58 protein-coding genes, 2 tRNA genes and 1 riboswitch (2 of these 61 only partly in view) are annotated in these 54,406 nt (G+C 65.7%); of the genes, 27 read left to right on the top strand and 33 right to left on the bottom strand.

Annotation, left to right across the window (positions count from 1 at the left end; all coding sequences use genetic code 11):
- The 3 genes in view from Q0Q48_RS15020 to mdcB are tightly spaced (each overlapping or abutting the next) and all read left to right on the top strand, a layout consistent with a single transcriptional unit that may run on beyond the window.
- Positions 1–359, top strand: partial view of a biotin-independent malonate decarboxylase subunit gamma gene (locus tag Q0Q48_RS15020; protein WP_295139140.1) — the end only. The gene continues 382 nt to the left of window position 1, outside the view; 359 of the gene's 741 nt are visible here — the last part of the coding sequence; its start codon lies off the left edge, out of view; it ends in the stop codon at positions 357–359.
- On the top strand, positions 356–991 hold the full coding sequence (gene mdcG / locus Q0Q48_RS15015) for a malonate decarboxylase holo-[acyl-carrier-protein] synthase (protein WP_295139137.1): 636 nt from the start codon (positions 356–358) through the stop codon (positions 989–991). Before Q0Q48_RS15020 ends, mdcG begins: the two co-directional genes overlap by 4 nt.
- Positions 988–1,821 carry a triphosphoribosyl-dephospho-CoA synthase MdcB gene (mdcB, locus tag Q0Q48_RS15010; protein WP_295139135.1) on the top strand — a complete coding sequence of 278 codons (834 nt, stop codon included), beginning with the start codon at positions 988–990 and terminating at the stop codon, positions 1,819–1,821. Before mdcG ends, mdcB begins: the two co-directional genes overlap by 4 nt.
- On the opposite strand, the gene Q0Q48_RS15005 is transcribed toward mdcB, so the two are convergent.
- Positions 1,818–2,441 (bottom strand): HAD-IA family hydrolase, encoded by a 624-nt coding sequence (locus tag Q0Q48_RS15005; RefSeq protein ID WP_295139132.1) that lies wholly within the window; start codon positions 2,439–2,441, stop codon positions 1,818–1,820. The two genes, mdcB and Q0Q48_RS15005, sit on opposite strands and share 4 nt — an antisense overlap.
- A 44-nt stretch (positions 2,442–2,485) precedes the next feature.
- Between Q0Q48_RS15005 and Q0Q48_RS15000 the strand changes: the two genes are divergently transcribed.
- Positions 2,486–3,040 carry a GNAT family N-acetyltransferase gene (locus Q0Q48_RS15000; RefSeq protein WP_295139128.1) on the top strand — a complete coding sequence of 185 codons (555 nt, stop codon included), beginning with the start codon at positions 2,486–2,488 and terminating at the stop codon, positions 3,038–3,040.
- Between the two features lie 13 nt (positions 3,041–3,053).
- Here Q0Q48_RS15000 and Q0Q48_RS14995 read toward each other — a convergent pair whose 3' ends face one another.
- On the bottom strand, positions 3,054–3,671 hold the full coding sequence (locus Q0Q48_RS14995; protein ID WP_295139125.1) for a TetR/AcrR family transcriptional regulator: 618 nt from the start codon (positions 3,669–3,671) through the stop codon (positions 3,054–3,056).
- Positions 3,672–3,785: 114 nt separating this feature from the next.
- On the opposite strand from Q0Q48_RS14995, the gene Q0Q48_RS14990 reads away from it, so the two are divergent.
- Complete coding sequence (locus Q0Q48_RS14990) at positions 3,786–4,412, top strand: LysE family translocator (RefSeq protein ID WP_295139123.1); 627 nt, start codon at positions 3,786–3,788, stop codon at positions 4,410–4,412.
- 4 nt (positions 4,413–4,416) lie between these two features.
- Here Q0Q48_RS14990 and Q0Q48_RS14985 read toward each other — a convergent pair whose 3' ends face one another.
- The 9 genes from Q0Q48_RS14985 to Q0Q48_RS14945 all read right to left on the bottom strand — a co-directional run bounded on the left by Q0Q48_RS14985 (position 4,417) and on the right by Q0Q48_RS14945 (position 10,854).
- The gene (locus Q0Q48_RS14985; protein ID WP_295139120.1) at positions 4,417–4,833 is read right to left on the bottom strand and encodes a biopolymer transporter ExbD; all 417 of its coding nucleotides are present in this window, start codon (positions 4,831–4,833) and stop codon (positions 4,417–4,419) included.
- A gap of 12 nt (positions 4,834–4,845) precedes the next feature.
- Positions 4,846–5,577 (bottom strand): MotA/TolQ/ExbB proton channel family protein, encoded by a 732-nt coding sequence (locus tag Q0Q48_RS14980; protein WP_295139116.1) that lies wholly within the window; start codon positions 5,575–5,577, stop codon positions 4,846–4,848.
- 11 nt (positions 5,578–5,588) lie between these two features.
- On the bottom strand, positions 5,589–6,389 hold the full coding sequence (locus tag Q0Q48_RS14975) for an energy transducer TonB (protein WP_295139114.1): 801 nt from the start codon (positions 6,387–6,389) through the stop codon (positions 5,589–5,591).
- A gap of 22 nt (positions 6,390–6,411) precedes the next feature.
- Positions 6,412–7,098: a PepSY-associated TM helix domain-containing protein gene (locus tag Q0Q48_RS14970; RefSeq protein ID WP_295139112.1), complete on the bottom strand. Its 687-nt coding sequence runs from the start codon at positions 7,096–7,098 to the stop codon at positions 6,412–6,414.
- Entirely contained in the window at positions 7,098–7,781 is a 684-nt protein-coding gene (locus Q0Q48_RS14965) for a Fe2+-dependent dioxygenase (RefSeq protein ID WP_295139110.1), read from the bottom strand. The genes Q0Q48_RS14970 and Q0Q48_RS14965 overlap by 1 nt, the downstream gene beginning before the upstream one ends.
- A gap of 21 nt (positions 7,782–7,802) precedes the next feature.
- On the bottom strand, positions 7,803–10,094 hold the full coding sequence (locus Q0Q48_RS14960; protein WP_295139107.1) for a TonB-dependent receptor: 2,292 nt from the start codon (positions 10,092–10,094) through the stop codon (positions 7,803–7,805).
- A gap of 242 nt (positions 10,095–10,336) precedes the next feature.
- Positions 10,337–10,412: transfer RNA gene (locus Q0Q48_RS14955), tRNA-Arg, on the bottom strand.
- A 35-nt stretch (positions 10,413–10,447) separates the two neighbouring features.
- Positions 10,448–10,750 carry an ETC complex I subunit gene (locus Q0Q48_RS14950; RefSeq protein WP_295139105.1) on the bottom strand — a complete coding sequence of 101 codons (303 nt, stop codon included), beginning with the start codon at positions 10,748–10,750 and terminating at the stop codon, positions 10,448–10,450.
- A 27-nt stretch (positions 10,751–10,777) separates the two neighbouring features.
- Positions 10,778–10,854 (bottom strand) — tRNA-Pro (locus tag Q0Q48_RS14945).
- Between the two features lie 83 nt (positions 10,855–10,937).
- On the opposite strand from Q0Q48_RS14945, the gene Q0Q48_RS14940 reads away from it, so the two are divergent.
- On the top strand, positions 10,938–11,348 hold the full coding sequence (locus Q0Q48_RS14940; RefSeq protein ID WP_295139103.1) for a DUF2237 domain-containing protein: 411 nt from the start codon (positions 10,938–10,940) through the stop codon (positions 11,346–11,348).
- Between the two features lies 1 nt (position 11,349).
- On the opposite strand, the gene Q0Q48_RS14935 is transcribed toward Q0Q48_RS14940, so the two are convergent.
- Both Q0Q48_RS14935 and Q0Q48_RS14930 read right to left on the bottom strand, forming a co-directional pair.
- Positions 11,350–12,240: a PhzF family phenazine biosynthesis protein gene (locus Q0Q48_RS14935; RefSeq protein WP_295139100.1), complete on the bottom strand. Its 891-nt coding sequence runs from the start codon at positions 12,238–12,240 to the stop codon at positions 11,350–11,352.
- A 3-nt stretch (positions 12,241–12,243) separates the two neighbouring features.
- A complete protein-coding gene (locus Q0Q48_RS14930) occupies positions 12,244–13,911 on the bottom strand; it encodes a formate--tetrahydrofolate ligase (RefSeq protein WP_295139097.1) in 1,668 nt (555 codons plus the stop codon).
- 74 nt (positions 13,912–13,985) lie between these two features.
- Here Q0Q48_RS14930 and Q0Q48_RS14925 point away from each other — a divergent pair, with 74 nt between their 5' ends.
- Positions 13,986–14,645, top strand: coding sequence for a class I SAM-dependent methyltransferase (locus tag Q0Q48_RS14925; RefSeq protein ID WP_295139093.1), 660 nt, complete (start codon positions 13,986–13,988; stop codon positions 14,643–14,645).
- Here Q0Q48_RS14925 and Q0Q48_RS14920 read toward each other — a convergent pair.
- Positions 14,642–15,148, bottom strand: a complete 507-nt coding sequence (locus Q0Q48_RS14920) for a DUF192 domain-containing protein (RefSeq protein ID WP_295139090.1) — start codon at positions 15,146–15,148, stop codon at positions 14,642–14,644. The two genes, Q0Q48_RS14925 and Q0Q48_RS14920, sit on opposite strands and share 4 nt — an antisense overlap.
- Positions 15,149–15,229: 81 nt before the next feature.
- A riboswitch (TPP riboswitch) is annotated at positions 15,230–15,331 on the top strand.
- Between the two features lie 18 nt (positions 15,332–15,349).
- Here Q0Q48_RS14920 and Q0Q48_RS14915 point away from each other — a divergent pair.
- Genes Q0Q48_RS14915 through Q0Q48_RS14905 form a run of 3 tightly spaced genes read left to right on the top strand, consistent with a single transcriptional unit; the run spans position 15,350 to position 17,714 of the window.
- On the top strand, positions 15,350–16,036 hold the full coding sequence (locus Q0Q48_RS14915; RefSeq protein ID WP_295139087.1) for an ATP-binding cassette domain-containing protein: 687 nt from the start codon (positions 15,350–15,352) through the stop codon (positions 16,034–16,036).
- Complete coding sequence (locus tag Q0Q48_RS14910; protein WP_295139084.1) at positions 16,033–16,770, top strand: ABC transporter permease; 738 nt, start codon at positions 16,033–16,035, stop codon at positions 16,768–16,770. Before Q0Q48_RS14915 ends, Q0Q48_RS14910 begins: the two co-directional genes overlap by 4 nt.
- A gap of 2 nt (positions 16,771–16,772) precedes the next feature.
- Positions 16,773–17,714 (top strand): ABC transporter substrate-binding protein, encoded by a 942-nt coding sequence (locus tag Q0Q48_RS14905; RefSeq protein WP_295139081.1) that lies wholly within the window; start codon positions 16,773–16,775, stop codon positions 17,712–17,714.
- 9 nt (positions 17,715–17,723) lie between these two features.
- On the opposite strand, the gene Q0Q48_RS14900 is transcribed toward Q0Q48_RS14905, so the two are convergent.
- Complete coding sequence (locus Q0Q48_RS14900; protein ID WP_295139078.1) at positions 17,724–18,242, bottom strand: cold-shock protein; 519 nt, start codon at positions 18,240–18,242, stop codon at positions 17,724–17,726.
- Between the two features lie 125 nt (positions 18,243–18,367).
- Here Q0Q48_RS14900 and Q0Q48_RS14895 point away from each other — a divergent pair, with 125 nt between their 5' ends.
- On the top strand, positions 18,368–19,246 hold the full coding sequence (locus Q0Q48_RS14895) for an SDR family oxidoreductase (RefSeq protein WP_295139076.1): 879 nt from the start codon (positions 18,368–18,370) through the stop codon (positions 19,244–19,246).
- A 256-nt stretch (positions 19,247–19,502) separates the two neighbouring features.
- On the top strand, positions 19,503–20,060 hold the full coding sequence (locus Q0Q48_RS14890) for a hypothetical protein (RefSeq protein WP_295139074.1): 558 nt from the start codon (positions 19,503–19,505) through the stop codon (positions 20,058–20,060).
- Between the two features lie 12 nt (positions 20,061–20,072).
- Here the strand turns inward: Q0Q48_RS14890 and Q0Q48_RS14885 are convergent, their stop codons facing one another.
- On the bottom strand, positions 20,073–21,869 hold the full coding sequence (locus tag Q0Q48_RS14885) for an IlvD/Edd family dehydratase (protein WP_295139070.1): 1,797 nt from the start codon (positions 21,867–21,869) through the stop codon (positions 20,073–20,075).
- A gap of 98 nt (positions 21,870–21,967) precedes the next feature.
- On the opposite strand from Q0Q48_RS14885, the gene Q0Q48_RS14880 reads away from it, so the two are divergent.
- On the top strand, positions 21,968–22,900 hold the full coding sequence (locus tag Q0Q48_RS14880) for a sugar kinase (protein ID WP_295139067.1): 933 nt from the start codon (positions 21,968–21,970) through the stop codon (positions 22,898–22,900).
- Here Q0Q48_RS14880 and Q0Q48_RS14875 read toward each other — a convergent pair.
- The 6 genes from Q0Q48_RS14875 to Q0Q48_RS14850 form a co-directional block, all read right to left on the bottom strand.
- Entirely contained in the window at positions 22,875–23,852 is a 978-nt protein-coding gene (locus Q0Q48_RS14875) for a sterol desaturase family protein (protein WP_295139064.1), read from the bottom strand. The genes Q0Q48_RS14880 and Q0Q48_RS14875 overlap by 26 nt on opposite strands.
- Before the next feature lie 7 nt (positions 23,853–23,859).
- Complete coding sequence (locus tag Q0Q48_RS14870; protein WP_295139061.1) at positions 23,860–24,873, bottom strand: PQQ-binding-like beta-propeller repeat protein; 1,014 nt, start codon at positions 24,871–24,873, stop codon at positions 23,860–23,862.
- 54 nt (positions 24,874–24,927) lie between these two features.
- Positions 24,928–25,566: a bifunctional 4-hydroxy-2-oxoglutarate aldolase/2-dehydro-3-deoxy-phosphogluconate aldolase gene (gene eda / locus Q0Q48_RS14865; RefSeq protein ID WP_295139058.1), complete on the bottom strand. Its 639-nt coding sequence runs from the start codon at positions 25,564–25,566 to the stop codon at positions 24,928–24,930.
- A 2-nt stretch (positions 25,567–25,568) separates the two neighbouring features.
- On the bottom strand, positions 25,569–26,309 hold the full coding sequence (locus tag Q0Q48_RS14860) for an SDR family oxidoreductase (RefSeq protein WP_295139462.1): 741 nt from the start codon (positions 26,307–26,309) through the stop codon (positions 25,569–25,571).
- A gap of 31 nt (positions 26,310–26,340) precedes the next feature.
- The gene (locus tag Q0Q48_RS14855; RefSeq protein WP_295139055.1) at positions 26,341–27,348 is read right to left on the bottom strand and encodes a TAXI family TRAP transporter solute-binding subunit; all 1,008 of its coding nucleotides are present in this window, start codon (positions 27,346–27,348) and stop codon (positions 26,341–26,343) included.
- 62 nt (positions 27,349–27,410) lie between these two features.
- A complete protein-coding gene (locus Q0Q48_RS14850; RefSeq protein ID WP_295139052.1) occupies positions 27,411–28,157 on the bottom strand; it encodes a Sir2 family NAD-dependent protein deacetylase in 747 nt (248 codons plus the stop codon).
- A gap of 106 nt (positions 28,158–28,263) precedes the next feature.
- On the opposite strand from Q0Q48_RS14850, the gene Q0Q48_RS14845 reads away from it, so the two are divergent.
- Positions 28,264–29,121, top strand: coding sequence for a polysaccharide deacetylase (locus Q0Q48_RS14845; protein WP_295139049.1), 858 nt, complete (start codon positions 28,264–28,266; stop codon positions 29,119–29,121).
- Here Q0Q48_RS14845 and Q0Q48_RS14840 read toward each other — a convergent pair whose 3' ends face one another.
- From Q0Q48_RS14840 to Q0Q48_RS14810, 7 genes are read right to left on the bottom strand one after another with little or no spacing between them, the layout of a single operon-like run.
- Positions 29,122–29,913 carry a hypothetical protein gene (locus Q0Q48_RS14840; RefSeq protein ID WP_295139046.1) on the bottom strand — a complete coding sequence of 264 codons (792 nt, stop codon included), beginning with the start codon at positions 29,911–29,913 and terminating at the stop codon, positions 29,122–29,124. It lies immediately after the preceding gene.
- A complete protein-coding gene (locus tag Q0Q48_RS14835) occupies positions 29,910–30,791 on the bottom strand; it encodes a phytanoyl-CoA dioxygenase family protein (RefSeq protein WP_295139044.1) in 882 nt (293 codons plus the stop codon). The genes Q0Q48_RS14840 and Q0Q48_RS14835 overlap by 4 nt, the downstream gene beginning before the upstream one ends.
- A 13-nt stretch (positions 30,792–30,804) precedes the next feature.
- Positions 30,805–31,599, bottom strand: a complete 795-nt coding sequence (locus Q0Q48_RS14830; protein WP_295139041.1) for an enoyl-CoA hydratase — start codon at positions 31,597–31,599, stop codon at positions 30,805–30,807.
- 2 nt (positions 31,600–31,601) lie between these two features.
- Positions 31,602–32,780, bottom strand: a complete 1,179-nt coding sequence (locus Q0Q48_RS14825) for a CoA transferase (protein WP_295139038.1) — start codon at positions 32,778–32,780, stop codon at positions 31,602–31,604.
- Positions 32,781–32,802: 22 nt separating this feature from the next.
- The gene (locus tag Q0Q48_RS14820; RefSeq protein ID WP_295139035.1) at positions 32,803–33,864 is read right to left on the bottom strand and encodes an ABC transporter ATP-binding protein; all 1,062 of its coding nucleotides are present in this window, start codon (positions 33,862–33,864) and stop codon (positions 32,803–32,805) included.
- A complete protein-coding gene (locus tag Q0Q48_RS14815) occupies positions 33,861–35,594 on the bottom strand; it encodes an iron ABC transporter permease (protein WP_295139032.1) in 1,734 nt (577 codons plus the stop codon). The genes Q0Q48_RS14820 and Q0Q48_RS14815 overlap by 4 nt, the downstream gene beginning before the upstream one ends.
- Positions 35,595–35,610: 16 nt before the next feature.
- Positions 35,611–36,636, bottom strand: coding sequence for an extracellular solute-binding protein (locus Q0Q48_RS14810; protein ID WP_295139029.1), 1,026 nt, complete (start codon positions 36,634–36,636; stop codon positions 35,611–35,613).
- Positions 36,637–36,730: 94 nt separating this feature from the next.
- Here Q0Q48_RS14810 and Q0Q48_RS14805 point away from each other — a divergent pair, with 94 nt between their 5' ends.
- The 8 genes from Q0Q48_RS14805 (at position 36,731) to Q0Q48_RS14770 (ending at position 44,531) form a co-directional block, all read left to right on the top strand.
- Positions 36,731–37,336 carry a class I SAM-dependent methyltransferase gene (locus tag Q0Q48_RS14805; RefSeq protein ID WP_295139026.1) on the top strand — a complete coding sequence of 202 codons (606 nt, stop codon included), beginning with the start codon at positions 36,731–36,733 and terminating at the stop codon, positions 37,334–37,336.
- Between the two features lie 284 nt (positions 37,337–37,620).
- Positions 37,621–38,973, top strand: a complete 1,353-nt coding sequence (locus Q0Q48_RS14800) for an MmgE/PrpD family protein (RefSeq protein ID WP_295139023.1) — start codon at positions 37,621–37,623, stop codon at positions 38,971–38,973.
- Positions 38,974–39,020: 47 nt separating this feature from the next.
- Entirely contained in the window at positions 39,021–39,509 is a 489-nt protein-coding gene (locus tag Q0Q48_RS14795) for a MaoC family dehydratase (RefSeq protein ID WP_295139020.1), read from the top strand.
- The gene (locus tag Q0Q48_RS14790; RefSeq protein ID WP_295139017.1) at positions 39,509–40,669 is read left to right on the top strand and encodes an acyl-CoA dehydrogenase family protein; all 1,161 of its coding nucleotides are present in this window, start codon (positions 39,509–39,511) and stop codon (positions 40,667–40,669) included. Before Q0Q48_RS14795 ends, Q0Q48_RS14790 begins: the two co-directional genes overlap by 1 nt.
- Positions 40,669–41,148, top strand: a complete 480-nt coding sequence (locus tag Q0Q48_RS14785) for a MaoC family dehydratase (RefSeq protein ID WP_295139014.1) — start codon at positions 40,669–40,671, stop codon at positions 41,146–41,148. Before Q0Q48_RS14790 ends, Q0Q48_RS14785 begins: the two co-directional genes overlap by 1 nt.
- On the top strand, positions 41,145–42,371 hold the full coding sequence (locus Q0Q48_RS14780) for a CoA transferase (RefSeq protein WP_295139011.1): 1,227 nt from the start codon (positions 41,145–41,147) through the stop codon (positions 42,369–42,371). The genes Q0Q48_RS14785 and Q0Q48_RS14780 overlap by 4 nt, the downstream gene beginning before the upstream one ends.
- A gap of 11 nt (positions 42,372–42,382) precedes the next feature.
- On the top strand, positions 42,383–43,297 hold the full coding sequence (locus Q0Q48_RS14775; RefSeq protein ID WP_295139008.1) for a CoA ester lyase: 915 nt from the start codon (positions 42,383–42,385) through the stop codon (positions 43,295–43,297).
- Between the two features lie 16 nt (positions 43,298–43,313).
- Positions 43,314–44,531, top strand: coding sequence for an MFS transporter (locus Q0Q48_RS14770; RefSeq protein WP_295139006.1), 1,218 nt, complete (start codon positions 43,314–43,316; stop codon positions 44,529–44,531).
- A 7-nt stretch (positions 44,532–44,538) separates the two neighbouring features.
- Here the strand turns inward: Q0Q48_RS14770 and Q0Q48_RS14765 are convergent, their stop codons facing one another.
- On the bottom strand, positions 44,539–45,489 hold the full coding sequence (locus tag Q0Q48_RS14765; protein ID WP_295139003.1) for a tripartite tricarboxylate transporter substrate binding protein: 951 nt from the start codon (positions 45,487–45,489) through the stop codon (positions 44,539–44,541).
- A gap of 60 nt (positions 45,490–45,549) precedes the next feature.
- Here Q0Q48_RS14765 and Q0Q48_RS14760 point away from each other — a divergent pair, with 60 nt between their 5' ends.
- Entirely contained in the window at positions 45,550–47,133 is a 1,584-nt protein-coding gene (locus Q0Q48_RS14760; RefSeq protein WP_295139000.1) for an ABC transporter substrate-binding protein, read from the top strand.
- Positions 47,134–47,316: 183 nt separating this feature from the next.
- On the opposite strand, the gene Q0Q48_RS14755 is transcribed toward Q0Q48_RS14760, so the two are convergent.
- Positions 47,317–48,057, bottom strand: a complete 741-nt coding sequence (locus Q0Q48_RS14755; RefSeq protein ID WP_295138997.1) for a dienelactone hydrolase family protein — start codon at positions 48,055–48,057, stop codon at positions 47,317–47,319.
- Between the two features lie 77 nt (positions 48,058–48,134).
- Between Q0Q48_RS14755 and Q0Q48_RS14750 the strand changes: the two genes are divergently transcribed.
- Genes Q0Q48_RS14750 through Q0Q48_RS14740 form a run of 3 tightly spaced genes read left to right on the top strand, consistent with a single transcriptional unit; the run spans position 48,135 to position 51,288 of the window.
- The gene (locus Q0Q48_RS14750) at positions 48,135–49,349 is read left to right on the top strand and encodes an ABC transporter substrate-binding protein (RefSeq protein WP_295138994.1); all 1,215 of its coding nucleotides are present in this window, start codon (positions 48,135–48,137) and stop codon (positions 49,347–49,349) included.
- Between the two features lie 15 nt (positions 49,350–49,364).
- Complete coding sequence (locus Q0Q48_RS14745) at positions 49,365–50,207, top strand: cobalamin-binding protein (RefSeq protein ID WP_295138992.1); 843 nt, start codon at positions 49,365–49,367, stop codon at positions 50,205–50,207.
- Positions 50,208–50,226: 19 nt separating this feature from the next.
- The gene (locus Q0Q48_RS14740) at positions 50,227–51,288 is read left to right on the top strand and encodes a hypothetical protein (RefSeq protein ID WP_295138990.1); all 1,062 of its coding nucleotides are present in this window, start codon (positions 50,227–50,229) and stop codon (positions 51,286–51,288) included.
- Positions 51,289–51,360: 72 nt separating this feature from the next.
- Here Q0Q48_RS14740 and Q0Q48_RS14735 read toward each other — a convergent pair whose 3' ends face one another.
- A complete protein-coding gene (locus Q0Q48_RS14735; RefSeq protein ID WP_295138987.1) occupies positions 51,361–52,458 on the bottom strand; it encodes an HlyD family secretion protein in 1,098 nt (365 codons plus the stop codon).
- Positions 52,455–52,904, bottom strand: coding sequence for a MarR family transcriptional regulator (locus Q0Q48_RS14730; RefSeq protein WP_295138985.1), 450 nt, complete (start codon positions 52,902–52,904; stop codon positions 52,455–52,457). Before Q0Q48_RS14730 ends, Q0Q48_RS14735 begins: the two co-directional genes overlap by 4 nt.
- A 45-nt stretch (positions 52,905–52,949) precedes the next feature.
- Here Q0Q48_RS14730 and Q0Q48_RS14725 point away from each other — a divergent pair, with 45 nt between their 5' ends.
- Positions 52,950–54,406, top strand: partial view of a DHA2 family efflux MFS transporter permease subunit gene (locus Q0Q48_RS14725; RefSeq protein WP_295138982.1) — the 5' portion only. Its footprint extends 85 nt past the window's final position; 1,457 of the gene's 1,542 nt are visible here — the first part of the coding sequence; the start codon lies at positions 52,950–52,952; its stop codon lies beyond the right edge, outside the window.

Here is a 54,406-nt window from a genome sequence, read left to right as displayed (position 1 = left end):
CCGTCGGCGGGGCATTCTTGTGCTACGGCATGTTCGCCGACCGCATCTACGCACTCGACCAGGCCAGCGTCGGGCTGATGCCGATCGCGGCAATGTCGGCCGTCACCAAGATTCCCGCTCCGGTGCTCGAGAAACTGTCGAAGACCATGCCGTCGCTCGAGTTCGGCGCCGCGCCCTTCGCGCTGCTGGGCGGCGTGGAGGAAGTCTGGTCGGCCAGTGACGACGTCCAGGCCAAGCTCGCCGCCGCGATAGCGGCCTCGTCGACCGAGGACAATCGCGCCGAACTGGGCCGGAAGCGCGGCGGCCGCAAGCTTGCCCTCGATATTCGCAAGAAGGTCCTCGTCGAATCCGCGCGATGACCGGTCTCCGGCGGCATACGCTGGTCTGGCTGTCGCAGGCTCCCGAAGTGGAGACCACCGACGATCGTGCCCGGGCGGCCGCCTGGCACGCGGCCGGTCGCCCGTTCGTCGTGACGCGCCGCCGGGACGACGGCAACGATATCGGCCTGGGCTTTTGCACCACCGAGCCGGCCCATCCCGAGCTGCGACCGCGCCGTGTCGCGGCCCGGACCGATCCGCGGCACGTCGTCCGCGAAGCACGTCCTCCCGCTCTCGAACAGATCGCCCGCTGCCCCGCGGCGGCGGCGCACGCCACCTCCTTCACGCACCTGATCTCCGCCGCGGCCGATGCCGGCCTCGACATCCGCGTCTATGGAAGCTGGATGTGGCAGGCCCTGACCGGCGAGCGCCATGTGCACGAAGCCTCCGATCTGGACGTGGTGATCGACGTCGCCGGCCTGGTGGCGGCGGGCCGTGTGGCCGCCTTCCTTGCGCGCGAGGCCCAGACACTCGCCTTTCGCATCGATGGGGAACTGTCCTTTCCCGGGCTCGGCGAGGTGCAATGGCGGGAACTCCTCCAGGACAAGGACGAGGTCCTGCTGAAGTCCGTCGACACTCTGAAGCTCGTGCCGCGTGCGCACCTGACGCGATGAACCCGAAGGATCACGCGCTGGCCCTCGCCGGCGTGAGGGCGATGCGCGACGAACTGCTGGCCTATCCCAAGCCCGGGCTCGTCAGCCCGATCGATTCCGGCGCCCATGCCGACATGGATTTCGCCCTGATGTGCCGCTCAGCCGATTCGCTGCTGCAGCCATTCACGGCCCTCGCCGCGGCCGGCCGCGCCGGCGGATCGTTCGAGCACGCCCTGATGCCCATCGGAATCGAGGCCGAGCGCGGAATGCTGGCGGTTACCGGCGGCGTCAATACACATCGCGGCGCGATCTTTTCGGTCGGTCTTGTGGTCGCCGCCATTGCCCGCACGCAGGCGCTCTCCGCGGAACTGTCCCCGGCAGCAATCCGCGCCTCGTTGAGGGACACCTGGGGCGCCTCCCTGGAAGCCCATGCCGACCGCGACGGCGAGACCAGCCATGGCGCCGAGGTGCGCCGCCGCACCGGACGGGATGGCGCGCGCCGCGAAGCCGCCCTCGCCTTTCCCAGCATCTTCGAGATCGGCCTCCCGGCCTTCCGCGCGGCGCGACAGGCCGCTCTCGACGCCAGGACCGCCGGCATCCAGACGCTGTTTGCCCTGATGTCGTCGATCGACGACACGACGGTGCTCTATCGCGGTGGCCTGGAGGGAGGATCGTTCGTCCGCCAGTCGGCGGCGAACTTCCTCGCCGACGGCGGCTGCCATCAGCCCGACTGGTTCGAGAAAGCAGAAGCGCTGCACCGCGCCTTCATCGCGCGCAACCTGTCGGCCGGCGGCTGCGCCGACCTGCTGGCCTGCACGCTCCTCGTCTCCCGCTGCTGCGGCGACGCCTAACCCCAGTCCGCCAACGCCCGTTCGAGGCTCTCCGGTCCACGATAGAGCACGGCGCGCCAGCCGGCCACGCGGGCACCGTCGACGTTGCTGGTCTTGTCGTCGACGAACAGGATCGACTGAGCGACCGTGACGCCCATGCGGGCCTGGGCGTTGGTGTAGAACACACGCTCGGGCTTGCAGACGCCCAGCGCCGCCGAATAGACGATCTCGTCGAAATGCGCGCCGAGGCCGAGATGGTCGCGCAGGTAGGCGATGCGGTGATGCTCCTGGTTGGTCGCCGCGAAGACACGGCCGCCGGTGCGCTGGCGCCATGCGTCGGCCTGGGCGAGGACACCGCGGTCGATGTCGGAGTCCTTCTCGAACCAATAGGAAACGAATTCTTCGAGCCGGTCGGCCAGGCCCTTGGTCTCGAAATACTCATGCAGCGCCACGTAGAGGTCGAGCCGGCCGCGCAGCACCTCCATGAACTCTAGCTTGAGGAAGAACTCGGGCGCCAGTTCCTCGTCATGGCTGAGGCCCCAGTCCTCCTTCAGGGTCGCGTACCAGGGATTGGGCGAGCCCGGCTGGGCGAGCGAGACGACGCCATCGATATCGAGGACGAGGATGGGGCTGGAACTCATGGCCCGGCATGCTACAGCACCCGGCCGGTCAAAAGGAAAGTCCGTTGCAGCTCATCGTGCCCGATCTCGCCCATCTCGACGGCTATGCCGATGCGCTGCGCCGCGGGTGGTCGCCCGACAATGTGCGGGTCGACGAGGCGCCGCTTGAGGAACTGGCCCGCATCGAAGCGGATCCGGCTGCCTTCGTGGCCTCGCTGGACGATCCCGAAGCCAAGGCCGGCCCCATCACCCTGCCCGACGGCACGATGGTTCCGAGGATGCCCGGCTACCGACGTTGGATGTGGGACGGCGAGTTCTGCGGCTCGATCGGCTTTCGCTGGCAGCCTGGAACGGCGGCCCTTCCGGCTTATGTTCTCGGCCATATCGGCTATGCCGTTGCGCCATGGAAGCGCCGGCGCGGCTACGCGACCCTGGCGCTCGGGATGCTCCTGAAGGAGGTCGCACGGCACGGGCTGCCGCATGTCGACCTGACGACCGAACCCGACAATCTGCCCTCGCAGAAGGTCATCACGGCCAATGGTGGCGTTCTCGTCGAACGCTTCGCAAAGGTCGCGGCACATGGCGGCAGCGAAGCGCTGCTGTTCCGCATCCCTCTCTGAGGCGCTGCCAGCTTCAGGACCGGGCCAGCCGTACCACCGTCTCGGCCATGGCCGCGAGAGCGGCCAGCCCGCGGGTCTTCAGCGCCCGGGACGAATCGCGACCGCCGATCTCGCCCTCGAGCACCAGCGTGATGAAGCCGTGCATGGCGGCCCAGGCGAAGTCGGCAGCGCGCTGACGCACCTCGCCCGAGGCGTGCGCCAGCACCTCGTCGACGACCGCGGCCTGCAGACGACGGACACCCTCGGCCCCCTCGTCGCCTTCCTTCAGCTCGATGCGGTTGGCCTCGCGGCTGAACATGAGCTGAAACAGCGTCGGATTGGCCGCCGCAAAGGCCATGTAGCCCACGCCGAGACCGACCAGACGCGCCGCCGGCTCGTCCTCGACACGCTGCACCTCGGCCGTCATGGCAGCCGTCAGCTCGGCGAAGCCGCGGCGCACCAGCTCGGCGAGCAGATCGTCCATCGACGCGAAATGGTGGGCGGGCGCCGCATGCGAGACCTCGGCACGACGCGCGCATTCACGAAGGGTGAAGCCACGGATGCCCTTCTCCTCCAGGAGCTTGCGCCCCGACGCCACCAGCGCCTCGCGCAGGTCGCCATGGTGATAGCCTCGCGTCTTGGTTCGCGTCATCCAGCCTCCGGCAAGATCAGATAGCGCCAGATCTTTACGATGGAAAGAGGCCAAATTCCGGCTGACGCCCCGGTTCGGGCGTGGCTTGATCCCCCGATATTCGATGGAGCTTTCATGACATTCGAGACTTGGGCTGCCTTTGCCGCCGCGTCGAGCGTCCTTCTGGTGATCCCCGGCCCCACCGTCCTTCTGGTCGTCTCCTATGCGCTGGGCCAGGGCTGGCGGACTGCGCTGCCCATGGCGATCGGTGTGGCACTCGGCGACTTCACCGCCATGACCCTGTCGATGCTGGGCCTGGGCGCCCTGCTCGCGGCCTCGGCCACGCTGTTCACGATCCTGAAGTGGGTTGGCGCCGCCTATCTGATCTATCTCGGCATCAAGCTGTGGCGCGCCGGCGGTGCGCTCGACGCCGCGCCGCGGACCGACGCCGTTTCCGCCGCAAAGATGCTGGGCCATGCCTGGCTGGTGACGGCCCTCAATCCGAAGAGCATCACCTTCTTCGTGGCATTCCTCCCCGCCTTCCTCGATCCCAAGGCGGACTTCCTGACCCAGATGCTGGTCTTCGAGACGACCTTCCTGGTCCTCGCCTTCGCAAACGCCTTCGGCTACGCGCTGGTCGCCTCGCGCGCCCGCCGGCTGGCATCGAACCCGCGTGCCATCGGCGTGGTCAACAAGGTGGGCGGCGGCCTGCTTGTCGGTGCCGGCGTCGCCACGGTGAGCTTCGCCGGGTCTCGGAGCTAGCGAGTCAGCGCGCCGGTTCGCTGACGAAGGCGACCTTGGAGAGACCACCCTTGGAGGCATCCGCGAGCGTCTCCATGACGTAGCGGTAGGGCACGGTGGCGTCGGCGCGAAGATAGACCTCGGGCTGCGGCCGCTTGCGGCCGGCCTCGGCGAACTTCTCCTGTGCCTCCTCGCGGGTCAGCCGTTCGCCGCCCCAGTGCAGGGCGCCCTGGGCGTCGATCGCGAACTCGATCTTCTCGGGTTTCTGCAGGTCCGCGTTGGCCGTCGCCTTGGGCAGGTCGAGCTTGACCACGTTGGTGAGCAGCGGCGCCGTCACGATGAAGATAACCAGCAGCACCAGCACCACGTCGATCAGTGGTACCATGTTTATCTCGGCCATCGGCTGGGACGAGGTCTTGCGTTCGAAGCTCCCGAATGCCATTGCCCGCCTCCCTCAGTTCACGGCCGCGAGCGGCACGCTGCCCGGCTTGCGGCCGGCCTGCAGCGCGCGGCCCATCGACAGGAAGGTCAGCAGTTCGAAGGCAAAGGCGTCGAGCTTGGCCGTCAGCACGCGATTGGATCGGGTTAACCAATTATAGCCCATGACCGCCGGCAGGGCGACGGCAAGGCCGATGCCGGTCATGATCAGCGCCTCGCCCACCGGGCCCGCCACCTTGTCGAGCATTCCCGAGCCCGACATGCCGATGGCGACAAGGGCGTGATAGACGCCCCACACCGTGCCGAACAATCCGACGAACGGCGCCGTAGCGCCGATCGTGGCGAGCATCGTGAGGCCGTTCTCCAGCGAAGTGGTCTCCTCGTCGAGCACCTTCTTGATGGTACGGGTCAGGAACTCGGTCTCGCTGCCCGCCTCCTCCAGCTTGGCCGCGCCGAACTTGGCGTGGTGGGCCTGGGCATGCAGCGAATGCGCCGTGAGATGGCCGAACGGCTCATTCACTCCGTGGATGTTGAGCTCGTTCTGCACCTGCTCGAGCGAGGTCGCGCTCCAGAAGAAGTTGAGGAAACGGCGGCTGCGCTCCTGGCGAACGATCTGCCCGATCCCCTTGTAGATGATCAGGTACCAGGAGATCGCCGACATCAATGCCAGCACCCCCAACAGGATCTTGGCGACGATGTCCGCCTGCGCAAGAAAATGGCCGAAGCCCAGGGCCGATGCGTCGCCCATGAGATGCTCTCCTACTGCAATACGAATTTGATCGGAACGTGGACCCAGACCGCCTGCGCCATCCCACGCTCGACATACGGTCGGAACTGCGACGCGCGCACGGCGCTCAGCGCCGCCTGGTCGAGATCGGTGTGACCCGAAGAAGCAGCCAGCGAGACCTGGGCCGGCCGGCCGGTCACGTCGACCAGTACGCGGACCGTCGCCGTGCCCTGCTCGCCCGCGCGACGCGAGCGGGCCGGATAGGCCGGGTTGGGCTGCACCAGCCAGCCCAGCTGCGAGGCCTGCACCGTCCGCGGCGCGGCTGGGGCTGCGGGCGCAGCCTGCTGTGGGCCCGGCTCGACCGGGGCCGCGGGGCGCGCCGGCTGTGGCTTGCGCTGCACCGGCTTGGGCTCCGGGGGCTTCGGCTTGGGTTCGACTTTTTTCTCCGGCGGGGGGATTTCCGGCGGCGGCGGTTCGTCGGGCGGCGGCAGGTCCACCTTGGCCAACGGGAATTCCGGCGGCGGCAGGTCGGGCGGCGGCGGATCCACGATGGTCGCCAGGTCGGGAGGCGGAGGCTTCAGGTCGACCGGCGGCGGCGGTTCGGAATCCTCGATCTCGACCTGGGCCGGCTCCTCGGCCGGCACCATCCGCACCTCCATCGGCGCGATGTCGCCCACCACCAGCTTCACCGGCTCGACCTGAGTCAGCGCCCAGCCTCCGCCGACATGGAAGAAGATCACGAGCACCAGGATTCCGCGCCGCGCCACGGTCGACAACGGCTCGCGCGAGGGTCCCGGCGGGCCGGCTTCCACGAGGGGCGGACTGGAGGACACGGGGTCTACCACTGCATCGCCCCTACAGCTGGAGCGGACTGACGACGAATGCCACCGTGGCGGCCACGGAGACGGCGAAAATCGTAATGCCGACCGCGCGCTTGCGATGCGTTTCCCACCACAGGATGACGCCGCTGATCGACAGCAAGATCATGCTGCCCGCCAGCGTATCGATCAACAGAATCCACGGCACGGGCATCGCCGTGCCCTTGTGAAGGTTCGTCAGCGTCGCCACGAATCCATTCTGAGTCGTGCGCACGGACAGCGACCGGTTGCCGACCCAGTACTCCGCCTGCACCAGGTGATTGGGGCCGCCGAAGTTCAACAGCCAGCGCTCTGGTTGTTGCAGAGGGCGGGCATTGTCGTCCCCGCTCCGCTCGACCCACGGAACGGGCCGTGCGCGCTCGACCCGCGCGTTGTTCGGGCCGCGGTCGAGCTTCAGCGACTGCTGCAGCCACGCGCCCATCGCCTCGATGGTCTGCGGCCGCGGGTCGGGCAGTTGGAGCTGCGCGTTGATCTGCTTCTGGTCGGGCAAGGACAGCTTCATCGTATTACGATGGTTCAACCAGACGCCGCTGAACCCGAACAGGAGACCCAGCAGCGCACCCCAAAGGCCGAACCACCCATGAGCCTTGCGCACCCAGCGCACGAAAGTCAGACGGCGATTCACCCTGCCCGCCTTCGCGGCCGCGGCCGTGGCGACGCTCATCAGGTCTCGCTCCATTGGCGCACGAGGTTGTGGTAGCAGCCGATCAGCGATCGGCGCGCGCCCTCGTCCGCACTGGTCTCGTTCAGGCGCTGGATGGCATTGTCCATGTCGTGCAGCAGGGACCTCTGCGTGTCGTCGCGGATCAGGCTCTGCGTCCAGAAGAAGCAGGCCAGCCGCACGCCCCGGGTGATTGGCGCCACGGAGTGCAGGCTGGTCGCCGGATAGACGACCATGTCGCCGGCCGCCAGCTTGACACTTTGCTGGCCATACGTGTCCTCGATCAAGAGCTCGCCACCGTCATAGTCCTCGGGATTGCTGAGGAACAGCGTCGCCGATACGTCGGTGCGCAGCTTGCGTCCGTTGTGCGGGTTGATGCGCACGCTGCCGTCGACATGGGGGCCGAACCGCATGCCCTCGCCGTAGCGGTTGAACATGGGCGGATAGATCTCGTTCGGGAGGACGGCGCTGATGAAGATCGGATGGACCTCCAGCGCCGCGCCCACGATGCGCTGGCAGGCGATCGCCGTCTCCGACCGCTCGTCTATCTGCTGGTTGAACTTCACGGGCGCGCCCTGGTAGCCGGCGGTCACGCGACCGTCGACCCAGGCGTTGGAACGATCCAGACGCTCGCGCAGGCTGACGAGCTGCGCGGCGCCGAGGACTTGGGGAACACAGACCAGCATGACGGGCGGCGGCTTCCGTCATCACAGGCGGTAGTTGAGCGTAATCATGCCGGTCGTTCCCGCTCCCATGACCGCACGACCGCCGTCCGAGGCGATGACGCCGTCGTAGTAGATCGAGTTGAACAGGTTGTAGACGTTGAGGCGCACGTCGTAGGTCGGCTGCTTGTAAGCCGCCGTCAGATCGAATCGGGTGTAGGCCGGCACGACCACCGTGTTGGTGTTGTTGGCGTAACGCTGGCCGACATAGAAGAAGCCGCCGCCGATCTCCCAGGTTTCCTTGAAGGTGTAGGTCGTCCAGAGGTTTGCCGAGTCGGTCGGCGTGTTGAGCGGCACCTTGCCGGTCGTGTTGCCGATGCCATTCTGATAGCTCAACCCCTGCAGGATGACGCCATTGAGGTGGGCATAACCGCCGAAGACCTGCCATTCCGGCGTGATGCGGCCGGAAAAGCCGACACGGCCGCCGGTCACCTGCACGTTGCCGGTCGGCGAGTAGGTGCCGTCGGGATTGGCCGTGCGCGCGTTGTTCTTGACGATCGAGAATACGGCGGCGTTGAGCGACAGGTTGGCATTCAGCAGCTCGTACTTCACACCCGCCTCCACGCCCTTGTTGTTCTCGGGCGGCAGATACGACCCGCCGGTCGTCGAGGTGAGCTGCTCGAGCGACGGATTGAACGAGGTGCTGTACGAAACGTAGTAGGATTGCGCCGGCGTCGGCTCGTAGATGATGCCGGCTCGAACGCTGAGGAAGCTGTCGGGCTGATACTGGAACGGGACCGCGGTGCTGCCGGCCGTGTTCGCACTATTGATCGAATTGCCGATCGACGCGGCGTAATAGTCCCAGCGCAGCCCGCCCACGAGCTTCACCTCCGGCAGGAGCTGGACCGTGTCGTTAAAGTAGAAGCCGGCGCCCCAGGCCTGCGAGGAGGCGTAGTTGCCCGGCACGGATGCAACGTTTCCGGGTGTGTTGGCGCCGACCGTGTACCCTGCGGGTGTGCAGCCGACGGATCCCGCCGGCAGGGCGATCCCGTTGCATGTGCCGGTCCGGCTGGATTGCTTGTTCGTGTAGGATTCGTAGTTCAGATCGATGCCCATCAGCAGCGTATGGCCGACGCTTCCGGTGTCGAACTTGGCCAACACCTCAGTCTGATTCTCCACCGTGATGTCATTGATGTTGCGGTCACGGCTGAGCTGGCGGATCCACAGGTTGCCCAGTGGGGCCGCACTGTAGGGGATATTGTTCGGTCCGCGCGGCGCCGCCACGAAGCCACCATTGGATCCAAGCGTGCCGACGAAGCCGCCGGAGGTTTCGCGCACCGCGGTGTTCACCCACACGAACTCCGTCTGATTGCGCAGGTTGAGGTTCGGCGCAAACTTATGCTCGATCAGACTCTGGAGGGTGACGACGTCTTGCTCCGTATAGTCATCGTTGAACCCCCAGGCCGTGTTGCGTGGCGCATTCAGCGGATAGCCGTTGAGGTTGGGGACGCCGTAGTTCACCTGGTCTTTCCGGTGCATCAGGTAGGCGCCGAGCGTGACCTCCGTTGGCGTGCCGATACCGAGCTTCACCGTCGGCGCCAGCCCAAAGTCGAGCATGTTGGTCTGGTCGACGGTCGACGCCTTGCCGGCCTGGAACATGGCTGACACGCGGGCCGCGTTGGTGTCCTGGAATGGCGTGTTGACGTCGGCTGTGGTGCGCACGAGACCGTTGGTTGTCGCCTGGGCGCTGAGTTCGGTGGCCTGCTTCAGGAACGGCTTCTTGGTCACCTGGTTGATGACGCCGCCGGTCGAGCCGCGGCCGAAAAGCATCGAGGACGGTCCCATCAGCACCTCGACCTGTTCCAGGGCGAACACGTCGCGATAGTACTGGCCGCGGTCGCGCATGCCGTCGAGATAGATGTCGGTGCGGGCCGAGAAGCCGTTGATGTTGATGTTGGTACCGATGGCGCCGCCTTCGGCCGAGCCGATGGTGACACCCGGCGCGTTGCGGACGGCGTCTTCCAGCCTGGTCACGCCCTGCGACTGCATCAGGGCGCGGTTGATGACGACCACCGACTGCGGCACGTCCATCAGGTTGGCGGCACCCAGGCGGTTGATCGAGCCCCGCGTCACCTGGAAATCCTCGCTCGGGCGACTGCCGGTCACCGTCACCGTCTGCATGGTCGCGGGTGCGGCCGCCGGGGCCGCGGGCTGGTTTTCTGTCGAAGGCGTGTCGGACGCGGGTGCTGGCGTCTGGGCGGGATCCTGTTGGGCCATGGCGCCAGGCGCCACGAGCAAACCAACCAACGCCGTCTTCACCGGTACGCGCTTCGCCATGATTACTCCCCGGAAGTTCACTCGCTTCCCCATAATTGAGGATAATGCGAGTTATTATCACGGACAGATTGTGGCACTGATAATTACTCGCATGCAATAGAAGGATGCAGCCTTGCAAATGCGTTTCATCTGCGATGAGTGCGAGGCCGACGGCAGCCGCGCCATCGCGCAGGCACCACGCTGGGATCCTTGGCCCCATTGGCCAGCCCAAGTCGATTGCAAGTGCGGCCCGGCCGCAGAGTTGGCGCGCCCGGCTGGATTCGAACCAGCGGCCTACCGCTTAGAAGGCGGTTGCTCTATCCACTGAGCTACGGGCGCCTGCCGTCTCAATATCACACGCCCGGCCTGGACGTTCAGTGCGTCCAGCGGCCGACCCGGTTGAAGGCGAAATTGTCGGCATAGGCCTTGGCCCTCACCGGCCGGCTGTGCGGCTGCTCGACCGTATACTGCCAGCCGTTGCGCTCGGCATGGGCCTTGGCTTCCTCGAGGGTCGGAAAGAACAGGCGAACCTGCTGCATCGTGTTGCGGGAGCTGGTCCAGCCCATCAACGGATCGATCTCCTTGCGCGACGGCTCCGGCTCCAGCACCCACTCATGGGTATTGCCCGTTCCCGACTGCATGGCCGTCTTGGCCGGCTTGAAGATGCGAACCTGCATGGCTTCCGCTAACTCCGTTTGCGGGCGTGGTCGGGGCGGCCGGATTCGAACCGACGACCTTCTGCGCCCAAGGCAGACGCGCTACCAGACTGCGCTACGCCCCGCCGATACACCTCTTTGACGCGAGGGTTTCTACCAGCGGCCCCGCCGCCTCGAAAGCTCAAATTCCAGATGCTACGCTGGAACCATGTTCGATCAGACGCCTGAGCAGGGCCGCCCCGACCGCCGCGCCCCCTCCATAAACGTGCTGGGCGGCGTGCTGGAGCCCTGCTCCACCCGGCCGGTCACCGGTTTCTATCGCGACGGCTGCTGCAACACCGGCGCGGAGGATATCGGCCTGCACACGGTTTGCGTGGTCCTGACCGCCGAATTCCTGTTGTTCTCCAAGTCCCGCGGCAACGATCTCAGCACGCCGATGCCGCAATACGGCTTCCCCGGCCTGAAACCCGGCGACCGCTGGTGCCTGTGCGCCAGCCGATGGAAGGAGGCCCTCGACGCGGACGTCGCGCCCCAGGTCGTGCTGGAAGCGACCCATGCCGTCACGCTGCACGTCGTACCGCTCGCCGACCTGAAGCGGCACGCCTTCCGCCCCCACTAGCTCACAGTACAGCCTCGCCGCGCAGCACCGGTACGCACTGCCCGGCAATGGTGGCGCGGATGCCGTCGGCCCTGCGGCGCGCCGCGACCCGCAGCAGGCTCGGCCGCCCCATGACCACGCCCTGATGGATGTCGAGCCGCAATTCCGCGGCGCTGGTGAGCGAAAGAAGGAGCGCGCCAAGGGGCCCCGCGGCGCTGCCGGTCGCGGGGTCCTCGATCGTGCCGCCAAGGGGCGCGAACATGCGAGCTTGAACAGTTCCACTTGCGGCATGCGCGTAGAGATACAGTCCAAGGCGGCCGTTCAGGGCCGGCGTCTGCTCCAGAGCCTCGCGAAACGACGGGAAGTCCGGCGTCGCCCTTTCGAGGGCAGACAACCCGACTTCGGCAATGACGAATGGATTGCCCAGCGAAGCCCCAACCGGCTTGTGTGCGCCTACGCGAATATCCGCCGGCGTCAGCGACGCGCAGGCGGCGATGATCCCAACCGGCAACTCCGGACCCAGCGAGAGCGGTTGGGGTGCGGCGATCGTCGCGCCTACGGGCGCACCGCCCTCGTCACGCTCGACGTCGATCTCGACGAGGCCTGCCAGTTCCTCGAACAGGAGTTTGCCGTTCCGGTCCCTGCCCTGCTGCGCCAGCACATAGGCAGTGCCGACGTTGGGATGGCCGGCGAACGGCATCTCGCGCGTGCGCGTGAAGATGCGGACGCGAGCCGTATGGGCGGGATTCTCCGGCGGCAGCACGAAGGTCGTCTCGCTCAAATTGAACTCGGCGGCGAGCGACTGCATCTCCGCATCGCTCATCCCCCTCGCATCGGGAAAGACCGCCAGCGGATTGCCGCCGAACCGGGTGGTGGTGAAAACGTCGACGGTGACGAACGGATAGGTGCGCATCGCTCAGAAGATCCCGTCCACCTGGCCGTCCTGCGTCAGCCGGATGTTCTCCGCCGCTGGCACGCGCGGCAGGCCCGGCATGCTCATGATCTCGCCGGCCATTGCCACGACGAAGCCGGCGCCGGCGGACAGACGCACCTCGCGGATGGGCAGTGTATGGCCCGTCGGCGCGCCGCGCAGTTCGGGATCGGCGGCGAAGCTGTACTGGGTCTTCGCGATGCAGACCGGCAGCCTGCCGTAGCCCGCGGCCTCCAGCGCCTTCAGGCGCCGTTGCGCAGGTCCGGCGATCGCGACGCCCGAGGCGCGGTAGATCTCGCGGGCGATGGTATCGATCTTCTGGGCGAGCGGCATGTCGTCGGGATAGAGCGGCTTGAAGGCCGCCTTGCCTTCGTCGAGCGTCGCGATGACGGCGCCTGCGAGGTCCTCCGCGCCGGCACCGCCCTTGGCCCAGTGCTCACAAAGATAGGCTTTGGCACCCGCCACCGCGCACTGAGCCTCGATCGTTTCCAGCTCGGCCGGCGTATCGGTGAGAAAGCGGTTGATGGCGACCAGCACCGGCAGCCCGAATTTCCGCAGGTTCTCGACATGGCGCAGCAGGTTGGGCAGGCCGCGCTCGACGGCGCCGACATCTTCCGTGCCGAGGGCCTTTTCATCGGCGCCGCCGTGCAGCTTGAGGGCGCGCACGGTAGCCACGACCACCGCAAGTTCCGGCTTCAGCCCGGCCTGCCGGCACTTGATATCGAGGAACTTCTCCGCGCCGAGGTCGGCGCCGAAACCCGCTTCGGTGACGACATAGTCGCCGAGCGCCAGGGCAGCGCGAGTGGCGATCACCGAGTTGCAACCATGCGCGATGTTGGCGAACGGGCCGCCATGAATCAGCACGGGATTGTTCTCCAGCGTCTGCACCAGGTTCGGCTTGGCCGCATCCTTCAGCACGGCGGCCATCGCGCCGGCAGCCTTGAGGTCGCCCGCCGTGATCGATCGGCCGTCGCGGGTCTCGGCAACGACGATCCGGGCCAGTCGCGTTTCGAGATCCTCGAGATCGCTTGCGAGGCAGAGGATCGCCATGACCTCCGACGCCGTCGTGATGTCGAAGCGCGCCTGCCGCGGAAATCCGTTGGCGACGCCGCCCAGGCTGACGACCGTGTCGCGCAACGCGCGGTCGTTCATGTCGAGTACGCGCGGCCAGAATACGCGGCGGCTGTCGATCCCCAGCGCGTTCCCCCAGTAGATGTGATTGTCGAGCATCGCGGCCAGCAGGTTATGCGCGGTCGTGATCGCGTGGAAGTCACCGGTGAAGTGCAGGTTGATGTCGGCCATCGGCACGATCTGCGCCTGGCCGCCGCCGGTAGCTCCGCCCTTCTGGCCGAAGCAGGGTCCGAGGCTCGGCTCCCTGAGGGCGATCGCCGTTTTCTTGCCGAGGCGACTGAGTGCGTCGCCCAGGCCGATCGTCGTCGTCGTCTTGCCCTCGCCCGCCTTGGTGGGATTGATCGCGGTCACCAGGATGAGGTGGCCCTGCTCGCGCTCGGAGAGCGACTTCACATAGTCGCCGTCGAGCTTCGCCTTGTCGCGCCCATAGGGCTCCAGCGCGTCTTCCGGGATGCCGAGCCGCGCGGCGACATCGTTCATGGGCTTCTTGATTGCGCGCCGCGCGATCTCGATATCAGACATACAAGCTCCCAAAATCCGCGTTTCGTGGCGCGCGACCCTAGCGAGGCGGGCGTACCGAGCCAACAGGAGACAGCATGAAGAGCTGGCCAAAAATCGACGGCGCTACAGCCGACTATGTCGACGCCAACTGGCTGCGCGAACCGCCGCTGCGTCGTCGACTTCGGGAGGAAACCGCGACCTTGCCGCGCGCCGGCATGCAGATTTCCGCTCATCAGGGGCAGCAGATCGAGTTGCTGGCGCGCGCCATCGGTGCGCGGCGGGCGGTGGAGGTCGGCACCTTCACCGGCTACTCCTCCTTGTGCATCGCGGCAGCGTTGCCGCAGGACGGCAAGCTGTGGTGCTGCGACGTCAGCCCCGACTATACCAAGGTCGCGCGCCGCTACTGGAAGGAAGCCGGCCTCGACCGCCGCATCGAACTCACGATCGGGCCCGCGCTCGGTACGCTCGACTGGCTGCTGGCGCAGGGACTCGCCGGTCAGCTCGACCTCGCCTTCATCGACGCCAACAAGGACGACTACGACGCCTACTACGAGCGCTGCCTGAAACTCGTTCGGCCGGGCGGGCTGGTGTTGATCGACAATGTCCTGTGGGGTGGCTCGGTCGCTGATCCAGCGGAAGTCGATCGCGACACGCAGGCGCTGCGTACCCTCAATGCAAAGCTGAAGGGCGATCGACGGATCGACCTCGCCCTTCTCGCCGTCGGCGACGGGATGACCTGTGCCCTGAAACGCTAGGCGTTTCCAAAGATCGGGTGAAGGACCTTGTCGCCCGGCTTGATGCCCAAAAGCTTGGCGCTGCCGCCGTTGATCTCGAGGACGGCGCGCACCGGGAACTGGCTGGGGATGGTCTCGGTAGAGTGCGGCACTGCATTGGCGTGGACCGACTTGATCGTGCCGTCGGCGGCGATGAAGACCATGTCGAGGGGGATCAGCGTGTTCTTCATCCAGAAGCTGACCGGCGCTTCCTTGTAGAAGTCGAACAGCATGCCCTCGTAGGGGCCGAGCTTCTCGCGGAACATCAGGCCCCGCGCGCGCTGGGTATCGTCCAACGCAAGCTCGACGTCGAACTTGATCTCGCGGCCACCGGACACCACCACCAGCGACGAGCGCTTGAAGTGGAAGTCGTTGGCGCCCTGCTGCGCCCACGCGGCACCACCGGCCAGCGCGAAGGGCGCTGCAAGGAAGAGGCGCCGACCGAGCGCCGGCCTGGAAGAACTCTGGGTGACTGCTTGAACCATGGCCATGGCATAGAGCGTGGACGGCGATTTCGTCAAACCGATGACCCTTGCGTGAAAAGAGTCGCGCAACCATAGTGTCGGCCGCTCATCGGGGGGAGCCGCCTGGCGGCTGAGAGGTCCGGAAGGACGACCCCGAACCTGATCCGGTTAATGCCGGCGTAGGGACTGGTGGCTTCGTTGACGTCTTCGCCTGCTCTTTCGGTGCGTTCGGCACATATCGTCCTCGACGGCCATGTCGTGGCCGAGAACCTGTCACTCGATTTCCCCGCCGGCAAGACCACCTGCCTGCTGGGCCGCAGCGGCGTCGGAAAGACTTCCCTTCTGCGCCATCTCGCTGGCCTGCTGCCGGGGGCGGAGGCGGCAGGTCCGGTCGCCTATATGGCGCAGCGCGACCTGCTGCTGCCCTGGCTCGGCGTGCTCGACAATGTGCTGCTGGGCTACCGCCTGCGGCTCGACGCGGCGGGCCGGCGGGCGGCCGAACCGCGCGCGCGGTCCCTCATCGCGGAAGTGGGCCTAGCCGATCGCATGTACGACCTGCCGCAAACCCTGTCCGGCGGCATGCGCCAGCGGGCGGCCCTGGCGCGCACGCTTTGCGAGGATCGCCAGATCGTCCTGATGGACGAGCCGTTCGGGCATCTCGACGCCGTGACGCGGCTGGATCTCCAGGACCTGGCGGCGCGGCTTCTGCGGGGCCGGACGGTGGTGATGGTCACTCACGATCCGCTGGAGGCATTGCGCCTCGGCCACGAGATCCGCGTGCTGTCGGGTCTGCCGTTCGCCGTTGGAACGGTGATCGCCCCCTCCGGCGACGTGCCCCGCGATCCCGGTGACGCCGGGCTTCTCGCCCTGCAAGCGCGACTGATCGCTGAACTGAGGAGAGGCTCTTGAGGCCGCTGTTCACGGCCCTCGGCCTGATCGCCGCCTGGGAAGCGCTCGTGTGGCTGACCGGCGTGCCGCCCTACATCCTGCCGCCTCCCTCGCGCATCGCGGTCGTACTGATCGAACGGTTCGATTTGCTGATCGAACAGGCCACCTGGACAGCCGCCGAAATGGTCCTCGGGCTCCTGCTCGGCCTTGTCCTGGGGGCGGCTCTTGCCATCGTCTTCGCCGCCTCTGCCGGCTGGCGGCGCTGGGCCCTGCCGCTCGTGATCGTCTCGCAGGCCGTCCCGGTGATTGCCGTCGCACCGCTTCTGGTCCTCTGGCTGGGTTACGGCATGGCGTCCAAGGTCGCGATGGCCGCCCTCGTCATCTTTTTCCCCGTCGTGAGCAGCCTTTACGATGGCCTGCGCCGGACCGATCCGGGCTGGCTCGAGCTTGCCCGCACCATGGACGCCTCGCCGCGCGCGGTGCTGCTTCACATCAGGTTGCCGGCAGCCCTGCCCGCCTTCGCTTCGGGCGCGCGCATCGCCGCCGCCGTGGCGCCGATCGGCGCGGTCATCGGCGAATGGGTCGGCGCCAGTGCCGGCCTCGGGTTCCTGATGACCCAGTCGCTGGCCCGCGGCCAGACGCCGCTCGCCTTCGCCGCCCTCACGATCCTCTGCCTGCTCGGCCTCGCCCTTTACTACGCATCCGACCAGGCTGCGCGACGGCTCGTGCCGTGGCAACCCTTCCAAGGAGACTGACCATGCAAATCACGACCCGGTTGATCGCCGTACTGGCGCTCTGTTGCCTGGCACTTCCCGCCGCCGCGCAGGACAAGGTCCGCATCCTGCTCGACTGGTTCGTCAATCCCGACCATGCCGCGCTGGTGATCGCCAAGCAGCGCGGCCTGTTCGAGAATCAGGGCCTCGACGTCGAACTCATTGCGCCGGCCGATCCCAACGCCCCGCCCAAGCTCGTGGCGGCTGGCCAGGCCGACTATGCGCTCTCCTACCAGCCGACCCTGCAGATGCTGGCGGCCGAAGGCCTGCCGCTGGTGCGGGTCGGCGTGCTGGTGGCTCAGCCGCTGAATTCGCTGGTTGCGCTGGAAGACTCGCTCGTGAAGACCATCGCCGATTTCAAGGGTCGCAAGATTGGCTTCTCTGTCTCAGGCTTCGAGGAAGCGGTGCTCGGTGCCATGCTCGAAAGCGCAGGCCTCACCCTGAAGGACGTGACCCTCGTGAACGTCAACTTCGCCCTCACCACCGCGCTCATGAGCAAGCAGGTCGACGGCGTCATCGGCGCCTTCCGGAACTTCGAGCTGAACGACCTCGAACTGAACAAGGCCAAGGGACGACTCTGGCGGGTCGAGAAGCATGGCGTGCCGACCTACGATGAACTGGTCATCCTCGCGAAGCGCGAGACGGTCGACGTCGCCCGCACGAAGAAGCTGCTCGCGGCACTCACCGAGGCCACCGCCTGGCTGACCGCCAATCCCGCCGAGGCTTGGGCGAGCTTCTCGCGGTACGGCAAGGATCTGGACAACGACCTCAACCGGCTGGCGTGGAAGGACACCATGCCCCTGCTCGCCGCCGATCCCGCCACGCTCGACCGCGCGCGCTACACGACGTTTGCTGATTTCCTCGTGAAGCGTGGCCTGATCAAGCAGGCGCCGCCCCTCGACAGCTACCTGCGGGAAATCAAATAGCGAGGTCCGTCACGCGCCGCGGATCTCGACGACCTGCAGGCCCTTCTGGCCCTCGGCGACGCGAATCATCACCTTCTGTCCCGGCGCGAGCGAATCCATGCCGTGGCGCCGCAACACCGCGGCATGCACGAAGACGTCCCCTTCGGCCGTCTCGCGCGTGACGAAGCCATAGCCACGTTCGTTATTGTACCATTTCACCAGCGCGGCGATGTAGTCGCCCACGGCAATGCCGTCCGGAATCGGCGGAGGTTTCGCAGCCACAGCAACGGCTGTCGATTGATCGACGTCGATCACCCTCATGACCTGCCAACCCTTCGGCCCGCGGACACCGGCACAGACTACGGTTGCGCCGGGCTTGAGATCTTCATGCCCGGACTGACGTAGTGTCGTTACATGCAGGAACGCGTCGCTGTTGTCGCTGTCCAGGGCCAAGAACCCATACCCTTTGACAGCGTTGAACCACTTGACCTTACCACGCAGCTCAACCGTACCGACGTCCCCGCTCGTCTCTCCCAGATGGGTCGTCATTCAACGATCCCGTGTTGTTATGCAGAAATCGTAAACATGGATTGTTGAAGAAGCAACAGTCCTTGTACGGGAATGCAACCTCACGCTAGACGAATTTCCAGAAGTGTTCGCGGGAGGACCGACAAATGTTCAAGACCGACCTGTTCAAGGGCAAACGATTCCTGGTTACCGGAGGTGGTACCGGTCTCGGTCGCATGATGATGGAGAAGTTCGTCGAGCTGGGTGCAGACTGTGTGATATGCGGCCGGCGCGGCGGCATTCTCGAGGAGACCGCCCGGCAGGTCATGGAGAAATACCCCGGACGCCGGGTCGATTTTCATTCGGTCGACATCCGCGTCGCCACGGCCGTCGAGGAGATGATCGAGCAGATCTGGGCGACCGGCCCGCTCGACGGTCTGGTGAACAACGCCGCCGGCAACTTCATCTCCCAGACCAAGGATCTCAGCCCCCGCGCCTTCGACGCGATCGCCAATATCGTGCTGCACGGCACGTTCTACATGACCAATGCCTGCGGCAAGCGCTGGATCGCCGAGAAGCGCAAGGCCAGCGTTCTCAGCATCCTCACGACCTGGGTGTGGACGGGCAGCCCGTTCGTCGTGCCCTCGGCCATGTCGAAGGCCGGCGTCGCCGTCATGACCCAGAGCCTCGCCGTCGAATGGGCGCGCCACGGCATCCGTCTCAACGCGATCGCCCCCGGCCCCTTTCCAACCGAGGGTGCCTGGGCCCGCCTCAACCCGCTGCAGGAAGGCAACGACACGCGCTACAACACGCGCAACCCGATGGGCCGGGTTGGCCGTCCCAGCGAACTTGCCAACATGGCGGCCTTCCTGATGAGCGAGGAGGTCGAATACATCAACGGCGAGGTCATCGCGATCGATGGCGCCATGGGCATCATGGGCAATGGCACCTTCTCCAACATGTTGTCCTATCGCGAAGAAGACTGGGTTCGCATCCGCGAACAGATCCAGTCGACCAATGCGGCGGACAAGGCAAAGCGCAGCTAGCGGGTAGATGCGCGCGCCCTGCCGACCTGTGACTTTCATGCAACAGGCCGGGGCGATTGAGACGAGGTAAGGCCTGGAAGTGCCAAAGTCGCCAGGGCTACTGGGTCTCCAGCCTCAATTGAGCCAAAGTGTCATGGTGTTTTGACGCTCCCAAAAACGAGCAAACATCGGGTCCCCGAGAGATCCAATCGTGCAGTCCAGTAGCAAGTCGGTCGCCCCCCTCATCCAGCGTTTGCCCCGTCGGCGAATGCTGTTCATGGGCACTGCCACGGCCGGCTTGCTGGTGGCCCCCTCCGTCTTCGCGCAGAGTGTGGATGCGCGTCACTGGCAGGGGGCGTCCGCCGTCACACGGCAGCCCGAGCATGTGGTGGCGACCACCGTTGCCGAATGGCGAAGCCTCTGGAGTCGTGTCGGCACCCCCGCTCCCGACATGTTCGAGGCCGGCCGGATGAATGCCGTTGGCATCTTTCTGGGACGGCGCAGTGGCGAGGGCTATGCCGTCAACGTCCTGTCTACGGCACGCCGGCGCGATCGAATCGTCGTCGTCTTCGAGGAACGCATGCCGGCCGAGATGATGATGGCCCAGCGCGGCGTCACATCACGGCCCATCGCAGGAGGGGTCGCTGCGAGCGCCGCTCCCTCCGCTCTTCCGCCGGGTGCAGCGGGCTTCGCCGCGCCGGGTGCAACGGCGTCGCTGGCCCCGCCTCCGCCGCCCGCCGCCCGCCCCGTCGGCCAACCGACCTCGCCTTGGGCGATCATCCTCATCAACCGTGCCGATCTCCCGGTCTCGGTCGAGCAGCGCCTTTTCCGCTGATTTGGCGAAGCGTCAGTGGGAGTGCCGCGGCACTCCCTTGGTCTTGGCGATCTTCTGGTAGTTCACCGCGAAGTCGAGGCAGGCGCCGCTGGCGAGCTGGCCGACGAACTTGCGCTGCAGTTCCTGCCACGGCGTCTGGCTGGGCACGATGTCGGGCTTCCAGGCCTTCTTGCGCCGCGCTAGCTCCTTTTCCGTGATCATGATGTCGGCGGTGCGCTTGCCGATATCGACCCGGACCCTGTCGCCCGTCTTCAACAGCGCGAGCCCGCCGCCCACGGCGGCTTCCGGCGAGGCGTTGAGGATCGACGGACTGGCAGAGGTCCCGCTCTGGCGACCGTCGCCGATGCAAGGCAGCAGCAGCACGCCGCCCTTCACCAGCCGGTCCGGCGGCAGCATGTTCACCACCTCGGCAGCCCCCGGATAGCCGACCGGGCCGGCATTGCGGATGACCAGGATGCTGTTCTCGTCGATCGGCAGCGTCGGGTCGTTAATACGGTTGTGATAATCCTCCGGCCCCTCGAACACGATGGCTGTGCCTTCGAAGGCATCGCGGTCGCCCTTGCGCTCGAGATACTTCTCGCGGAATTCCGGCGAGATCACCGAGGTCTTCATGATCGCCGACTCGAACAGGTTGCCGCCCAGCACGGCAAAGCCCGCCTGGTCGAGCATTGGACTGTCGTAGGTCTTGATGACCTCGCCGTCGGCCCTGATTGCGTTGCGCAGGTTCTGCGCCACCGTCTTGCCCGAGACGGTCAGCGCATCGCCGTGGATCTTCTTCTTGTTCAGGAGCTCCTTCATCACGGTCGGCACGCCGCCCGCGCGATGGAAGGCCTCGCCGAGATACTTGCCGGCGGGCATGCAGTTCACCAGCAGCGGGATGTCGTAGCCGATCCTGTCCCAGTCCCTATTCTCCAGCGTCACGCCGATGTGGCGCGCGATGGCATTGACGTGTGGCGGGCAGTTGGTCGAGGCGCCCAGCGCACTCGCCGCCACGATGGCATTCTCGAACGCCCTGCGGGTCAGGATGTCGGAGGGCTTCAGGTCCTCCCACACCATGTCTACGATGCGCTTTCCCGTTTCGTAGGCCATCTGGCCCCGCTCCTTGTACGGGCCGGGAATGGCTGCACAGCCGGGCAGCGACATGCCGAGCGCTTCGGCCATGCTGTTCATCGAGAGCGCTGTGCCCATCGTGTTGCAATGGCCGACGCTGGGCGCGCTCGACGCCACCATCTCGATGAACTTCTCCATGTCGATGCGGCCCGCCGCGAGCTCCTGGCGCGCGTACCAGACGATGGTGCCCGAGCCGGCAAGACCGCCGGCGAAGTGACCGTCCAGCATTGGCCCTCCGGAAAGGACGATGGCCGGAATATCGACGGTGGCCGCGCCCATGATCATCGCGGGCGTGGTCTTGTCGCAGCCGGTCGTCAGCACGACGCCATCGAAGAAATAGCCGTAAAGACACTCGACGAGGCTGAGATAGGCCAGGTTGCGATCGAGCGCCGCCGTCGGGCGCTTGCCGGTCTCCTGGATCGGGTGGACCGGGAACTCGATCGGGATGCCACCGGCGTCGCGAATGCCGTCGCGCACACGCGTCGCCAGGTCGAGGTGATGGCGGTTGCAGGGCGAGAGGTCGCTGCCGGTCTGGGCGATGCCGATGATCGGCCGCCCGCTACGCAGTTCGGCCAGCGTCAGACCGAAATTCATGTAACGCTCGAGGTAGAGCGCGGCCATCGTGGGATCGCCCTTGGCATCAAACCATTCGCGGCTGCGCAGTTGGCGCCTGGCGCCGCTCCCGCTCTTCTTGGCCATCCACTTCCTCCAGATTTGTTGACACAACCCTGGGAGAAGGCGTGCCGGAAGTCCAGCGCATCGCTTGAGGTTCAGCCGATGCCGTGGGACCCTCGGCCATGACAACCTCTCCCGACATCGTTTGCCTCGGCGAACCCCTGATCGAATTCAACCGCCCGAAGGAAGGCGACGGCCGCACGTGGTTGCAGGGCTTCGGCGGCGATTCGCAGAACGTGGCCATCGCCGCGGCGCGCCAGGGTGCCTCGACCGGGTACCTGACGAGCGTCGGCCAGGACTGGATGGGCGACGCCTTCCTCGATCTCTGGAGAAACGAGGGCGTCGACGCCTCGAAGGTCACGCGCCATCCCACGGCGCCGACCGGAGTCAGCTTCGTCACCCATTCCGCCGCCGGCCACAAGTTCGACTACCTGCGCAAAAACTCGGCGGCGTCCCTCATGACGCCAGACGCGCTCGCCGGGGACTACATCGCGGGCGCCAGGATCCTCCACCTCTCGGCCATAGGCCAGGCGATCAGCGACAGCGCCCGGGCGACCTGTGACGTCGCCATCGACATCGCGACGAAGGCCGGCGTGAAGGTCTCCTACGACACCAATCTGCGCCTGCGGCTGTGGGACCTCGACGTCGCCCGCACGGTCATCGACGCCACCATCGCGCGCTGCGACATCGCGCTGCCGAGCCTGGATGATTCCCGGCAGCTTACCGGCCTCGAGGAGCCGGAGGCCATTGCCACCTACTATCTCGACCTTGGAGCGCCCCTGGTGGCGCTGAAGATGGGGGCCGAGGGTTCGCTGATCGCCACGCGGGACCGCCAGACCCGCATCGCGCCGCACAAGGTCGAGGCGGTCGACGCAACGGGGGCCGGCGACACATTCGACGGCGCGTTTCTGACCCGCCTCCTGGCCGGCGACAATCCGGAAACGGCGGCGCGCTATGCCAATGTCGCGGCGGCGCTGTCGACCACGGGCTACGGCGCCGTAACGCCCATGCCCGGCAGGACGGACGTGCTCAGCGCGCTGAAGCGCGCCGGCTGAAGCGCGGCAACAGCGCCCGCACGAAGCGGCCGAATACCGTCACCTGCTGGGTGAGCCAGCCGCGACCGTTGTCGGCATCGACGGCGGCATCGTCCACGCCGGTCGGCCGGGTCCCGGCGTCGTAGATCGCCGTGCCGAACAGGATGTCCCAGATCGGGAAGACCGGCGCGAAATTGTGGTTCTGAATATGCCGTTCGCCGGGAGTAGACAGGGCGTGATGCAGGCGATGGAAGCGCGGGCTGACCAGCAGGCGGTCGCCCAGCCAGCCGAAGGACATGTCAACATTGGCATGCGACCAGCTCTCGATCAGGCGGCCGACCATGAGGATGATGACATACTCGCCCGGCTGTACACCGACGAGCTGGGAGAACAGCACCAGCCCCAGGGTGATGAGCAGGTCGTCGATCACGTGGTTGCGGTCGTCCGTCCAGACCGTCACGCGACGCTGGCTGTGATGCAGGCTGTGCAGCGCCCACCACCAGCCGAAGGCATGCTGGCCCCGGTGCAGCCAGTAGGCGGCGAGATCGTAGAGCACGAAGTAGACGAGGAACGAGATCAGGGCATTGTCGCCGATCCAGGGAAGCAGGCGCTCCAGCCGCGGCGGCATGTAGCCCCAGCTCCGCACCGCCAGCTCGATCTCCTGAACCAGCGGATAGGTCAGGATGAAGATGCCAAGCGGTATGAGCCCCAGCTTGTTCAGCACCGTGTAGATGCGGTCGACCATGATGAGATCGTCGTCCTTGCCCGACTTTTCGAGCGGCCAGCGGCGCTCGAAGAAGCGCATGCCGATCGCGATCACCGCGATCTGGACAACACCCAGCATGACGAATTCGACGGCGCCGTAGCCCGGTTCGTACCAGGCCATCAGTCCGAAATGGAACAGGACGGGGCTGACGAGGGTCTCGAACAGCCAGGCTTGGACGCCGACCCAGATGTCGATCAGGTCGCGCATCGCGCGCCTACTTGGGGTCGACCGCCGTCGATGCCGCCCGAACCGGAACGCCGGTGCCGGCGGTGACGGTCGCGGTGGACTTCAGCATGAACACGCCATGCGGGGACTTGCCCACGGGCACATTGCCGACGACCTTCATCGTATCGATGTCGACGATGGCGACCCGGCGCAGGAAGCGCTGAGTGACCCACAGCTCCCTTCCGTCCGGCGTGATGTCCATGCAGTCGGGCCCGCCCGGAATGCGGACACTGCCGACGACCTTGGGTTCATCCTTGGTGTCGATCAGCGAGACCACGCCCTCGATTCGATTGCTGAGGAAGTAGTGGCGGCCATCGCCCTTCGGAAAGAAATTATGGGCGCCCTTGCCGGTCTGGAGACTACCCTTCACCGAACCGTCCTTCGGGTCGACTGTCACGATCCTGTCCTCGCCGGTCAGCGCGACCAGCATGCGCTTGTCGTCCGGCAGCATCACCACGCCCGCCGGCGCGTTGCCGACGGGAACGTTCCACTTGAGCGTCTGCGTCGCCAGATCGAAGGCGGCGAGCCGTCCACTCTGCTGCAGCGTGACGAAGACCGTCTTGGACTCGGTGTCGAAGGCGATATGGCTCGGCAGCCCATCGATGAAGATGCGACCGGCCAGCCGGAAACCGTCGGCATGATAGATATCGACATGGTCGAGCCGGTAGGCCGCCGTGACGAACCACTTGCCGTCCGGGCTGAAGCCCAGATGGTAGGGATCGAGAATGCCCTTGACGACGCGCTTGCGCTCGCCGGTCTTGATGTCGAGGCTAAGCAGCTCGTTCGTCGCCGTCGAGCCGATCAGTACTTCCTTGCCGTCCGGCGACAGGATGAGGTGGTGCGGCTCGCGTCCGACAGGCAATCGTGCGACTTCGGTCCGCGTGCTGCGGCTCAGGATGCTATAGGAAGCTTCCTCGGAATTCAGGACGAGCACGGAATCGGCTCGGGCTGCCCCGCTCGTCACAAGCGAGAGCGCCAGGGCCGCGATCGACAACCTATTCATTGGGTAGCCGGTACTCCTTGAGAATTGTCTTGAAGCACCTTTCCCCACCTTTCGCTAGCGGCGTTTGAGCGCCGAGGCCGCGGCAGCCAGCCGTTCGACCGATTGCCAGTCACCTGTTGCCACGGCGACACGCGGGGCGACCCACGAGCCGCCGACACAGGCAACGTTCGCAAGCGCGAGATAGGAAGGCGCGGTGTCGGCCGTGAGCCCGCCGGTCGGACAAAACTTCAAATCTGGCAGCGGCGCGCCCACCGCCTTGATCCATGTCAAACCGCCCGCCGCGTCGGCCGGGAAGAACTTCAGGACGCCGAACCCCAGCTCCGCCAGAGTCATGGCTTCGGAAACCGTCTGGACGCCCGGCAGGAACGGAATCCCGGACGACCGAGCCGCCCGCGCCAAGGCGGGCGTGCAGCCCGGACTAACGGCGAAGCGTGCCCCGGCGCGCTGCACCTTGTCGAGCCGGACCGGATCTAGCACGGTCCCTGCGCCGACAACGGCCTCGGGCACCTCGGCGACGATCGCCCGCAACCCGTCGAGGGCCGCTTCCGTACGCAGGGTGATCTCGAGCACCGGGAGGCCACCCTTCACCAGCGCCCGGGCGAGCGGCACGGCCGTCTCGCGCCTGTCGACCGTCAACACCGGGATGACCGCCACCCGCGCGGCGATGGCCGCCATGTCCACCGCCACGTCCATCGTCAGACGCTCCAGCCGCCGTCGATCACGTTCACCGTGCCGGTGGTGAACGCCGCCTCGTCGCTGGCGAGATAGGTCGCGAGCGCGGCGATCTCCTCGGCCGCACCGAACCGGCCGGTCGGCTGGCGTTGCAGGAAGAACTGCTTCGCATCCGCGCCGCCGCCGAGGGACGAGATGCGCTCGTCCAGCGACGGCGTCTGGACCGTGCCGGGGCAGATCGCGTTGCAGCGGATACCCCTGGAGACGTAATCGACGGCGACCGATTTGGTGAGGCCGATGACGGCGGCCTTGGTGGTGCCGTAGATGAAGCGCAGCGCAGCGCCCTTCACCGAGGAGGCGGCCGACGACATGTTGACGATCGAGCCCGAGCCCTTCTCGAGCATGCCCGGCAGGAAGGCCTGGATCGTCCAGAACATGCTGCGGACGTTTAGGTCGAAGGCGAACTGCCACTGCTCGTCGCTCGCATCCAGCACAGTGCCGTGATGGACAAAGCCGGCGCAGTTGAACAACACGTCGATGGCGCCGGTCTCGGCGGCGAGCTGGCCGATGGCGGCCTTGTCGAGCACATCGAGTTTGCGCGTCGTGATGCCGTCGACGCCGGCCAGAGCCCCGAGCTTGCCGGCATCGACGTCGGTGGCCCAGACCCTGGCCCCCTCGCCTGCGAATGCCCGCGCCGTGGCCGCACCGATCCCCTGCCCGGCCGCCGTGACGACGCAGGTCTTGCCCTTCAAACGCATTTCAATCTCCCCTGCCCTGACCTTGTTCTACGGGGCCTTACTTGATCAGGCCCTTTTCCTTGTAGAACTTCTCCGCACCCGGATGCAGCGGAATGCCCAGAGCCTGCTGCGATGTCTCGATCCGGATGACCTTGCCCTTGGAATGGCCGGAATCGAGCAGCTTGCGGGTGTTGGGATTCCACAGAGCCGCCGTGATGGCATAGATCAGCGCCTCGGGCTGCTTGACCGAGGTCGCCCAGAGGGCGTTGACGCTCACCGTCTTCACGCCGGCCACGTTCTTGTAGGCGTCGTCGGGAATCTCGTCGTTGGCGAAGAAGCCGTACTTCTTCACCAGCCCCTCCGCCTCCGGCCCGGTGATCGACACGAGGTCGATGCCGGTCGTCACGGCCAGCTCGGAGATCGCGCCGTTGGGCCAGCCGCTCACGCTGAAGAAGGCGTCGAGCTGCCCATCCTTGAGCTTATCGGCCGCCTGCTGGGTCTTCAGGTATTCGGCCTTCATTTCCTTTTCGGTGAGCCCGTAGGCCGCAAGGATCAGCCGCGCATCGACCAGCGTCCCGGAGCCCGGCTCGTCGAGCGACACGCGTTTGCCCTTCAGGTCCGCCACCGACTTGATGCCGGCCCCCTTGCGGGCGACGAGCTGGAAGCTTTCCGGATAGAGGCTGGCGATGGCGCGCAGGCCGTCCGCCTTGGGACGCCCCTCGTAGATGCCGGTGCCGTGATAGGCCCAGTAGGCCACGTCGGACTGGACGAAGCCAGACTGCATGGTGCCGGCGGCGATGCCGTTTGCATTCGCGACCGAGCCGTTGGAGGCGACCGAGGTGGCGACCAGTCCCGGCACGCCGCAGGAGCCGCCGTCGGCGCAGGCCCGCGATCCGGGCGGATTGGAAATGGCATTGGCGATCAGCCCGCCGATGGGGAAGTAGGTGCCGGCGGTGGCGCCGGTGCCGATGCGGAAGAAGGTGATATCCTGCGCGCGTGCAGGCATGCCGGCCAGCGCGGCGGTCCCGAAGCCACCCAGCAGCGCAGTCCTGCGATTGATCCGCATTGGAGTCTCCTTGCTCTGCGGCGATTAAATCGCGTCCGGCCCCGTGCCGCAACGATCGGCGTTCAATTGACGCCGATGGCGCGACTCAAGGTCGGCCCGATCTCCTTGTGAATGACCAGATCGGCATCGTCGTCCTGGTCGGTGGGATCGCGATTCACGATGACAATCCGGGCGCCATTGCGGCGGGCGAGTTGCGGAAATCCGGCAGCGGGATAGACGACCAGCGAGCTTCCCAGCACGATGAACAGGTCGCAGGCCAGCGTCTCCTCCTGTGCCCGCAGCATCGGCACCTCGGGCATCGCCTGGCCGAACGAGATCGTCGCGGTCTTCACGATGCCTTCGCATTTTTCACAGATCGGCAGCGTGCCCTTCTCCAGGAACGCCCTCCGGATCGGGGCGAGTTCGTGACGATGCCCGCAGTCCAGGCACGTGGCATAGGTCGTATTGCCGTGCAGTTCGATGACCTTCGAATCCGGCACGCCCGAACGCTGGTGCAGCCCGTCGACGTTCTGCGTGATGATCGCGCTCATACGTCCCTGCTCCACCAGCTTGGCGAGCGCGCGGTGGCCGGCATTGGGCTCGGCCTCGAGTATGGTCTCGTCGGTGGCGAACTTGCGGCTCCACGATTCGCGGCGCATCTCGTCGGAGGCCATGAAATCGTCGAAGTAGATGGGCTTGTAGCGGGTCCAGATCCCGCCCGGTGACCGGAAATCCGGGATACCCGACTCGGTCGAGATGCCCGCGCCCGTGAAGGCCACGATTCGCGTGGCCGCATCGACCATATCGCGCAGGCGTTCGGCTTCATCCATCGCTGTCCTCCGTGTGTCGTCAGGATAGCATCCGGCGATGGGCGTGCACGACAAACCGGCCTAAGCTCTGCCGCCCGTCTCAGGGATCCCTCGCAGGAGCCGCCGCATGCCGCGCCACATCGTCTGCCTGACCTTCGACCACGACCACCTCTCCGGCTTCATCGCCCGCGGCATGACCTCTCCTACCGCGATCTCGCGCGGCGAGTACGACGTCGTGGTCATCCCGCGGCTGGTCGCCCTGATGGAACGCTACGGAATCAAGGGCACCTTCTTCACGCCCGGCCACACGATCGACAGCACACCGCAGGCCGTGGCGCCCTATGTCGAGGCCGGGCACGAGCTCGCCCATCACGGCTGGACGCACCGCCTGCCCGTCTCGCTCTCCCGGGAGGAGGAAGAAGAGGAGATCGTGCGCGGCAACGAGTCGATCAAGCGCATCAGCGGCCGCACCGCGCGCGGCTATCGCTCGCCCGCCTGGGATCTCTCTCCCCATTCCATAGAGCTGCTGCTGAAGCACGGCATCCGGTACGACAGCTCAATGATGGGCCACGACTACGATTGCTACTTCGCCCGCCAGGGCGACGTCGCCGAACTGATGAAGCCGTTCGTGCGCGGCCGCGAGACGCAGCTGCTCGAGATGCCGATCAGTTGGTCGCTCGACGACTTCCCCCACTTCGAATACATGCGCCTGCCCAACGGCTCGGTGCAGCAGGGCCTGATGAACGCCAGCAACGTGCTCGACAATTTCGTCGATGACTTCACTTACATGACCCGCGTCCAGCCCGATTTCGGCATCCTCACCTACACGTTTCATCCGCACGTGATCGGCCGCGGCCATCGCATGATGATGCTCGAACGCCTGATCCAGCGCCTGATCGAGGGCGGCGCGATGTTCATGACGATGGAACAGGCGATGGGCGAATGGCTCGCGCGCAACCGGGGCGCGCACAAGGCGGCGGAGTAGCTACAGCGACGTACCCCGCGCCACCCGGATAGCCCGACAGATCGTGACCATCTTGCCGATGGCGTGATCGACGAACAGGCCGACGGCTTTCTCGATCTCGACAGCGTGTGCCGGCCGGTCGGCCGAGATTGAGCGCGCGAGCCTGCTGGCGAGAGTGGCAGCCTTCCTGCGGTTGTCGAGAATCGCCCTGCGCAGGGAACCGTCGGCTGCGACCGGCGCCAACGCACCCTCGAGGCGCTGCAGGAACGACGGGGCATGGGCCAGGTGGCGGTACATACTAGCCAGGATCAGCGGCTGGGGTTCGTCGCCGAACTTGTTGAGGCGCAGGACCAGCGACCAGGTCTCGGGAGCGACGTCTTCCTCGGAGGCGAGCTTGGGCAGGAGCAGGTCGGGCGCCGCCTTGCGCGGGCCCGGCGCGATCGTGCCGTCGCACGCCAGCTCGCCGTTCAGCCAGGCCCGCAGGGCGCCGAGGGCGAAGAGGTTGATGGTGTTGGAATGGTCGTAGCTCGCCAGCACGGCATCTACGCTGGCGAGCTCCTCGCCGGCGAGCGAAGGCAGCCTCGGAACGTCCATCGCCCGATGGAATGCCGCCATTGCAGCGTCCGGCAGCCCGGCGAGATAGAGCGGCTTCACCGCCGCCCAGGCCCAGGGCAGCGCACCGTCCATGGTGGCGAGATGGCGCCAGACGAGATTGACCACGCGCACGCCGACAGTGGTCCGGATATCGGCAAACAAATCGGCGATCTCCCCGGTGGCCGCAGCCTCCGTTATCGCTGGCAGCGGATCGCTCACTCGGCAGCCTGCTTTGATTCCTGGCCGATCACGGTGAAGAAGGAGGCCGTCTTCGGCTGCTTCGGCAATTCGACCAGACCTTCCTTGAGGCGGGCAAAGCGGGCTTCCTTGCCGCGCACGATGCGCCCCTCGTTGAGGCTCGGCATCGGGTTGCGCGCGATCGGCACGGCATCGGCTGCCGTGTAGACGCAGATGTAGAGCCCACGCGACTTGTCGGCGCTGTTGGCGGCCGAGCCGTGCAGCAGCCGGGTATGCATCAGGCAGACGCTGCCCGCCTTGCCGAGGCAAGGCACCGACCGGTCGAGCGCTTTCTTCTCCTCGTCGGGCGCGACCGCGCCGGTGAACCGCTCGCCCTCGAACAGAGACAGGACTGGCCCCTTGTGCGAACCGGGCACCACGGTGAGACAGCCGTTGCTTTCGTCGACATCGTCGAGGAACAGCAGCGCCGTCACGATGTCGTCGTTGGTGTGCGGCGTATAGGCAAAGTCCTGATGGTAGTTGACCTCGGTGCGCGCGCCCGGGAGCTTGAGATTGATCTTGCAGTGGTGGAACTTCACGTCTGGCCCGATCAGCGCCGCCACCATGTCGACCATGCGGGCGTCGAGCATGACCTCGCGATAGGCGTCGGAAATATCGGAAGGATTGTTGATGCGCCGCAGTGCTGGCTTCTCCGCGCTGTGCTCGGCGCCCATGTCGAAGCGCGGGCGGCCGTCTACGGTGGGAGGGCCGAAGGGTGCGGCATGAGCCCTGCTCTGCTCGACCCACGCCTCGATCTCACCCTTCAAAGCGGCGAGCTGCGCCGGGGTGACGGCGTCCTCCACCATGAGATACCCGTCGCGCCAGAACGCGTCGCGTTGCTCCTGTGTCAGCGCCGTCATCGCCGTCTCCTGTTCAGCGTCCTTTGAATACCGGCTTACGCTTCTCCATGAAGGCCGTGCGGCCCTCGATGTAATCCTCGGAATCGAAGCACTTCTTCACCAGCTCGTTGAGGTGGGCGAAGTCCGGCTCGCCGTCGAGGCGCGTCAGCTCCTCGATCGTGCGCTTGGCGGCATGCATGGTGAGCGGTGCATTCTCGCCGATCATCCGGCAGTAGTTGTCGACGTAGGAATCGAGCTCGGAATCGGGCACGACGCGCGTGACCAGCCCCATGCCGAAAGCTTCCTGGGCATTGAAGTGCCGTGCGGTGAAGAAGATCTCCTTGGCGTGGGACGGGCCCACGAGGTCGGTCAGGATCTTCAGCCCGCTGGCGCGATAGCCCAGTCCGAGGCGGGCGGCCGGTACGCCGAACTTGCTGTCCTCCGAGGCGATGCGGATGTCGCAGAGCAGCGACACCGCCAGCCCGCCGCCGATGCAGTAGCCGCGGATACGCGCGATCGTGGGCTTGGAGCACTTGTTTAGGCGCCGGTTGGCCGCCTCACCGATCTTGTCGTAGTAGGCGACCTGCTCCGGCGTGTTGCGTGCCTTCTCGAATTCCGAGATATCGGCGCCCGAGACGAAGGCCTTGTCGCCCGCGCCGGTGACGACCACGACGCGGATCGCCGGGTCCTTCTCAAACTCATCGAGAATGACCGGAATCGCCTCCCACATGTCGGTCGAGGTGGCGTTGTGCTTGTGCGGCTTGTTGAAGATGAGCCGGCCGACCGGTCCCACCTTCTCCGCGATCATGTTCGGCGTCGGGCTGATCATGCTCAGATCACGCCCCGCTTGCGGAAGTCGGCGATGGCCGCGTCATCGAACCCGGCCTCCTTCAGCACGGCGTCGGTATGCTCGCCCTGCTCCGGCGTCGCCGTCTTCATCTCGAACGGCGTGCGGCTCATGTTGATGGCCTGGCCTATCAGCTCGATGTCGCCCAGCTTGGGCGAGTGCACGGGATGGGCCATCTTCAGGTGCTTGACCTGGGGATCGGCGAACATCTCGTCCATCTTGTAGATCGGGCCTGCGGGGACGCCTGCCTTGTTCAGCTTCTCGACCAGGTCGGCGCTGCTGTACTGCGCCACACGCTTGTTGATCTCGTCGTTCAGCGCGTCGCGGTTCTTCGCGCGTGCCTTGTCGGTGCTGAACCGCTCGTCCGTGTAGAGTTCCGGTGAATTCACCGCCTCGCAGAAGCGCTTGTAGATGTGGCCGCCGGACGCCGCGATGTTGATGTAGCCGTCCTTGGTCTTGAAGACGCCGGTCGGAATCGAGGTCGGATGATTGTTGCCGGCCTGGCCGGGCACTTCCTTCGACATGGTCCAACGCGCCGCCTGGAAGTCACACATCGAGATCATAGCCTGCAGCAGCGAGCTCGACACCCACTGGCCCTGCCCCGACGTCTCGCGCTCCAGCAACGCGATCAGGATGCCGATGGCGCAGTGTAGACCCGCGCCCACGTCAGCCACGGCGATGCCGGCCCGCATCGGGCCCTCGCCCGGATTGCCGGTCACCATCATCAGGCCGCCCATTCCCTGGGCGATCTGGTCGAAGCCGGCGCGCTCGGCATATGGCCCGTCCTGGCCGAAGCCCGAGATCGATCCGAGGACGATGCGCGGGTTCACCTTCTTAAGGCTCTCATAGTCGATGCCCAGGCGGAATTTCACGTCGGCGCGGTAGTTCTCGACCACCACGTCGGCCTGCTCCACCAGCTTCATGAAGACGGCCTTGCCGTCCGGCTCCTTGAGGTTGAGCGTGATCGACCGCTTGTTGCGATGCAGGTTCTGGAAGTCCGGTCCATGGCGCGGCCCGCCCATGTCCATCTCGCCGGCCGACGGCGGCATCTCGACCTTGATGCAGTCCGCGCCCCAGTCGGCGAGGTAGCGCACGGCGGTCGGACCGGCACGCACGCGCGTCAGGTCGAGGACTTTGAAACGGGCTAGCGGTCCTGCGGTCATGCTCTCACTCTACGTTTGGAAGCTACTCTACCCGTACCATGGCGGACGGCGCGATCTCCAGCCAGACGCGGCCGCCGACCTCGAAAACGGCGGTCGGCGCCGTCGACACGCGCAACGGCTTCGTGCCGCCCTGCGGTCGGACCTGATAGTCCCAATATTCGCCGAGATAGGAGCGGTCGACGATCTCGGCCTCGATCGCGAGGCCAGGGGCACCCGGCTTCCGGGTCGAAAGACCGATCGCCTGCGGGCGCAGCGAATACAGGAGCTTCCCGCTGCCGGCCGCTCCCTCGAGCGCCGCGGCGGGCGCACCGAAGCCGTCGAAGCGTACCTCGTTTCCCTGCAAGGTGCCTTCGACGAAGTTCGTGCGGCCGATGAAACCGGCCACGAAGCGGCTCTTTGGGCGTCCGTAGAGCACATGCGGTGCATCGATCTGCTCGATCTTGCCCTTGTTCATCACGACGATCCGGTCCGAGGTCACCATCGCCTCGGACTGGTCGTGGGTGACGTAAACGGTCGTGATTTTGAATTCATCGTGCAGCCGGCGGATCTCGAAGCGCATCTCCTCGCGCAGGTTGGCGTCGAGATTCGACAGCGGCTCGTCGAGCAGCAGCACCTCGGGCTCGACGACGATGGCGCGGGCCAGGGCCACCCTCTGCTGCTGGCCGCCCGACAGCTCGGCCGGGTATCGGCCCTTGAGGTTGCGCATCTGGACGACGTCCAGGATCTTGTCGACCCGGCGGTCGATCTCGGCGCGCGACAGCTTCCGGATCTGCAGGCCGAAGCCGACATTCTCGCCCACCGTCATGTTGGGCCAGATGGCGTAGCTCTGGAAGATCATCGACATGCGGCGATGCTCGGGCGGCACGACACCCGAGGCAGAGGAAATCTGCTTGCCGTCCATCTCGATGCTGCCGCCGCTCGGCGGCATGAAGCCCGCGATCATGCGCAGGGTCGTGGTCTTGCCGCAGCCCGACGGGCCCAGCAAAGAGACGAATTCGCCCGGGGCAAGTTCCAGCGAGAAATCCGCCACCGCCTCGAACGCGCCGTAGCGCTTGGCGACGTTCTTCAAAACCAGCTTGCTCATGTCGCGTTACGCCTCAGCATGAAGTCGCGGCCCAGGGCCTTTTGGCCGATCCAGAGGAGCGGCAGGGTCAGCACCTGCAAGACCAGAGCCAGTGCGGCGAGGCGTTCGAAATTCCCCTCCTCGCTCATGTCGAAGATCATGACGGATGCCACCTTCGTGTTGGGGCCATAGAGGAAGATCGCCGCCGACAGTTCGCGCGTCGCCGGAATGAAGATCAAAAGCCAGGCGCCCATCATGTTTCGCTTGAGCAGCGGAGCCACCACACGCCGCAGCGCCGTCAGCCGGCTGCCGCCCAGCACGCGTACCGCCTCTTCCATCTCCGGGTTGAGGCTGTTGATGGCGGCACTGGCATTGACGTAGCCCACCGGCAGAAAGCGTGTGGTGAAGGCCAGGATCATGATTAGCGCCGTGCCATAGAGCGCCAGCGGCGGCGGCGCGTAGGCGGCGTAAAAGCCGATCGCCAGCACCACCCCGGGGATCACGAACGGCGCCACGCAGAGAAAGCCCAGCACGCCACCGAAGGGGATCAGTCGCCGCGCGACGATATAGGCCACGCCCAGGGTCAGGAACACCGCGACGGTGGCGCTGATCCCGCCATAGACGAAGCTATTGATGACCGACTGGGCGGCCGTCGCGTGCTCGAAGAGGATGAAGTGGAAGTTCGCCCACGTGATGTTGTCGAGGGCGAAGCCGCGCCCCCAGGCCTTGGCGAAGGCCGACTGGATCAGGAAGATGTAGGGGAGGAATACCGCCAGCGCCGCAACGAACATTGCGTAGCCGAACACGACCCAGCGCCAGCGGCCGAGCAGGATCGGACGCCGCTCGCCGCCCTTGCCGGTCAGCGCCACGAAACCCTTGCGCCGCACGATCAGCCGCTGGACCAGCACCAGCAGGATCGTGACGCCCAGCAGCGGCATGGCATAGGCCGCGGCCACCTCGACCCGCACGGGGTTGCCGAAGAACTGGAAGAGCTGTGTCGTCACCACGTTGAAGCGCGCCGGAATGGCGATCATCGCGGGCGAGCCGAACAGGGCGATCGCTTCCAGGAAGCAGATGATCATGCCGCCCAGGATGGCCGGCAACGCCAGCGGCAGGGTCACCTTGCGCATGGTCCGCCACGGTCCCGCCCCCAGGATGTTGGCGGCATCCTCCATCTCCGACGACACCAGCTCGAGCGCCGCCGTCGTGAAGATGAAGATGTAGGGGAAGGAATAGAGCGCGATGACGACGGCGAGACCGGTGAAGCTATAGATGTTGAAGGGCCCCGCCTCCGCTCCGGTCGCCATCATGTAGAAGCGGTTCAGCCAGCCGGCATTCGGGCCGGCCAGCAGGATCCACGCGACGGCGCCCGTGTAGGGCGGCGTGATGAAGGTCGCCAGCACCAGCATGCGGGTGAGCCCGCGGCCCGGCATGTTGGTGCGTGCCACGGCCCAGGCCAGCGGAACCGCGAAGATGCCCGCCAGCAAAGCGGACACGGCGCCGAGCTTGAGCGAATTGAACAGGGCTTCGACGTAGCGGGCGCGTCCATAGGCGGTCGCATAGTTCGACAGGGTGAAGTCGCCCGTGCGCTCCGCCTGGAAGCTGGTGATGACCAGATAGACGAACGGACTCACGACCAGGAACAGGAGGACCGCGATGATCGCGATCCACAGGAGCCAGGACGAATCGAAGCTGCTGGTGCGCACGGGGCGCACCGGCATCGCGTCGATCGCCGGAGCCGTTACCGACATGTTCGGGCGCCGACGTTCAGTTGCCGAACGTGTCGCGCCACTGCTCGATCACTTCCGGGATGCCCTTGTCGACTTCCGCAACGGTCGGCCGGATCACCTTGATCTCGTTGATCGGCTTGGCACCCGGAGGCGACGGCACCTCGGGGCGCATCGGGATGCCGAAGTGCTTGGCGTTAATCTTCGACGCCTCGATCGTGTAGAGGTACTCCATGAAGAGCTTGGCGGAGTTGGGATGCTTTGTTCCCTTCATGATCGCCGACGGCGAGATGATGAGAACCGCCCCGTCGGACGGATACACCACGGCCAGCGGATTGCCGCGCGACGCGCTGAACAGCGTCGAACCATCCGAACCCGCCGCCACCTGACGCTCGCCGGCGTTCAGCGCCGTCACCGTGTCGTTGATCGAACGACCGATCTGCGGCTTGTTCTTCTCGAGCTTGTCGAAATACTGCCAACCGTAGAGCTTCTTCATCGAGAGCACCCAGGTCCCGACATACCCCGAGAAGCCCGGATGGCCGGTCGAGACCTTGCCCTTCCATTTGATGTCGAGCAGGTCTTCCCATTTCTTGGGCGCGTCCTCTGCCTTCACCTTCGTGGTGTTGTAGGTGAGCACGACCATGCCAGCCGCCGTGGTCTGATAGAAGCCGTCGGGGTCGAAGTTCTGGAACACCGGAGAGATCTTCGACATGTTCTCCGGCACATACTTGTCTAAGCGGCCTTCCGCCTTCAGGCGGGCATAGTGACCGAGATCTGTCGACGAGAAGACGTCGCAGATCGTCTGGTTGTTCTTGAGGTCCTGCAGGAGCCGCTGATAGGCGACCTGCGCCGTCGTCCGCACGACATTGACCTTGATGCCGTACATCTCTGTGAAGCCGCGTCCCAGGTCCTCCGCCCCTTCGGACGTGTAGTGGGCAACGTACCAGGTGAGTTCGCCTTCCTTCTTGGCGGCGTCAACGAGCGCATTCATGTCCGCGCGCGCCGCCAGCGGCAAGAACGCAGCGGCCAGCGCGAAGGCCACGACAAGGCTTCCCAACCTCTTCATCAGTTCCTCCCAGATCGTTAATTCGTTAGTTATGGTTTGCGATACGATCATACGACGCGCGCCATCACAAGCGCCGGAGAGCAAGAGAACGCGCATGACGGAAAGCAGTCGATCCGCCGGATGGGCGGCGTATTACCAGCAGCTTCGCGATCGTCCGCCGCGCAAGACGCTGCTCGCCGCGCTCGATGCGTTCGGCGACGCACCGCCTGACGCCCTCGTCATGGATCTCGGCTGCGGCGACGGACGCGACGTGATCGAGGAGTTGCGCCGCGGCTGGAAGGTCATCGCCGTCGACGCCGAGCCCGAGGCGCTGCGACAACTACAGGCCCGCAACCTGCCGGAAGGTTGCGACGTGACGCCGGTAAATGCGCGGCTCGAGGAGGTCCCGATCCCGCTCGGCGTCCGTCTCGTGAATTCGAGTTTCGCCATGCCCCTTTGCGAACCTAAAGCCTTCCACCGAACCTGGGAGCGCATCCGCGAAGCCCTTCCCCCGGGCGGCCGCTTCTCGGGCCAATGGTACGGGCCGCGCGACAGCTGGGCCGGTCGTCCCGGCATGACCTTCGTCTCGCGCGAGGAAGCGCTTGGCCTGCTCCAGGGCTTCGAGGTGGAGATGTTCGGCGAGGAGGAAGCCGATGGCGTCACGCCGCGCGGCAACGCCAAGCACTGGCACATCTTCCATATCGTCGCGAAGAAACTCTAGGCAGGCCGCCCCCGCTGTGCGACGCTCAACCTCCCATCAACATCGAAAGGAGGTGATCCTGTGAACCACACCATCACGACGCCGGCGATCTCTGCAGTTGCCGCCACCAGGATCGTTCCTGCAATGGCTTGGTGCTGCCGGTAACGGGGTCACCGATAGTCGGCACAAAGCCGCCTCCGGGCGGCTTTGTTGTGTCTGGGCCGTATCGATGCGCGAAAGCCCAGATGGTGGACAAGGCGGCGTGCGGTGGCCGACACTTGCGTAATAAGGTTCAGGAGGAAATCATGGCTGCCGTCGTTCCGGTTACGGCCGAAATCGCCAAGCGCGCCGCCACCCTGGCGTGGCAGGACCTGCCGGAGGATCTGGTCGAGCGCACCCGGCAGTGCCTGCTCGACTGGTTTGCCGTCACCATCGCCGGCGCTCAGGAAGAGCTGACCGGCATCCTGGTAAGCGAGGCGCTGGAGGATGGCGCCAAAGGTCCCGCGACGCTGGTCGGGCGCTCCGAGACAGTGCTGCCGTCCACCGCCGCCCTGATCAACGGCGCTGCCAGCCACGCCCTCGACTATGACGACGTGAACTTCTCGATGGGTGGCCATCCCACCGTTACCGTCGTTCCCGCCCTTCTCGCTCTCGGCGAACAGATGGGAGCGTCCGGGCGCCTATTCATCGAAAGCTTCGTGGCGGGCTACGAGACCTCGGGCCGTGTCGGCCGGCTCGTGGCGCCCAGCCACTACCAGAAGGGTTTCCATGTCACCGGCACGGTCGGCTCCTTCTCGGCCGCAGCCGCTGCGGGCCGCATGCTGGGCCTCAGCGACCGGCAGCTCGCCGTAGCCTTCGGCATCGCCGCGACGCAGGCGGCCGGCCTCAAATCGAATTTCGGCACGATGTGCAAGCCGCTGCACGCCGGCACTGCCTCGGAGCATGGCTTGCGGGCCGCACGCCTGGCCGCCAGGGGGTTCACAGCCCGCGGCGATTCGCTGGAATGCGACCAGGGCTTTGCCTCGTCGCAGAGCGATCATCTGAACGCCGAGGCGGCGCTGGGTGAGCCGCCGTCCGGCTGGCACCTCCGCAACAACCTCTTCAAGTACCACGCGGCCTGCTATCTGACGCACGCGCCCATCGAGTGCGCCAAGGAGATCCGGCTGAAGAACAATTTCCCGCCCGAGCGGGTGCAGAAGATCCTGCTCAGGATCGACTCGGGCGCCGACAAAGTCTGCAACATCCCCAACCCGACCACGGGCCTCGAAGCCAAGTTCTCGCTGCGCCAGACCGTGGCCATGGCACTCACCGGAGTCGATACGGCCAATCTCGAGTCCTACAACGAGGCCGTGACCCAGGAGCCGCGCATCAAGGAGCTGCGCGACAAGATGGCCATCGAGTTCCAGCCGCACTGGGCGCACTCGCTGGCCGAGATGGCGATCCAGCTCGACGACGGAACGACCATCGAGGTCACTCACGATTCCGGCATTCCCTGGGCCGACCTCGCGAAGCAACGCCAGGCGATCGAGACCAAGTTCGACAGTCTCGTGACGCCGCTGCTCGGCGCCGCCGGCACCCGTCGCCTGCACGATGCCATCGAACGTATCGACAGCCTGGACGATGTCGGCGAACTGGTGCGTGCGTCGGCGAAGAATTGATCGTATTCCTCGCCCCGGCAGGGCGAGAAGCGTAGACAGGAGTAGGAATGACAGAGGATTTCAGGGCCCGCGCCCGGCTGGTGCCCAAGGGCAACCGCTATGAGGATTTCGAGGTCGGCCGCGTGTTCCGGCACCATTGGGGTCGCACGATCACCGAGTCCGAGAGCACGCTCTTCTCGACGCTGACCTTGCACTTCAACCCGCACTACTACAATGCCGCCTACGCGCAGGCGCACGGCCACCCCGGCATCGTGGCCAATCCCCTGCTCGTCTTCACGACGGTGTTCGGTCTCACGGTCGAAGATCTCAGCGAGGGCGGCGGGCCGTTCCTCGGCGTCAACGAACTCACCTATCATCAGCCCGTCTATCCCAGCGATTCGCTGCGCGCGGAATCAGTCGTGCTCGACCGGCGTGTCTCGGACTCCCACAAAGGGTTCGGCATCGTGAGCTGGCACAGCAGGGGCTTCAACCAACGCGAAGAACTCGTCATCGATTTCAAGCGCACCAATCTCGTCCGTCTCAGGAATCCCCAGTAATGCCTTTCCTTACCGAAGAACGCCGCATGATCCAGGAGCAGGCGCGCGAGTTCACGCTGAACGAAGTGCTGCCGGTCGCCAACAAGCTCGACCCCGAGAAGGGCGACATCCCGATGGAGCTGCGCGAGAAGATGGCCGAGCTCGGCTATTTCGGCATCCTGATCCCGGAAGAATACGGCGGCCTGGGCCTTGGCTGCTCGGAATACTGCCTGGTCACCGAGGAACTGTCGCGCGGCTGGATGAGCGTCGCCTCGATCATCGCGCGCGGCAACCTGCTGATCGGCTCGCATGAGATGAGCGAGGAGCAGCGCAAGCGCTACCTCCCGCGCATGGCCAAGGGCGAGTTCCTGGGCGCCTTCTCGATGTCCGAACCCAACGCCGGCTCCGACATCTCCAACATCTCCTGCCGCGCCAGGAAGGACGGCGACGGCTACCTGATCAGCGGCAACAAGTACTGGTGCACCTTCGCCGACGGCGCCGACTTCATGATCATCATCGCCCGCACGTCGGATGCGCCTCCGGGCAAGCGCCATCTCGGCCTCTCGATGTTCTTCGTCGAGAAGAAGCGCGGCGAGCTACCCAAGGGTGTGAACGGCGCGCCAATCCCCAAGATCGGCTACTTCGGCTGGAAGACCTGGGAGCTGGCCTTCGACAATTTCCGCGTCGAAGCCTCCGACATGATCGGCAAGGAAGGCCATGCCTTCTACTACGCCACCTCGGGCCTCGAGACGGCGCGCGCCCACACCGCCGCCCGCGCCATCGGCCTCGCCCAGGGCGCGCTGGACGATTCGATCCAGTACGCCAACGACCGCAAGCAGTTCGGCCACTCGATCTCCGACTTCCAGGCGATCCGCTTCAAGATCGCCGACATGGCCACGCAGATCGAGGCCGCACGCCAGCTCATGTATTTCGTCTGCGAGCAGATCGACACCGGCCAGCGTTGCGACAAGGAAGCCTCGATGGTGAAGCTGTTCGCCTCCGAGATGGCCGAGCGGGTCTGCAGCGAAGGCCTGCAGATCCATGGCGGCGCCGGCTACACGACCCTGCACGCCATCGAGCGGCACTGGCGCGATGCGCGCCTGACCAAGATCTTCGAGGGCACCTCGGAGATCCAGAAGCGCATCATCTCCGACCGTCTACTCGGCCGCGGGAGGAACTGATGAAAGTCTCCGCACTCACGGGCAAGCACAACTACTTCGAAGACTTCACGGTCGGCGACGTGATGAAACACGCCCGCGGCAAGACGGTGGAGCCGATGGAGCAGGTCTGGATCACCAACGTGACCATGAATACGGCGGAGGCCCACTTCAACGAGCACCTGACCCAGTCGATGCCCTACGGCAAGCGGCTGGGCTTCGGCGGCGTCACCATCTCCATGTGCATCGGCCTCGCCGCCGAGGATACGGCGGAGAACGCGCTGATGGAACTCGGGATGGACAAGATCCGCCTCAAAGGGCCGCTCCATCACGGCGACACGCTCTATTGCTACACCGAGGTGCTGGAGAAGAAGGACGCCAAGCAGGAAGATGCCGGCATCGTCCGCTTCAAGCATTACGGCGTAAACCAGGACGACAAAAACATCTTCGAAGGCGAGCGCACCGTCCTGATCAAGCGGCGCAGCCACTGGGGAGACAAGTGAGCGGTACCGAAGTCCTTGGTGCGCTCGATGGCGTGAGGATCGTCGACCTCACCCAAATGCTGGCCGGCCCCTACTGCACGATGCTGCTGGCCGACCAGGGCGCGGAGGTCATCAAGGTCGAGCCGCTCGACGGCGACCACACGCGCATCATCGGCCCCTATCATGCAGACGATAAACTCAAGGCATTCGGCGGCTACTTCGCGTCGGTGAACCGCAACAAGAAGTCGATCGCCATCGACCTCAAGACGGAGGCCGGCCGCGAGCTCGTCCTGAAGCTTTGCGACAACGCCGACGCGGTGGTCGAAAACTACCGCGGCGGCGTCATGGATCGCCTGGGCCTCAGCTACGAGACGCTGCACGCCCGCAACCCCAAGCTGGTTTATGCCACGATCCGCGGCTTCGGCGATGTGCGCACGGGCAAGAGCCCCTACGCGGACTTCCCGGCCTACGACGTCATCAGCCAGGCGATGGGCGGCATCATGGCCATCACCGGCCCCGATAAGGACACGCCGATGAAGGTCGGGCCCGGCGTCGGCGACATCGTGCCCGCCATCACCTGCGCCTTCGGCATCGTCTCGGCGATCCTGCACGCCTACAAGACCGGCAAGGGCCAGTTCGTCGACGTCGGCATGGTCGATGCGATCCTCGCGGTCTGCGAGCGCATCATGCACCAGCATTCCTATGCGCAGACGCTGCCGCATCCCGAGGGCAATCATCATCCCCTGCTCTGCCCGTTCGGCATGTTCCCGGCGAAGGACGGCTTCGTGACGATCGCCGCCCATGCCGACGCGCACTTCCCGATCCTGTGCCGATTGATCGACAGGCCGGAGTTCGCGACCGATCCGCGCTTCATCACCGTGCAGGACCGCCGGGCCAACCAGGATGTGCTCATCGCCGCCGTCTCGGACTTCACGTGCCTGCGCACCAAGCAGGAGCTGCTGAAGCATTTTGGCGGCAAGGTGCCCTTCTCGCCGGTCTACAACGTGCGCGACATCGTCGCCGATCCCCATTTCAAGGCGCGGGATATGCTGCCCTGGGTGCCGCATCCCGGGCTCGACCACGAGGTCCAGATCGCGGGCGTCGCCGTGAAGATGACCGAAACACCCGGCAAGGTGCGCCATCGCGCGCCGTTGCTGGGCGAGCACACCGACGAGTATCTGAAGACCATCGGGCTCGGCGCGGGCGACATCGCCCGTCTGCGCGCCGACAAGATCGTAGCTTAAGGAGAAGATTGATGACCGACCGTCCCAGGCGCGCCCGCCGCGTGCAGCTCTCGACCCCGGGGTCCAGCGAGAAGATGATCCAGAAGGCGTCGGAGTCGAAGGCTGATCACGTCTTCCTCGACCTCGAGGACGCCGTTGCTCCCAGCCAGAAGCGAGACGCCCGCAAGAAGATCATCGAGGGCCTGAAGTCGCTCAACTGGAAGGGCAAGACGCGCTGCGTGCGCATCAACGACCTGACCACCGAGTACGCCTATGAGGACATCATCGAGATCGTCGAGGGTGCGGGCGAGCATCTCGACACGATCATGATGACCAAGGTGCAGACCGCCGCCGACGTGCTGTTCGCCGACAAGCTGCTTCACCAGATCGAGAAGAAGCTGAAGATGAAGCGCAGGATCGGGCTCGAGGCGCTGATCGAGGAAGTCGAGGGCATGCAGAACGTCGACGCGATCGCCGCCTGCACCCCGCGCCTCGAATGCCTGGTGTTCGGCATGGGTGACTTCTCCGCCTCGATGGGCGTCACCAACAAGAATGTCGGCGAGACCGACGGCTACCCGGGCGACATCTGGCACTATGCCCGCTTCCGGCTGATTATGGCCTGCCGCGCTGCCGGCATCGATCCAGTCGACGGCCCGTTCGCCGACTTCAAGAACCCCGACGCCTATCGCGAGGAGTGCAAGCGCTCCATGATCCTGGGCTGTGTCGGCAAGTGGGCGATCCATCCCTCGCAGATCGACATCGCGCTCGATGTCTACTCGCCCAAGGCCGAGGACATCGCCCGGGCCCGAAAGCTCGAGAAGGCCTACGCCGAGGCCGAGGCCGCCGGGCTGGGTGCGATCAACGTCGACGGCATCATGGTCGACGTCGCCTCGATCCGCATCCTGCGCAACACCATCCTGAACAAGGCCGACCTCTACGGTCTCTAGGATGCAGGCGGGCGCGGTGCCGAACACGGAGAGCCCGCGCCCCGGACTGCAGCAGTCGCTCGTCCCGATCGGGGCGATGCTGGGCACGCAGATGCTCATCTCGCTGGCTGTGCTGTCGCTCAGCGTGCTGATGCCTGCGGTCGCACGGGACCTCGGGATCTCGCCGAAACTCGTCGGCGCCTTCACCGCCGTGACCTATGCCATCGCCTCAGGCGTCGCGCTGTGGAGCGCGGCGCCGATCTCGCAGCTGGGCGCCGTCCGGATTTGCCAGTTCGCCATGCTGGCCGCCGCGATCGGCCTTGCCCTGAATGCCGCGGCCTTCGTCGCCGCGACCGTCGTCGCGGTGGCGTTCATCGGCTTTGCGCAGGGCCCGATCAATCCGGCTTCGGCCCACATCCTGAGCCAGCGCGTGCCGCGCGCCTGGTTCAGCCTCGTCTTCTCCGTGAAGCAGACCGGCGTGCCGTTGGGCTTTGCCGCCGCTGGCATCGTCCTGCCACTGCTGCTGCCGGCGCTCGGCTGGCGCGGCGCCTCGCTCGCGGCCGCCGCCCTCATGCTGGTCGGTGCGGGCGTCCTCGAACTGCTGCGCGCCCGACTGGACTCTTCGGTCGCTCCCTCCGCACCGTCGGAAGGCATCTGGTCGTCGATCGTCCATGTGATGCGCCACCCGGAGATGCGCGTGCTGGGCTGGTCGGCGCTGCTCTACGTCGTGGCACAGCACACTTTCACATTCTTCCTCGTGACCTATCTCTACGAGCATTGCCGCCTCAGCATCGCCGAAGCGGGCTTCCTGCTCTTCCTCGCCCAGATCGGCGGCACGGTGCAGCGGCTGATCCTGGGCGCACTGGGCGACCGCTTTCCGCGCATGATGCTGCTGGGCTGGACCGGCGTGGGAATTGCCCTGGGTGCCGTCGCCACCGCCCTGATCTCGGCCGACACACCCTATTGGCTGATCGGCCTGATCGTCTTTGCCTACGGTACGGTCGTCATCAGCTGGAACGGCGTGTCGATCGCCGAGTTCGCGGCACTCGCCCCGCCCGGACAGGTCGCCGCCGTAGCGGCGGTCCAAACCGCCCTCGCCTTCTCCGGCGCCGTCATCGGCCCCCCGCTGTTTGGCCTGATCGCCGCCGCCGTTGACTACCGCAGCGCCTTCCTCGTCGTCGCCGCATGCGTCCTCGCCGCGGCCGTCTGGCAGATCGTGACGTCGGCCCGGCTGCGGCGCCTGCGTCCCTCCTGAGACGTCGTCAGGGCTCCTTCATCCCGGCGACCGACACGATCTCTGCCCACTTCTTCGTCTCCGTGGCCTGGAAAGCCGCCAGGTCCTCGGGCGATCCCACGAACGAGACGCCGTAGGTGGTCTTCAGCAGGTTGAGATAGGCGGGCGACTTGGCGGCCTGCCGCACCAGCGCGTTGAGCCTGTCGATGATGGGCTTCGGCGTGCCAGCCGGCGCGTACATCGCGGTCCACGCCCACATCTCGAATCCCGGAACGCCGCTACCGTCCACCGTCGGAAACTGCTCGAGCCCGGGGATGCGCTGCTTGCTGGTGACCGCGAGCCCGCGTGCGCGCCCGTCGAGAACGGGTGGCAGGCCGACCGTGAAGTCGGAGAACACGACGTCGATGCGGCCACCCAGCAGGTCGGCAATGGCCTGCGGCTGGGTCTTGTAGGGAACGCCCAGCAGATCGATCCCGGTCATGATGCGGAACAGCTCCGCCCCGCCGCGGCTCGACCCGTTGCCGCTGCCGAAGCTCAGCTTGCCCGGCTTCGCCTTCGCGAGCGCAATGAACTCCTGGATGGTCCTGGCCGGCAAATCGTTGCGCACCATGACGATCTGAGCGCCGAGCGTGATGCCCGCGACCGGCGCGAAGCTCTTCACCGGATCGTAGGCCAGCGACTTGTAGACGTGCGGATTGATCGCCTGCGTTGTCTGGGTGGTGAAGAAAAGCGTGTAGCCGTCGGGCGCCGCGGCCGCTGCCGACTGCGCCGCGATCTGGCCTTCCGCGCCGGGCTTGTTGTCGATGACGACGGTCTGGCCGGTCTGCGCCGCAATGTCCTGCCCGATCGCCCGCGCGGCGATGTCGGTCGCGGTACCGGGGCCGAAGGCGGTGATGATCTTGATCGGCTTCGAAGGATAGTTCTGGGCGACGGCCGGCACTGCGAGAAGCATTCCGACCAGCAAACTGATGAGCTTCATGGACCGACTCTAGGCACAGGGAAGTGCTAGCGTCATCACAAAGAAAAGGAGGAAACGAAGATGAAGCTTCCCGTCATGGCACTCGCCGCGACCGTCGCCGCCTTCGCCGCCGCACCCGCCTGGGCACAGAAGGCCGGCGGCACGCTCAAGATCGCCCACATGGACAATCCGCCCAGCGCCTCGATCCATGAGGAGGCGACCATCTCGACCGTCATGCCCTTCATGTCAGTCTACAACAACCTGGTGATGTTCGATCCGAAGACGAAGCAGAACACGCCCGACAACATCATTCCCGAGCTCGCCACCGAGTGGAAATGGAGCGACGACGGCAAGCAGCTTACCTTCAAGCTGCGCGACGGTGTGAAGTGGCACGACGGCAAGCCGTTCAGCAGCGCCGACGTGAAGTGCACCTGGGACATGGTGATCTCAGACGAATCGAAGCTGCGCAAGAATCCGCGCAAGACCTGGTACTTCAATCTCGAAAAGGTCACGGTGAACGGCGACCGCGAAGCGACCTTCCATCTCAAGCGGCCGCAGCCCTCCCTGCTCACCATGCTCGCCGCCGCCTTCTCGCCGGTCTATCCCTGCCATGTGCCGACGCAGCAGATGCGGACCAAGCCGGTCGGCACCGGCCCGTTCAAGTTCGTCGAGATGAAGCAGAATGAGTCGATCAAGCTCGCGCGGAACCCGGATTACTGGAAGTCCGGCCGCCCCTACCTGGATGCGATCGAATTCTCGATCATCCCCAACCGCGCGACCTCGCTCCTGACCTTCGTTGCCAGCAAGCTCGACATGACCTTCACGTCGGTCGTCACGCCGGCCATGGTCAACGATCTCAAAGTCCAGGCGCCGACGGCGATCTGCGAGGCGCAGCCGACCAACACTCAGGCCAACCTGCTGGTCAATCGCGAGAAGCCGCCCTTTGACGACGCGAAGATCCGCCGCGCCATGGCCCTGTCGATCGACCGCAGTGCCTTCAACGAGATCCTGGGCCAGGGCAACTACCGGATCGGCGGCGCCATGCTGCCGCCGCCGGAAGGTCTCTGGGGCATGCCGACTGAATTCCTCTCGACCGTGGCAGGCTACGGCCCGGACGTCGCCAAGTCGCGCGAGGAAGGCCGCAAGATCATGGCCGAGCTCGGCTACACCGCCGAGAAGCCGCTGAAGATCAAGGTCTCGACCCGTAACATCCCGAGCTATCGCGACCCCGCGGTCATCCTGATCGACCACCTGAAGCAGGTTAACATCCAGGCCGAACTGGAACCACTCGAGACCGCCGTCTGGTACAATCGCATGATGCGCCGGGACTTCTCCATCGGCATGAACATCCAGGGTGTCGGCGTCGACGATCCCGACGTCGTCTTCTACGAGACCTTCCGCTGCGGCTCGGAGCGCAACTACACCAACTACTGCAATCCGGAGGTCGAAAAGCTGTTCGACCAGCAGTCGATGACGACCGACATCGCAGCCCGCCGGAAGCTCGTGTGGGAAATCGACAAGAAGCTGCAGGAAGACGGCGCGCGCCCCGTCATCCAGCACGGTTGGGGCGGCACCTGCTGGCGTCCCGAGGTCAAGGCGGTGAACCTCGCGGTCAACACCATCTACAACCACTGGCGTTTCGAGGACGTCTGGCTCGACCGGTAGACACTGGCTCCTCACCAAGCTCCGAGGGAGAAGACGAAAGGTCCCTCGCCGCGCTCGGGATGACAGTGCTTTCTGGATCGGTGCACTGCGCAAGTGCGACGCTGTTTGTCATCTCGAACGAAGTGAGCGACCTCAACCAACAGGTGGTACTCCTCCCTTGAGTGAGGAGGAGTACGACTCTCCTCAGCCCAGGTTCCGGCGGTAGAGGGCGATCAGGCGCTCCCAGTGACGCTCGGCGGCCAGCTTGTCGTAGCACCAGCGCTGCGGGAAGGCGAAGCCGTGGTGCACGGTCGGCTGGACCTCCAGTTCACCCTTCGCGCCGGACTTGTCGAACAGCGTCTTCAGCTCCTTAACCATCTCGGGCGGCGCCAGCTCGTCGTGCTCGGCGCAGGAAATGTAGAGTTCGCCCTTCGCCTTGCCGAGTGTGAGGTGCGGGCTCTCGACGGCGTCGCTCACCAGCCACGTCCCGTAGAACGAGGCCGCCGCCGCGATGCGATCCGGGTAACGCGCCGCCGCAGCCAGCGAATAGGGACCACTCATGCAATAGCCGTGGGTCCCGACCGGCCCCTTCTTCGATTCCTTCTGGGCATCGGCGAACGCGATCATCGCCGCCACGTCTTCCATGACGGGCGGGATCGTCATCTTGGTTCGAACCGACCGCATACGCGTGTGCTCGTCGCTGCCATGCTTCAGCACGTCCGGCCCGTACTTCGTGTCCGTGCCGGCCCGGTAATAGAGGTTGGGCAGCATCACGTAATAGCCGACCGTCGCGAGCCGCCGCGCCATGTCGTAGAGCTCCTCGCGGATGCCGGGCGCATCCATCAGGAACAGGATCGGGGGGTACGGGCCTCCCCGCTCCGGATGGCAGATGAAGGTCTCCATGCCCCCATCCTTGGTCGGGATGTCCAGAATTTTCTCGATCATCGGGTGTTTCCTCCGCCTTGCAGAATGCCGGCACCTTGATAGGCTTCGCTCAATAACAAAGCCTAGGGAGAGAAACGATGAGACGTAACCTGTTCAGCACGGCCGCATTCTGCCTTGCGGCCTGGGCTCTGCCCGCGACCGCCCAGCTTTCCGACAACACCCTGAAGATCGGCGTCGCGACGGACCTGTCGAGCCTCTATGCCGACATCAACGGTCCAGGCGCGGTGCTCGCCACCCAGATGGCGATCGAGGATTTCGGCGGCACCGTGCTTGGCCAGAAGATCGAGTTCGTTTCCAGCGACATCCAGAACAAGGCGGATGTCGCGGCCACCACGGTCGGCCGCTGGTTCGACAACGAGAAGGTCGACATGGTCATGGGCGCCGGCGCCTCTTCCTCGTCGATCGCGGCCGGCCGCGTCGCCGGCGATAAGAAAAGGATCTTTATCGCCCCCGACCCCGCCTCGTCGGACCTCACCGGAAAACTGTGCAATCCCTACATGATCCATTGGGTCTACGACACGACGGCACTCGCGAACGGCACCGGCTCGGCGGTCGTCAAAGCCGGCGGCAAGACTTGGTTCTTTCTCACCGCCGACTACGCCTTCGGCTACGCTCTGGAGCGGGACGTCTCCGCCGTCGTCAAGAAAGCCGGCGGCACCGTGCTCGGTGGGGTCAAGCACCCGATCAACACCAACGACTTCTCTTCCTTCCTGCTGCAGGCGCAGGGCTCCAAGGCGCAGATCATCGGGCTCGCCAATGCGGGCGGCGACACCATCAACTCGATCAAGCAGGCGGCGGAGTTCGGCATCGTCAAGGGTGGCCAGAAGCTCGCCGGCCTTCTGGTCTTTATCTCGGACGTCCATTCGCTGGGGCTCGAACGCGCCCAGGGTCTCAACCTGACCGAGGCCTTCTACTGGGATCTGAACGACCGGACCCGTGCCTTCTCCAAGCGCTTCGCCGCCCGCTTCAACGGCAAGATGCCGACGTCCGCACAGGCGGGCTTCTATTCGGCGACGCTCGCCTACCTGAACGCGGTCAAGTCGACCGGCACCGACGATGCCGACAAGGTGATGGCTGCAATGAAGGCCGCCAAGTGGGATGACCCGCTATTCGGCGCGAGCTATGTCCGCCAGGACGGCCGCAAGATGCACAACATGTACCTCTTCGAAGTGAAAAAGCCGTCCGAGTCGAAAGGTCCATGGGACTATTACAAGCTGCTGGCGACCATCTCCGGCGAAGAAGCATTCCGGCCGCTGGCCGACAGCGAGTGCCCGCTGGTCAAGAAGAACTGAAGCGAAAGTCCCTGGATGGCCGGCCGTGCGGCCCTCCAGGGATACCCGCCCCCCCTGACGCCGCATGACATGTACCCACCCGAGCGCATCGTCTGCCTGACCGAGGAAACCACCGAGACGCTCTACCTGCTGGGTGAACAGGACCGGATCGTCGGCGTGTCGGGTTACACCGTCCGGCCACCGCAGGCGCGCCGGGAAAAGCCGCGGGTCTCGGCGTTCATCTCCGCCGACATTCCCAAAATCCTCGCCTTGCGGCCCGACCTGGTCCTGACCTTTTCGGACCTGCAGGCCGACATCGTCGCGGCCCTGATTCGCGCAGGCGTGGCCGTCCATGCGTTCAATCAGCGGACCGTCGCGGAAATCCTCGACATGATCCGGATCCTGGGTGCGCTTGTCGGCGCCCACGAGCGTGCGGAAACCCTCGCGAACCGCCTGACCTCCAACCTCGAGGACGCGCGACAGCGTGCGGCACGGAGGAGCAACCGTCCCAGGGTCTATTTCGAAGAATGGGACGAGCCCATGATTTCAGGGATCGCCTGGGTTTCGGAACTGATCGAGGCCGCAGGCGGCGTGGATATCTTTCCTGAACTCGCCCCGCGCAAGTCGGCCAAGGACCGGATCGTCATGCCTGAGGAGGTGATCCGCCGGGCCCCCGACATCATCATCGGCTCCTGGTGCGGCAAAAAGTTCAGGAGCGAAAAGGTCGTGGCACGGCCAGGCTTCGAGACCATCCCGGCCATCAAGCGCGGGCGACTTCACGAGATTAAGTCGCCCCTGATCCTGCAGCCGGGACCGGCGGCACTCACGGACGGACTCGCCGCTCTGGAAGCGATAATCTCATGCCCAAACGAGACATAAGAGTACCGGAGGAAATCGCATGAATACCGGACAGGATCGGTCGAACATCTATGTCGGTGTGGCTGGTTATTTCGGAAAGCCCGACCATAAGGGCCGGGTCGGCATCTTCCGTCGCCCGACGGCGGGTGGTGACTGGGAGCATGTGCTGGGCGCCGTCCAGGCCTTCACCGTCTTCCTCCATCCGCAGAACCCGGAGATCGTGTTCGCCGGCACGAACGACGGCGTGTGGCGCAGCACGGATCGCGGCGCCACGTTCCGGCGCACCGCCTTCCCCGATGCCGGCAGGGAGGTATGGTCCTTCCTGGTCGATTCGCGCGATCCGGATCGCGTGTTTGCCGGCGCCTCGCCCATCGGCGTCTACCGCAGCGACGATGGCGGCGCGTCGTGGCAGGCCCTTCCCACCCCTGCCATCGATACGCACTGCTCGGGACCCTTCGCGTCGCGCGTGATGCGGCTCGTCCAGCATCCGAGGCGCCATGACGAGCTCTACGCCGCGCTCGAGATCAACGGCGTCATGCGCAGCATCGATCTCGGCCAGACGTGGACCGATTGCAGCGCCGGCCTCCTGAAGCTTGCCGAGCAGGACCATCTCAAGAGCAGGATCGTGAGCGACACGACGGCCGAGGGAATGCTCGACGGCCATGCGGTGACGATCAATCCCTCCGAGCCCGACGAGCTGTGGCTCGCGGTCCGCATGGGCCTGTTCCGCAGCAGTGACCAGGGCCGGACCTGGAAGGACATGGAGGTCGGCCGCTTCTCGCCCACCACCTACGGCCGCGACATCCGCGTCTCGCCGATCGAACCCAACACGCTCTATTCCGCCCTCTCCGTCGCCGCCGCCAGCCAGGACGGCGGCCTCTATCGCAGCGAGGATGGTGGCGAGAGCTGGAAGCGCTTCGACAAGGTCCAGGTGCACGGCACCATCATGTCGATCGGCCTGCATCCCGCGGATGCGGCTCAGGTCTATATCGGCGCCCGCTACGACGGCGAGGTCTTCGGCACCCGCGACGCCGGCAGGACCTGGCAGGCGATGCCGCTGCCGGGCGAGGTCCAGCACATCTACTCGCTGGCGTGCGGGTGACCAAGCAGAGATCCCGTCTTCTCGACCGAGGCACCGAAGGTGCGGAGTGAAGAGGTCGAGATGACGGGATCTCTACTTCGACTGCGCGGTGACGTCGTGCGATGGCGAAGCGGGCGGCGGCGCTTTCTTCGTGCCGCCAAGCAGGCTCCCGACATCGCGTTGGCGGCCGGTGTCGATCTTCACCGTTGCGGTCATCCCGGCGCGCAGCGGCGGTTCGCCGGCGTGAGGCAGCAGCCGTAGCTTGACCGGCAGGCGCTGCACGACCTTGACCCAGTTCCCGCTGGCATTTTGCGGCGGTAGAATGGCAAACTCCGCGCCCGTTGCCGGGCTGACGCTCTCGACCAGCGCGTCCCACGTCACGTCGGGATAGGTGTCGAGCACGACGGTGGCCTTCTGCCCGGCCTTCACATGGGTCAGCTCGGTCTCCTTGTAGTTCGCCTCGACCCACGGCCGGCTCAATACGACCAGCGAAAAGAGCGGCGTCGCCGCCTTGACCTGCTCGCCCTGCTGCAGGCGCATGTTCACCACCACGCCGTCGACCGGGGCGCGCACCGTCGTGCGGGCGAGATCGAGCGCCGCCCGCTCACACGCGGCCGTCTTCTCCCGCACCAGCGGATGCGCCTCGACAGCGAGTTGCGGGTCGCCGTTCAGTGCAGCCAGCACCCTGCGCAGCTTCTCCCGTGCGGTCGAGACGCGATCGGCGGCGGCGCGCGCGTCGTTCTGCGATTCGTCGCGCTTGCTGGCGGAAGCCACGCCCTTCGCCGCGAGCTCCTCCTGCCGCTGCGCCTGGCGCTGGAAATAGTCGGCGCGCGCTTCGGCGTCAGCCAGTTCGGCAACCGCCTCCCGCCAGACGCCGCGCAGGTTCTCGACGTGGGCGCGTGCCGAATCGAGTTCGGCCTCGGCGCTGTCGAGGGCGAGACGAAACGGACGGGACTCGATGGTGAACAACTGGGCGCCGCTCTCGACCGAGGCGTGGTCCCGGGTGAGGACGCGGCGGACCTGGCCGGACACTTCGGGCGCGATCTGGACGATGTGTGCCTTCACATAGGCATTGTCGGTCGAGACGTAGCGCCCGCCCGACAGCCACCACCAGCCCGCCCCCGCAACCGCCAGCAGCGGCACCATGAACAGCAGTGCCAGGCGAAGCACGGGAACCGGGCGGCGGCTCATGTGCCGTGCGCTCCCGCCATCGACTGGAGTTGAACCTTCACTCTTGCCGCCAGTCGCGTGAACTGGTCGCGCTCAGCGGCGGAGAGCGGCGCCAGCGCATCGTCGACCGTATCCTCTGCGATCGTCCACATCTCCTTGTGGGCGCGGCGCGCGTCTGCCGTCAGGTACAGTCGGTTGATACGGCGGTCCTCGCTGTCGGCGCGACGCTCGACCCAGCCGTTCTTCTGCATGCGGTCGATCATGCGGCCGGCACTGGCACGGTCGATTTCCAGCATGTCCGCCAGTTCGGTCTGGCTGGCGCCGGGACGGCGATAAAGCCGCGTGAGCACCAGCCACTGGGCGCGGGTCAGGCCGATCCCGCGCACGCGACGGTCGAACACGGTGCGGATCAGGCGCGCAACGTCGGACAGCACGTAGCCGATATATTCGTCGTCGTCGGGGCCCAAGGGTGCTCGCTCAAGATTGTTGCCTAGGCTACAATAGCCCAGTCCATGACTTCAAGCGCGACCACCGCCGACGCTGCCCCGCCTGCTCCCGAGGAGGCCGAAGCCTCGCTGGGCAAGCGCATCCTCATTCTCGTCATGGTGGTCCTGGGCTCGACCCTCTACGCGACCACCCTGCTGATCGCCTCGACCCTGCTGCCGCAAATGCAGGGCACCATGTCGGCCACCCAGGACGAGATCTCTTGGGCCATGACCTTCAATATCCTGGCCACGGCCGTCGCTACGCCGATGACGGGCTGGCTCTCAGCACGCTTCGGCCGCCGCGAAACCATGATCTGGTCGGTGCTGGCCTTCACGCTCACGACGCTGATGTGCGGCCTGGCCGATTCGCTGGAGAGCCTGATCCTGTGGCGCGTGCTGCAGGGCGCGCTGGGCGCCCCCGTGATCCCGCTCTCGCAGACCATCCTGCTCGACACGTTCCCCAAGCGGCAACAGGGGCTCGTGACCTCGATCTTCGGCATGGCCGTGGTCATCGGTCCGGTGATCGGGCCTACCGTCGGCAGCATGCTCTCCGAACTCTACAGCTGGCACTGGGCCTTCTACATGATCGTGCCCGTGGGCCTGATCTCCTTCGCCGGGCTGCGCCTCACCCTGCCCTATGACCGGCCGACCGGCCAGGCCCGGCTCGACTGGACGGGCTTCCTCTCGCTCTCGGTCGCCATCGCCGGGGTGCAGCTCGTCCTGTCGCGCGGCCAGAGGCTCGACTGGTTCGAATCGGCCGAAATCCAGATCGAGGCCTTCATCGCCGCGGTCTCCTTCTGGATCTTCCTCGCCCACAGCCTCACCGCCGAGCGGCCGTTCCTCAACCTGAAGCTCCTCCTCGACCGAAACTACTCGATCGGCCTCGTACTGGTGCTGATCTACGGCATGCTGAACTTCACGCCGATGGTACTGCTGCCGCCGCTCCTCCAGCAGCATGCCGGCTTCCCCGATGCGCTGATCGGCGAGGTCATCGCCGCCCGCGGCGTCGGCGCGACCATCGGATTCTTCCTCGCCATTTTCGTGGGCCGCATGGACCCACGCATCGGCCTGATCGCCGGCTTCACCGTGCAGACCCTGTCGGGCGTCTGGCTGATGGCGATCGACCTCAACGTCGACATGAACACGCTGATGCTGAACAGCCTGCTGCAGGGTATTGCCGTCGGCGTCATCTGGGTACCGCTCACCCTCGTCACCTTCTCGAACATGAGCGGAGCGAACCTGGCCGAAGGCACGGCGGTGTATCACCTGCTGCGCAACATCGGCTCCAGCTTCTTCATCTCGATCTGCGTGGCCGAAATCGTGCGGGCGACCAGCACCAACTACAGCCGCATGGTCGAGCTGGTGAACCCCTACAACAAGGCACTGGCGTTTCCCTGGGTAACCGGCGGCTGGGACTACGAGACCGTGTCGGGCCTCGCGAAGCTATCGAAGGAAATCAACCGGCAGGCGGCAATGATCGGCTA

Origin of the sequence: uncultured Reyranella sp., from assembly GCF_945957355.1 — a bacterium.
Taxonomy (GTDB): Bacteria; Pseudomonadota; Alphaproteobacteria; order Reyranellales; family Reyranellaceae; genus Reyranella.
The sequence above is the reverse complement of the archived record's forward strand: the minus strand, read 5'-3'. Positions and strand labels throughout refer to the sequence as shown.

Coding starts and splice junctions, on each gene's coding strand:
- Q0Q48_RS14960 (WP_295139107.1), bottom strand. CDS start 10,094: ATGGCGAAGCGCGTACCGGTGAAGACGGCGTTGGTTGGTTTGCTCGTG.
- Q0Q48_RS14995 (WP_295139125.1), bottom strand. CDS start 3,671: ATGACGCGAACCAAGACGCGAGGCTATCACCATGGCGACCTGCGCGAG.
- Q0Q48_RS14940 (WP_295139103.1), top strand. CDS start 10,938: ATGTTCGATCAGACGCCTGAGCAGGGCCGCCCCGACCGCCGCGCCCCC.
- Q0Q48_RS14745 (WP_295138992.1), top strand. CDS start 49,365: ATGGCCGGCCGTGCGGCCCTCCAGGGATACCCGCCCCCCCTGACGCCG.
- Q0Q48_RS14785 (WP_295139014.1), top strand. CDS start 40,669: ATGAAAGTCTCCGCACTCACGGGCAAGCACAACTACTTCGAAGACTTC.
- eda (WP_295139058.1), bottom strand. CDS start 25,566: ATGGACGTGGCGGTGGACATGGCGGCCATCGCCGCGCGGGTGGCGGTC.
- Q0Q48_RS14750 (WP_295138994.1), top strand. CDS start 48,135: ATGAGACGTAACCTGTTCAGCACGGCCGCATTCTGCCTTGCGGCCTGG.
- Q0Q48_RS14930 (WP_295139097.1), bottom strand. CDS start 13,911: ATGTCTGATATCGAGATCGCGCGGCGCGCAATCAAGAAGCCCATGAAC.
- Q0Q48_RS14900 (WP_295139078.1), bottom strand. CDS start 18,242: ATGACGACCCATCTGGGAGAGACGAGCGGGGACGTCGGTACGGTTGAG.
- Q0Q48_RS14965 (WP_295139110.1), bottom strand. CDS start 7,781: ATGCTGGTCTGTGTTCCCCAAGTCCTCGGCGCCGCGCAGCTCGTCAGC.
- Q0Q48_RS14890 (WP_295139074.1), top strand. CDS start 19,503: ATGGGCACTGCCACGGCCGGCTTGCTGGTGGCCCCCTCCGTCTTCGCG.
- Q0Q48_RS14905 (WP_295139081.1), top strand. CDS start 16,773: ATGCAAATCACGACCCGGTTGATCGCCGTACTGGCGCTCTGTTGCCTG.
- Q0Q48_RS14920 (WP_295139090.1), bottom strand. CDS start 15,148: ATGGTTCAAGCAGTCACCCAGAGTTCTTCCAGGCCGGCGCTCGGTCGG.
- Q0Q48_RS14980 (WP_295139116.1), bottom strand. CDS start 5,577: ATGGGCGACGCATCGGCCCTGGGCTTCGGCCATTTTCTTGCGCAGGCG.
- Q0Q48_RS14735 (WP_295138987.1), bottom strand. CDS start 52,458: ATGAGCCGCCGCCCGGTTCCCGTGCTTCGCCTGGCACTGCTGTTCATG.
- Q0Q48_RS14820 (WP_295139035.1), bottom strand. CDS start 33,864: ATGAGCAAGCTGGTTTTGAAGAACGTCGCCAAGCGCTACGGCGCGTTC.
- Q0Q48_RS14855 (WP_295139055.1), bottom strand. CDS start 27,348: ATGCGGATCAATCGCAGGACTGCGCTGCTGGGTGGCTTCGGGACCGCC.
- Q0Q48_RS14935 (WP_295139100.1), bottom strand. CDS start 12,240: ATGCGCACCTATCCGTTCGTCACCGTCGACGTTTTCACCACCACCCGG.
- Q0Q48_RS14985 (WP_295139120.1), bottom strand. CDS start 4,833: ATGGCATTCGGGAGCTTCGAACGCAAGACCTCGTCCCAGCCGATGGCC.
- Q0Q48_RS14845 (WP_295139049.1), top strand. CDS start 28,264: ATGCCGCGCCACATCGTCTGCCTGACCTTCGACCACGACCACCTCTCC.
- Q0Q48_RS14880 (WP_295139067.1), top strand. CDS start 21,968: ATGACAACCTCTCCCGACATCGTTTGCCTCGGCGAACCCCTGATCGAA.
- Q0Q48_RS14760 (WP_295139000.1), top strand. CDS start 45,550: ATGAAGCTTCCCGTCATGGCACTCGCCGCGACCGTCGCCGCCTTCGCC.
- Q0Q48_RS14825 (WP_295139038.1), bottom strand. CDS start 32,780: ATGACCGCAGGACCGCTAGCCCGTTTCAAAGTCCTCGACCTGACGCGC.
- Q0Q48_RS14795 (WP_295139020.1), top strand. CDS start 39,021: ATGACAGAGGATTTCAGGGCCCGCGCCCGGCTGGTGCCCAAGGGCAAC.
- Q0Q48_RS14885 (WP_295139070.1), bottom strand. CDS start 21,869: ATGGCCAAGAAGAGCGGGAGCGGCGCCAGGCGCCAACTGCGCAGCCGC.
- Q0Q48_RS14835 (WP_295139044.1), bottom strand. CDS start 30,791: ATGACGGCGCTGACACAGGAGCAACGCGACGCGTTCTGGCGCGACGGG.
- Q0Q48_RS14790 (WP_295139017.1), top strand. CDS start 39,509: ATGCCTTTCCTTACCGAAGAACGCCGCATGATCCAGGAGCAGGCGCGC.
- Q0Q48_RS14895 (WP_295139076.1), top strand. CDS start 18,368: ATGTTCAAGACCGACCTGTTCAAGGGCAAACGATTCCTGGTTACCGGA.
- Q0Q48_RS14850 (WP_295139052.1), bottom strand. CDS start 28,157: ATGGATGAAGCCGAACGCCTGCGCGATATGGTCGATGCGGCCACGCGA.
- Q0Q48_RS14810 (WP_295139029.1), bottom strand. CDS start 36,636: ATGAAGAGGTTGGGAAGCCTTGTCGTGGCCTTCGCGCTGGCCGCTGCG.
- Q0Q48_RS14775 (WP_295139008.1), top strand. CDS start 42,383: ATGACCGACCGTCCCAGGCGCGCCCGCCGCGTGCAGCTCTCGACCCCG.
- Q0Q48_RS14815 (WP_295139032.1), bottom strand. CDS start 35,594: ATGTCGGTAACGGCTCCGGCGATCGACGCGATGCCGGTGCGCCCCGTG.
- Q0Q48_RS14875 (WP_295139064.1), bottom strand. CDS start 23,852: ATGCGCGACCTGATCGACATCTGGGTCGGCGTCCAAGCCTGGCTGTTC.
- Q0Q48_RS14805 (WP_295139026.1), top strand. CDS start 36,731: ATGACGGAAAGCAGTCGATCCGCCGGATGGGCGGCGTATTACCAGCAG.
- Q0Q48_RS14830 (WP_295139041.1), bottom strand. CDS start 31,599: ATGATCAGCCCGACGCCGAACATGATCGCGGAGAAGGTGGGACCGGTC.
- Q0Q48_RS14755 (WP_295138997.1), bottom strand. CDS start 48,057: ATGATCGAGAAAATTCTGGACATCCCGACCAAGGATGGGGGCATGGAG.
- Q0Q48_RS14925 (WP_295139093.1), top strand. CDS start 13,986: ATGAAGAGCTGGCCAAAAATCGACGGCGCTACAGCCGACTATGTCGAC.
- Q0Q48_RS15005 (WP_295139132.1), bottom strand. CDS start 2,441: ATGAGTTCCAGCCCCATCCTCGTCCTCGATATCGATGGCGTCGTCTCG.
- Q0Q48_RS14950 (WP_295139105.1), bottom strand. CDS start 10,750: ATGCAGGTTCGCATCTTCAAGCCGGCCAAGACGGCCATGCAGTCGGGA.
- Q0Q48_RS14765 (WP_295139003.1), bottom strand. CDS start 45,489: ATGAAGCTCATCAGTTTGCTGGTCGGAATGCTTCTCGCAGTGCCGGCC.
- mdcB (WP_295139135.1), top strand. CDS start 988: ATGAACCCGAAGGATCACGCGCTGGCCCTCGCCGGCGTGAGGGCGATG.
- Q0Q48_RS14800 (WP_295139023.1), top strand. CDS start 37,621: ATGGCTGCCGTCGTTCCGGTTACGGCCGAAATCGCCAAGCGCGCCGCC.
- Q0Q48_RS14870 (WP_295139061.1), bottom strand. CDS start 24,873: ATGAATAGGTTGTCGATCGCGGCCCTGGCGCTCTCGCTTGTGACGAGC.
- Q0Q48_RS14990 (WP_295139123.1), top strand. CDS start 3,786: ATGACATTCGAGACTTGGGCTGCCTTTGCCGCCGCGTCGAGCGTCCTT.
- mdcG (WP_295139137.1), top strand. CDS start 356: ATGACCGGTCTCCGGCGGCATACGCTGGTCTGGCTGTCGCAGGCTCCC.
- Q0Q48_RS14970 (WP_295139112.1), bottom strand. CDS start 7,098: ATGAGCGTCGCCACGGCCGCGGCCGCGAAGGCGGGCAGGGTGAATCGC.
- Q0Q48_RS14740 (WP_295138990.1), top strand. CDS start 50,227: ATGAATACCGGACAGGATCGGTCGAACATCTATGTCGGTGTGGCTGGT.